Source organism: Synechococcus sp. MIT S1220 (assembly GCF_047303025.1).
In the GTDB taxonomy this organism is placed as follows: domain Bacteria; phylum Cyanobacteriota; class Cyanobacteriia; order PCC-6307; family Cyanobiaceae; genus Parasynechococcus.
Map to the genome: position 1 here is coordinate 2,257,216 of NZ_CP138939.1, position 57,671 is coordinate 2,314,886.

At 52.8% G+C, this 57,671-nt stretch carries 26 protein-coding genes and 2 pseudogenes (2 of these 28 only partly in view); 15 read left to right on the forward strand and 13 right to left on the reverse strand.

Annotation, left to right across the window (positions count from 1 at the left end; genetic code table 11):
- A protein-coding gene (locus tag SIB64_RS11470; protein WP_413440333.1) for a DUF3854 domain-containing protein crosses the window boundary here: on the forward strand, positions 1–12 show its final stretch. The gene continues 2,682 nt to the left of window position 1, outside the view; only the last 12 of its 2,694 coding nucleotides appear in the window; its start codon lies beyond the left edge, outside the window; its stop codon occupies positions 10–12.
- A 518-nt stretch (positions 13–530) separates the two neighbouring features.
- On the opposite strand, the gene SIB64_RS11475 is transcribed toward SIB64_RS11470, so the two are convergent.
- Positions 531–779, reverse strand: a complete 249-nt coding sequence (locus SIB64_RS11475; RefSeq protein WP_413440334.1) for a hypothetical protein — start codon at positions 777–779, stop codon at positions 531–533.
- Positions 780–792: 13 nt separating this feature from the next.
- Here SIB64_RS11475 and SIB64_RS11480 point away from each other — a divergent pair, with 13 nt between their 5' ends.
- The 4 genes from SIB64_RS11480 to SIB64_RS11495 all read left to right on the forward strand — a co-directional run bounded on the left by SIB64_RS11480 (position 793) and on the right by SIB64_RS11495 (position 19,180).
- Entirely contained in the window at positions 793–1,131 is a 339-nt protein-coding gene (locus SIB64_RS11480; protein WP_413440335.1) for a response regulator transcription factor, read from the forward strand.
- A 658-nt stretch (positions 1,132–1,789) separates the two neighbouring features.
- Positions 1,790–7,687 (forward strand): SwmB domain-containing protein, encoded by a 5,898-nt coding sequence (locus SIB64_RS11485; RefSeq protein ID WP_413440336.1) that lies wholly within the window; start codon positions 1,790–1,792, stop codon positions 7,685–7,687.
- Between the two features lie 735 nt (positions 7,688–8,422).
- The gene (locus SIB64_RS11490) at positions 8,423–14,128 is read left to right on the forward strand and encodes a SwmB domain-containing protein (RefSeq protein ID WP_413440337.1); all 5,706 of its coding nucleotides are present in this window, start codon (positions 8,423–8,425) and stop codon (positions 14,126–14,128) included.
- Positions 14,129–14,932: 804 nt separating this feature from the next.
- Entirely contained in the window at positions 14,933–19,180 is a 4,248-nt protein-coding gene (locus SIB64_RS11495; RefSeq protein ID WP_413440338.1) for a DUF4347 domain-containing protein, read from the forward strand.
- 402 nt (positions 19,181–19,582) lie between these two features.
- Here the strand turns inward: SIB64_RS11495 and SIB64_RS11500 are convergent, their stop codons facing one another.
- The 3 genes and pseudogenes from SIB64_RS11500 to arsB all read right to left on the reverse strand — a co-directional run bounded on the left by SIB64_RS11500 (position 19,583) and on the right by arsB (position 21,664).
- Positions 19,583–20,161, reverse strand: a complete 579-nt coding sequence (locus SIB64_RS11500) for a hypothetical protein (protein WP_413440339.1) — start codon at positions 20,159–20,161, stop codon at positions 19,583–19,585.
- A 44-nt stretch (positions 20,162–20,205) separates the two neighbouring features.
- Entirely contained in the window at positions 20,206–20,640 is a 435-nt protein-coding gene (locus SIB64_RS11505; protein ID WP_413440340.1) for a chromate transporter, read from the reverse strand.
- A 13-nt stretch (positions 20,641–20,653) separates the two neighbouring features.
- A pseudogene (arsB, locus tag SIB64_RS11510) lies at positions 20,654–21,664 on the reverse strand (ACR3 family arsenite efflux transporter).
- Positions 21,665–22,625: 961 nt separating this feature from the next.
- Between arsB and SIB64_RS11515 the strand changes: the two are divergent.
- The 3 genes from SIB64_RS11515 (at position 22,626) to SIB64_RS11525 (ending at position 31,874) form a co-directional block, all read left to right on the forward strand.
- Positions 22,626–26,720 (forward strand): DUF4347 domain-containing protein, encoded by a 4,095-nt coding sequence (locus tag SIB64_RS11515; protein WP_413440341.1) that lies wholly within the window; start codon positions 22,626–22,628, stop codon positions 26,718–26,720.
- Positions 26,721–27,420: 700 nt separating this feature from the next.
- On the forward strand, positions 27,421–31,533 hold the full coding sequence (locus tag SIB64_RS11520) for a SwmB domain-containing protein (RefSeq protein ID WP_413440342.1): 4,113 nt from the start codon (positions 27,421–27,423) through the stop codon (positions 31,531–31,533).
- A gap of 251 nt (positions 31,534–31,784) precedes the next feature.
- Positions 31,785–31,874 (forward strand): hypothetical protein, encoded by a 90-nt coding sequence (locus SIB64_RS11525; protein WP_413443006.1) that lies wholly within the window; start codon positions 31,785–31,787, stop codon positions 31,872–31,874.
- Positions 31,875–31,905: 31 nt separating this feature from the next.
- Here the strand turns inward: SIB64_RS11525 and SIB64_RS11530 are convergent, their stop codons facing one another.
- A complete protein-coding gene (locus SIB64_RS11530) occupies positions 31,906–32,112 on the reverse strand; it encodes a hypothetical protein (protein ID WP_413440343.1) in 207 nt (68 codons plus the stop codon).
- A 173-nt stretch (positions 32,113–32,285) separates the two neighbouring features.
- Between SIB64_RS11530 and SIB64_RS11535 the strand changes: the two genes are divergently transcribed.
- Positions 32,286–39,884, forward strand: coding sequence for an Ig-like domain-containing protein (locus SIB64_RS11535; RefSeq protein ID WP_413440344.1), 7,599 nt, complete (start codon positions 32,286–32,288; stop codon positions 39,882–39,884).
- Here the strand turns inward: SIB64_RS11535 and SIB64_RS11540 are convergent.
- Positions 39,861–40,025: a hypothetical protein gene (locus tag SIB64_RS11540; RefSeq protein WP_413440345.1), complete on the reverse strand. Its 165-nt coding sequence runs from the start codon at positions 40,023–40,025 to the stop codon at positions 39,861–39,863. The two genes, SIB64_RS11535 and SIB64_RS11540, sit on opposite strands and share 24 nt — an antisense overlap.
- Before the next feature lie 461 nt (positions 40,026–40,486).
- On the opposite strand from SIB64_RS11540, the gene SIB64_RS11545 reads away from it, so the two are divergent.
- Together SIB64_RS11545 and SIB64_RS11550 are read left to right on the forward strand one after the other, a co-directional pair.
- On the forward strand, positions 40,487–42,898 hold the full coding sequence (locus SIB64_RS11545) for an arylsulfatase (protein WP_413440346.1): 2,412 nt from the start codon (positions 40,487–40,489) through the stop codon (positions 42,896–42,898).
- 11 nt (positions 42,899–42,909) lie between these two features.
- Entirely contained in the window at positions 42,910–43,764 is an 855-nt protein-coding gene (locus tag SIB64_RS11550) for a formylglycine-generating enzyme family protein (RefSeq protein ID WP_413440347.1), read from the forward strand.
- Between the two features lie 17 nt (positions 43,765–43,781).
- Here the strand turns inward: SIB64_RS11550 and SIB64_RS11555 are convergent, their stop codons facing one another.
- From SIB64_RS11555 to SIB64_RS11570, 4 genes are all read right to left on the reverse strand, one after another.
- Complete coding sequence (locus SIB64_RS11555; protein ID WP_413440348.1) at positions 43,782–44,171, reverse strand: hypothetical protein; 390 nt, start codon at positions 44,169–44,171, stop codon at positions 43,782–43,784.
- 476 nt (positions 44,172–44,647) lie between these two features.
- On the reverse strand, positions 44,648–45,739 hold the full coding sequence (locus SIB64_RS11560) for a type III polyketide synthase (protein WP_413440349.1): 1,092 nt from the start codon (positions 45,737–45,739) through the stop codon (positions 44,648–44,650).
- 3 nt (positions 45,740–45,742) lie between these two features.
- Positions 45,743–46,888 (reverse strand): NAD(P)/FAD-dependent oxidoreductase, encoded by a 1,146-nt coding sequence (locus tag SIB64_RS11565; protein ID WP_413443007.1) that lies wholly within the window; start codon positions 46,886–46,888, stop codon positions 45,743–45,745.
- A 1-nt stretch (position 46,889) separates the two neighbouring features.
- Positions 46,890–47,606 (reverse strand): class I SAM-dependent methyltransferase, encoded by a 717-nt coding sequence (locus SIB64_RS11570; protein WP_413440350.1) that lies wholly within the window; start codon positions 47,604–47,606, stop codon positions 46,890–46,892.
- Between SIB64_RS11570 and SIB64_RS11575 the strand changes: the two genes are divergently transcribed.
- The gene (locus SIB64_RS11575; RefSeq protein ID WP_413440351.1) at positions 47,605–47,928 is read left to right on the forward strand and encodes a hypothetical protein; all 324 of its coding nucleotides are present in this window, start codon (positions 47,605–47,607) and stop codon (positions 47,926–47,928) included. The two genes, SIB64_RS11570 and SIB64_RS11575, sit on opposite strands and share 2 nt — an antisense overlap.
- A 127-nt stretch (positions 47,929–48,055) precedes the next feature.
- Here SIB64_RS11575 and SIB64_RS11580 read toward each other — a convergent pair whose 3' ends face one another.
- On the reverse strand, positions 48,056–48,256 hold the full coding sequence (locus SIB64_RS11580; protein WP_413440352.1) for a hypothetical protein: 201 nt from the start codon (positions 48,254–48,256) through the stop codon (positions 48,056–48,058).
- Positions 48,257–48,616: 360 nt separating this feature from the next.
- On the opposite strand from SIB64_RS11580, the pseudogene SIB64_RS11585 reads away from it, so the two are divergent.
- Together SIB64_RS11585 and SIB64_RS11590 are read left to right on the forward strand one after the other, a co-directional pair.
- Positions 48,617–48,958: pseudogene (locus SIB64_RS11585) on the forward strand (DUF4347 domain-containing protein); the annotation flags it as partial.
- Positions 48,959–49,846: 888 nt separating this feature from the next.
- The gene (locus tag SIB64_RS11590; RefSeq protein ID WP_413443008.1) at positions 49,847–56,374 is read left to right on the forward strand and encodes a beta strand repeat-containing protein; all 6,528 of its coding nucleotides are present in this window, start codon (positions 49,847–49,849) and stop codon (positions 56,372–56,374) included.
- On the opposite strand, the gene SIB64_RS11595 is transcribed toward SIB64_RS11590, so the two are convergent.
- Complete coding sequence (locus tag SIB64_RS11595; RefSeq protein WP_413440345.1) at positions 56,351–56,515, reverse strand: hypothetical protein; 165 nt, start codon at positions 56,513–56,515, stop codon at positions 56,351–56,353. The two genes, SIB64_RS11590 and SIB64_RS11595, sit on opposite strands and share 24 nt — an antisense overlap.
- A 531-nt stretch (positions 56,516–57,046) precedes the next feature.
- Between SIB64_RS11595 and SIB64_RS11600 the strand changes: the two genes are divergently transcribed.
- Positions 57,047–57,211 carry a hypothetical protein gene (locus tag SIB64_RS11600; RefSeq protein WP_413440353.1) on the forward strand — a complete coding sequence of 55 codons (165 nt, stop codon included), beginning with the start codon at positions 57,047–57,049 and terminating at the stop codon, positions 57,209–57,211.
- A 41-nt stretch (positions 57,212–57,252) separates the two neighbouring features.
- Here the strand turns inward: SIB64_RS11600 and SIB64_RS11605 are convergent, their stop codons facing one another.
- Positions 57,253–57,671: the end of an FAD-binding protein gene (locus SIB64_RS11605; RefSeq protein WP_413440354.1), read on the reverse strand. The gene runs 1,342 nt beyond the window's last position; the window shows 419 of its 1,761 coding nt (coding positions 1,343–1,761); its start codon lies beyond the right edge, outside the window; its stop codon occupies positions 57,253–57,255.

Sequence of the window (57,671 nt, forward strand, 5' to 3'; positions counted from 1 at the left end):
ACCGACCTCTAGGGGTTCCAAATTTTGTAGTGGGGTCTTTAGGTCTATACAGCCCACTACAAAAACGGGAACCTTCACAGAAATGATCGATCTTATTGAAGCCATGACGGATTGATCGGAATACTCAGGCAGTTAAATAAAGATCAATGCCCGACAGCAAATCTAGTTTTTCAAAGAATTTCAAACAGGATGAATCAGGCCGCGAGTTATTGCCAATTTATTCGGCGATTGAAATCTATGATCAGGGCGACAGCCTCCAAGCCCTAAGAAGTGAACTGCAATCACAGCCGTTCTACATTGCTCCCAAATATTAGTATTGCCCCATGTAGGCATAATTCCGAATAATGGATGCCAAATCATTTCCCGGAATGAATTTACGCAAGTTATGAGTCTTTTCGCTGATTACATAATCAAACTCATAGAGAAGCTTGAGTATGTTGATCGACCTCCCGACAAAACCTCACACACACCACCCCGTCAGCAATGGCGGAGGTTGTACTCTCTGGCGAGACAGCACCGTTCACTGCGCATCACGGTGATTGGAAAGGCACAACCAACACACCGCCTTGCCTGTCTTTGACAACCAAACCAAGACTGGGAACAAGATTGGCGCTGACCGGTTCTGATGATTGACGACCATTTCGGTCTGTCAGGTAAACGCGCTGTTGTTCGATTCTGTAACTGTTTTTATTGCCGTTGATGTAAACATTCCAGTTCAGGGCGTTGATTGTGTGCTCCACTGTGCAGGAGATTGGGGTGCCGTTCCACAGGCAGTCCACTGTTTTTTGAGCGTTGGCTTTGTGGCGGGGTTCAAGACCTTGGGAAGCCTGCAGTGGTGGCGCTACTCAGGCAATTGCGGCAGTCGGAAAAGGTGGTACGTGGGTTCCTAAGGCAGTAAGCGAGGTCGTAAGCAGATCAGATGCCCATGCACTGGAGATGTGCGAAAAGATAACAAGAGCGGAGCGAGAAGTTCTGTCAGAGCTTGGTAAAGGACTAACAAATGACGAGATTGCTCAAAAACTGGTTGTCAGCGAGGAAACAGTGAAGTCGCATCTAAAAAGCGTGAGGCAAAAGTTGGGCTTCTCCGACAGGGTCAAGCTTGCTCTTGTTGCTATCCACGCTGGTCTTTGAACATTCTCAGATTTTCGATTGATTGAAATCAGTTATCGCATAGCAAAAACTTGCCCACAATCAAGACCAGTTGCACAAAATTCCAGGGACAACTCAGGGGCAAGCACTTCAAACAGATTGCTGCTATTAGGAGCTAAGTGGCGGCAGAGGCCACCAAGGCCAGCTTTGGTCCTGCGCCGAGACGCCCTCAGTTGCATGCAGATTGCTTGCCATCCCTCAAGTTAATGTTCCATAGACCCTGACTATGCATGGAGACAAAAGCCTATGCAAATTACCTGATGAGCAATTGAGGGGCCAATGAATAGCAAGCGCTTCACGATTGATTCGCTGATTAGGTTGATTTCAACCCAGCCCCTTTCGAGGGAATCGCAACAACAAACATTAATCGATTAAACAAACAACTTTCTTTCCTGTGACAGTTAATGGTTAACTTCCAATGCTTCAGACATGCTCCCTATACTGCGCCAAAACGATTGCAGTCTCCTCGCAACAGGGAATAATGTGTCATCAATAAGGCTTCAACATCAACATCCCATATCAACAGTTTCTGCCATCCTAAATGGTGAAATAAATTCAAACACTTACTCAAGATCAACTGTAAGCGTTGTGCATCTTCCAATACCTGCATCACAATCAAAGAAAAGAGCAATCAACAGGGATGAACGCCACGCAAACGAATTTCGCGTCCACCCTGCTGGTGGCAGATGCACACTGCCCGCAAATCCGCGAACTCCTCTCGGAGAGCCAAAGTCCAGTGCTCTGGATGGACGCGGATCAAGAGCCCCTCGCACTGATCAGTCGAGCTCTGTCAACACGACGGCAACAAGGCAAACCAGTGCAAACCCTGCATTGGGTTGGTCATGGCCAATCTGGTGTGCTGCTGCTCGGTGGATCCGAAATCAACAGGCAAAGCCTGATCGCGCAGCATGAGCAGCTCAAGACCTGGCAAGTCGACACCATCGCACTCTGGAGTTGCTCCACCGCAGCGGATCCCAGCTTCATCAGTGTTTTAGAAGAGCTGAGCGGTGCAAGGGTCTGGGCCAGCGATCAAGCCCTCGGTCGCCTCGATCGCAACACAAGCCACTGGCAACTCTCCAGTCGCCATAGCGACATCCACCAGCAACTAGCAACCAGCAATCAGCAACCAGCATTGCCGATCCCTCAGGACAAACAACGCGCATGGTCCCATCAACTGGGAAACTTCACGACCTACACAGATATCCCTCCAACCTATCCAGGCAGAACAGCGGGGGAGTTCACAAATAATTACGCCTTCGCGGCACTGAAGGAGGACGGCTCCGTCATCACTTGGGGTAACGAATCCTACGGTGGTGATTCATCGGATGTTTCAGCAGATCTCTCCTCTGACGTCAGCCAAATCTTCTCCACTAATACTGCCTTCGCAGCACTCAAAAAAGACGGCTCCGTCATCACTTGGGGCTTCGATTCCTACGGTGGTAATTCATCTGATGTTTCAGCAGATCTCTCCTCTGACGTCAGCCAAATCTTCTCCACTAATACTGCCTTCGCAGCACTCAAAAAAGACGGCTCCGTCATCACTTGGGGTAACGATTCCTACGGTGGTGATTCATCTGACGTTTCAGCAGATCTCTCCTCTGACGTCAGCCAAATCTTCTCCACTGGGTCCGCCTTCGCAGCACTCAAAAAAGACGGCTCTGTCATCACCTGGGGTTACACCAACCACGGCGGTGATTCATCTGACGTTTCAGCAGATCTCTCCTCTGACGTCAGCCAAATCTTCTCCAATAATGGTGCCTTCGCAGCACTCAAAAAAGACGGCTCCGTCATCACTTGGGGTTATGACACCCTCGGCGGTAATTCATCTGATGTTTCAGCAGATCTCTCCTCTGGCGTCAGCCAAATCTTCGCCACTGAAGGTGCCTTTGCCGCTCTCAAAGACGACGGCTCCGTCATCTCTTGGGGCAACGATTCCTTCGGTGGTAATTCATCCTCAGTAGAAGAAGAGCTCAGTTCAGGCGTCAGCCAAATCTTCGGCAATAATGGTGCCTTCGCAGCACTCAAAAAAGACGGCTCCGTCATCACTTGGGACTTCTGGATCGCCCTCTCTTGGGGTTATGACACCTACGGTGGTGATTCATCTGATGTTTCAGCAGATCTCTCCTCTGGCGTCAGCCAAATCTTCTCCACTCTTTCTGCCTTCGCGGCTCTGAAGGACGACGGCTCCGTCATCACTTGGGGCAACGATTCCTACGGCGGTGATTCATCTGACGTTTCAGCAGATCTCTCCTCTGACGTCAGCCAAATCTTCGCCACTAGTCGTGCCTTCGCGGCACTGAAGGACGACGGCTCCGTTATCACTTGGGGTGACTCCGACTACGGCGGTGATTCATCCTCAGTAGAAGAAGAACTCACCTCTGGCGTCAGCCAAATCTTCTCCAATAATTACTCTTTCGCGGCTCTGAAAGACGACGGCTCCGTTATCACCTGGGGCTACGAATCCAACGGTGGTGATTCATCTGATGTTGCAGAAGAGCTCAGCTCCGGTGTGGTTGGCATTGCCAACCCTTTCACCAATGACATTTATCAAAGCAGCGCTGTCTATCTTACAGACACCATTGACAATTTAATCGCCCATATCAACGATAATCCAGATCTATCTTCCGAAACAATATTAACTATTGCCAGCTCTGATGCTGATGCAGCTGACTTAGCAGAACTGATTGATTCAGGCACCGATGCGACTCTTGACCTTACCAATGTTTCAACCATTTCCGGTGAAGTCTCTGATCTAAAGCTCATCGCAAGCTCAGACGATACCGACATCAATACATTCGTCACCATCAGCGTCACAGGCGACCTCTCAACAACGGACTATGTCGGGCTCGTTAACGCTTTTTCCATCGCAGAGACAACACGGTCGCTTGATCTTTCAACGCTTAGCTCCATTGAAGGTGATCTTGCTTCTCTTCTCATCATCGAGGCATATCATTCTGAAATAGATGAATCCGCAGAGCTCACATTAACCATCACCGGCAGCGAACTTGATGCCGCTGATTTATTCAGCATGGCCGATGTCGCCACGGCCAGCTTCGCTGATTCTTTTGCCGTCAACATTACAGGCACGCTCGAGCAACTCCAGAGTGTCATTGAGACTTACGACACCTCCTTCAGCAGCGACACCACCCTCACCATTTCCGACATCGACGACCTCAGCAACGACGATGTCGCCGCACTACAAGACTCCACCACCGCTTTAGTCAGCGATACCATCCCGCCCTCCCTGGAAGCGGCCTACACCGACAGCACAGGCACCATCATCACCCTGCTCTTCGATGAATCCCTCAGCCGCGTTGCGATTCCAACCGTCGAGCAATTTCAAATCGAGAGCAGTAGCAATAGCGATGCCGTCATCGACTCCGTCTCCGTCGATAACAACTACGTCACCCTCAGCCTCTCCTCTGACACACCCCTCTCTGCTGGCGACACCCTTTCACTCTCCTACTCGCCATCAGATGACGACAGCAAATCCATCCTCGACGATGCCGGCAATGCTGCTCCAAATCTGAGCAATCAATCGGTTGTCAACTACACGATCGATTCCACACCGCCAACCTTCAGCTCTGCCGCCACCAATGACGACGGCTCCGAGCTCACCCTGCTCTATTCCGAACAGCTCGATCCCTCCGACATCCCAGACGACCTAACGGTCTTCTCGATTAGCACCGATCGCTCCGATCTCAGCATCAGCCCCTCAGCCATTGCCATCGATGCCAATGCCGTTGTCCTCTCGATTTCTGATGACAGCTTCATCCAGCATGGCGACAGCGTCAGCCTCTCCTACAGCGGCAGCACTCTCCAAGACCCCGCCAGAAACGCTGCTGAGACCCTGATTGACGAGCCGGTTGACAACAACGTTCTCGATACCACCGCTCCATCCCTCGCCTCCGCTTCCACCAGCAACGACGGCAACGCCATCAGCCTCTCCTACAGCGAAACTCTCAGCGACTCCTCCACTCCAGCACTCTCCGACTTCAGCATCAGCGTCGATGGCACTGCTGCGGCACCGACACTGATCGCCATCTCCGGCAACAGCGTCGTCCTCACACCAGCCACTGCCATTGCCAATGGCAGCAATGTCAGCCTCTCCTACACCGGCACCGCCCTCCAGGATCTCGCCAGCACCCCCAATGCCGCTGCCGCCCTGAGCGACATCAGCGTCGTCAACCAAGTTCTCGATACCACCGCTCCAGCCTTCCTCAGCGCTGAATCCAACACTGCCGGCACCCTGATCAACCTCAACTACGACGAATCCTTCCTTTCAACCTCCCTACCCCTCAGCTCAGACTTCACGATCACCGCCGCTGATCAATCCTTCACTCCAGCCTCGGTGTCGGTGGACGGCAGCACCGTCAGCCTTGATCTAACCACCGATCCCATCAACAACGGCGACAGCGTCACCGTCAGCTACAGCGGCACCGCCCTTCGCGATGACGCCGGCAATGCCTCTGCTGGTCTCAGCGCTCAAGCGATCACCAACAACGTTCTCGATACCACCGCTCCATCCCTCGTCTCCGCTTCCACCAGCGAGGACGGCAACGCCATCAGCCTCCTCTACAACGAACTCCTCAAAGACAGAGTCAGCCCTAGCCACTTCCTGATCGGCATCGCTGGGCTGACCAGCGACTCACCCTCTGCCGCCAGTATCTCCGGCAGCACCGTCACCCTCACACCAGCGGAAACGATCAGCGCTGGCGATGCCGTCTCCATCTCCTACAACCCACCCGAGGGCAGCAGGGCCGTGATTAGCGGCATTCAAGATGCCGCCGGCAATCGCGCTGAAACACTCTCCTCCTTCATCGCTGAAAATAACGTCATCCCCGCAGACACTGATGCTCCAGAGTTGATCAATGCCGCCACCAATGACGACGGCTCCGCCATCACTCTCACCTTTGACATGGCCTTAGGTGATAACGATTTAAATGCCAATAAATTCACCGTTACCGCTGCTGATAACGACATCTCAATTACAGATGCAACGGTCTCAACCAATGCCGTTGAACTCACCCTCGATCAAGCCATTTCCTTTAATCAACCCGTCACCGTCTCATACGAGGAACCCAACAAAGACAAAACCGCCGTTCAAAGCAGCGATGGCAGCAATGTTGAATCATTTGACACACAAACCGTCATCAATAATGTCATCAACTCCACCATCAAAAAAGTTCTCATTAACCACAAAAAGGCCAAAAATGGTCAAGCCGTGTATGAAATTGCCGATGGCACCATCATCACCTCCAAGAAAAAACTCAAACCCGGCCAATCAACAAGAAAATTCAACGAACTCGAAAATCAAGATGGTGCTCTCATCGCCGCTGATGATGTCACCGGGGCGATCACAACGAAAAAAGGCTTCCGTGTGATCGCTGAGCAAGACGATGGTTTTACTCAAAGCAACTATCAATTCAAAGGCAAAAAAGGTCCTGCCATCCCCAAAGGGCAACCCAAAGCTCTCTCTGAGTCCAAACTCCAAAAATTCGAGAAAAAATATCAACTCGATTTCGACAGTGATGACCTCGTTGATGGCAACGACCCGATCACCGGCCAACCACCCAAAGACGGCGACAAGCCCTCAGGAGACAAAGGCGGTACAGGAGATAAGGGAGACAAAGGAAATCAAGGCGATAAGGGCGGCAAACCCGACAAGGACGACGACAAGCCCTCAGGCGGTAAAGGAGATAAGGGAGGTAAGGGAGACAAAGGAAATCAAGGCGATAAGGGCGGTAAGGGTGAGAAAGATGACGACAAGCCCTCAGGCGGTAAAGGAGATCAAGGTGGCAAACCCGACAAGGACGACGACAAGCCCAATCAACCCACCGCTCCTGATACCCCTACGCACGACAACAAGCCATCACCGATCACGGGTGGTCCACAACAGCCTGCTGGCCCACAACAGCCTGGTGCAACCAAACCAGCTCCGGCACAGCCCGGCGCAACACTCCCCGCCACACCCAAACCAACTCCTGCACAGCCTGGTCCTGGGCAACCCATTGCTCCAAAACCCGGAAGTCCACAACAGCCTGGTGCACCCAAACCAGCTCCGGGACAACCAGGCGCAACACTCCCCACAACACCCAAACCAACTCCTGCAAAGCCTGGACCTGGGCAACCCGTTGCTCCAAAACCAACGCAACCATCAGGGCCTAAGCCAGCACCAAGTGATGACAACAACGGTGGTGGAGAAGGTGGCGGCGGAGAAGGTGGCGGCGGCGGCGGTGGTGGAGAAGGTGGCGGCGGTGGCGGTGGCGGCGGTGGCGGCGGTGGTGGTGGCGGCGGTGGAGAAGGCGGTGGAGGAGGCGGTGGCGGTGGTGGTGGAGAAGGCGGTGGAGGAGGCGGTGGCGGCGGTGGCGGCGGCCGCGGTCCTCGTGGTCGGCGCATCGAGCCCGAACCTCAACACATCGAACGCCGCTGGCTCTTTGGTCAGCAACACTCCGCCCTTGATCCCTTCAACGACAACACGAACAATCCCTTCCTTCTCGCCAACGATCTCTTCTCAACTCACTCCGATTTGATTTAACACGCATTCAGATCGCTCAATCAATCGCTCGCCGGTGCCAACAACCCACGGTCACCGCTGAGCGATGGGTGTTTGCCTCACAATCCCAACCAATCAACAACAGCACTAAATCACACCTACTTGCACACAACGAAGCCCAGTTGCACAAAAAAGCTGGGACTACTTAAGGACAAGCCTCTTAAACCCTCGGCAAAAACATGCTCTTCATTGGCAGCAGCGGCCACCAGGGCCAGCGCTAATCTTCCGCCGAGACGCCCTCAGTTGCACGCAGATTGCTTGCCATCCCTCAAGTTAATGTTCCATAGACCCTGACTGTGCATGGAGACAAAAGCCTATGCAAATTACCTGATGAGCAATTGAGGGGCCAATGAATAGCAAGCGCTTCACGATTGATTCGCTGATTAGGTTGATTTCAACCCAGCCCCTTTCGAGGAAATCGCAACAACAAACATTAATCAATTAATCGATTAAACAAATAACTTTCTTTCCTGTGACAGTTAATGGTTAACTTCCAATGCTTCAGACATGCTCCCCATACCGCGCCGAAACAATTGCAGTCACCACGCAATAGGGAATAATGTGTCATCAACAAGGCTTCAACATCAACATCCCATATCAACAGTTTCTGCCATCCTGAATGGTGAAATAAATTAAAACACTTACTCAAGATCAACTGTAAGCGTTGTGCATCTCCAATACCTGCATCACAATCAAAGAAAAGAGCACTCAGTAGGGATGAACGCCACGCAAACGAATCTCGCGTCCACCCTGCTGGTGGCAGATGCTCACTGCCCACAAATACGCGAACTCCTAACGCAAAGCCAAAGTCCAGTGCTCTGGCTGAACGCGGATCAAGAGCCCCTCGCACTGATCAGTCGAGCACTCTCAACAAAACGGAAACAAGGCAAGCCGGTGCAGACCCTGCATTGGGTTGGTCATGGCCAGCCCGGTGTGCTTCTGCTGGGTCAATCAGAAATCAACAGGCAAAGCCTGATCGCGCAGCATGCGCAGCTCAAGGCCTGGCATGTCGACACCATCGCACTCTGGAGTTGCTCCACCGCAGCGGATCCCAGCTTCATCAGTGTTTTAGAAGAGCTGAGCGGTGCAAGGGTCTGGGCCAGCGATCAAGCCCTCGGTCGCCTCGATCGCAACACAAGCCACTGGCAACTCTCCAGTCGCCATAGCGACATCCACCGGCAACCTGCACTGCCGATCCCTCAGGTCAAACAACGCGCATGGTCCTATCAACTGGGAGAATTCACGACCTACACAGATATCCCTCCAACCTATCCAGGCAGAACAACGGGGGAGTTTAGAAATAGTTACGCCTTCGCGGCACTGAAGGAGGACGGCTCCGTCATCACCTGGGGGAGCTCCTACAATGGCACTGAATCATCTGACGCAGTTGGTCTCACCGGCGTTAGCCAAATCTTCTCCACTAGCAGCGCCTTCGCGGCTCTGAAGGACGACGGCTCCGTTATCACTTTCGGCTCCCAACCCTTAGGTGGTAATTCATCTGATGTTTCAGAAGATCTCTCCTCTGGCGTCAGCCAAATCTTCTCAAATTGGAACGCCTTCGCGGCTCTGAAGGACGACGGCTCCGTTATCACTTGGGGCTCCCAATTCATCGGTTCGACCTCTCCTGGTGATTCATCTGATGTTTCAGCAGATCTCTCCTCTGGCGTCAGCCAAATCTTCTCCACTGGATCCGCCTTCGCGGCTCTGAAGGACGACGGCTCCGTTATCACTTGGGGCGGCTCTTCCTACGGTGGTGACTCGGATGATGTTTCAGCAGATCTCTCCTCTGGCGTCAGCCAAATCTTCTCCACTGGTTACGCCTTCGCGGCACTCAAGGACAACGGCTCCGTTATCACCTGGGGCTACGAATTCTTCGGTGGTGATTCATCTTCCGTCGACCTCTCCTCTGGCGTCAGCCAAATCTTCTCCAATAATTACGCTTTCGCGGCTCTGAAAAAAGACGGCTCCGTTATCACCTGGGGCTACGATTCCTACGGTGGTGATTCATCTTCCGTCGACCTCTCCTCTGGCGTCAGCCAAATCTTCTCCACTGGTTACGCTTTCGCGGCACTCAAGGACAACGGCTCCGTTATCACCTGGGGCTACGATTCCTACGGTGGTGATTCATCTTCCGTCGACCTCTCCTCTGGCGTCAGCCAAATCTTCTCCACTAGATCCGCCTTCGCGGCTCTGAAAAAAGACGGCTCCGTTATCACTTGGGGCAACGATTCCTACGGTGGTAATTCAGCTTCCGTCGACCTCTCCTCTGGCGTCAGCCAAATCTTCTCCACTGGATCCGCCTTCGCGGCTCTGAAGGACGACGGCTCCGTTATCACCTGGGGCTACGACTCCTTCGGTGGTGATTCATCTGATGTTTCAGCAGATCTCTCCTCTGGCGTCAGCCAAATCTTCTCAACTGGGTCCGCCTTCGCGGCTCTGAAAAAAGACGGCTCCGTTATCACTTGGGGATCCAACGGTGGTGATTCATCTGATATTGCAGAAGAGCTCAGCTCTGGTGTTGTTGGCATGGCCAACCCTTTCACCAATGACATTTATCAAAGCAGCGCTGGCGATCTTACAGACACAATCGATAATTTAATCACCTACATCAATGAGAATTCAAACATTTCAGCTGAAACAGTATTAACAGTTTCCAGCTCTGATGTAAGCGGCACTGAACTGGAATCGCTTCTGGAAGCTGAAACAGAAGCCACACTTGATTTCTCAAACATTGAAACCATCGAGGGTGATATCTCAGCAGACATCCTCCTTGATCTTGCTGGTGATGACACCTTCGAGCCAAGCTCTTTTTCCAGCATCACAGGCACGCTCGAGCAACTCCAGAGTGTCATTGAGACTTACGACACCTCCTTCAGCAGCGACACCACACTCACCATTTCTGACATCCTCGATTACACCAACAGCGATGTCGCAGCACTCCAGGATTCCACCACCGCTTTCGTCATCGACACCCTGCTTCCCGAACTGGAGCAGGCTGGCACCGACAGCACAGGCACCATCATCACCCTGATCTTCGATGAATCGCTCAGCCGCGTTGCGATTCCAACCGTCGAGCAATTTCAAATCGAGAGCAGTAGCAATAGCGATGCCGTCATCGACTCCGTCTCCGTCGATAACAACTACGTCACCCTCAGCCTCTCCTCTGACACACCCCTCTCTGCTGGCGACACCCTTTCACTCTCCTACTCGCCATCAGATGACGACAGCAAATCCATCCTCGACGATGCCGGCAATGCTGCTCCAAATCTGAGCAATCAATCGGTTGTCAACTACACGATCGATTCCACACCGCCAACCTTCAGCTCTGCCGCCACCAATGACGACGGCTCCGAGCTCACCCTGCTCTATTCCGAACAGCTCGATCCCTCCGACATCCCAGACGACCTAACGGTCTTCTCGATTAGCACCGATCGCTCCGATCTCAGCATCAGCCCCTCAGCCATTGCCATCGATGCCAATGCCGTTGTCCTCTCGATTTCTGATGACAGCTTCATCCAGCATGGCGACAGCGTCAGCCTCTCCTACAGCGGCAGCACTCTCCAAGACCCCGCCAGAAACGCTGCTGAGACCCTGATTGACGAGCCGGTTGACAACAACGTTCTCGATACCACCGCTCCATCCCTCGCCTCCGCTTCCACCAGCAACGACGGCAACGCCATCAGCCTCTCCTACAGCGAAACTCTCAGCGACTCCTCCACTCCAGCACTCTCCGACTTCAGCATCAGCGTCGATGGCACTGCTGCGGCACCGACACTGATCGCCATCTCCGGCAACAGCGTCGTCCTCACACCAGCCACTGCCATTGCCAATGGCAGCAATGTCAGCCTCTCCTACACCGGCACCGCCCTCCAGGATCTCGCCAGCACCCCCAATGCCGCTGCCGCCCTGAGCGACATCAGCGTCGTCAACCAAGTTCTCGATACCACCGCTCCAGCCTTCCTCAGCGCTGAATCCAACACTGCCGGCACCCTGATCAACCTCAACTACGACGAATCCTTCCTTTCAACCTCCCTACCCCTCAGCTCAGACTTCACGATCACCGCCGCTGATCAATCCTTCACTCCAGCCTCGGTGTCGGTGGACGGCAGCACCGTCAGCCTTGATCTAACCACCGATCCCATCAACAACGGCGACAGCGTCACCGTCAGCTACAGCGGCACCGCCCTTCGCGATGACGCCGGCAATGCCTCTGCTGGTCTCAGCGCTCAAGCGATCACCAACAACGTTCTCGATACCACCGCTCCATCCCTCGTCTCCGCTTCCACCAGCGAGGACGGCAACGCCATCAGCCTCCTCTACAACGAACTCCTCAAAGACAGAGTCAGCCCTAGCCACTTCCTGATCGGCATCGCTGGGCTGACCAGCGACTCACCCTCTGCCGCCAGTATCTCCGGCAGCACCGTCACCCTCACACCAGCGGAAACGATCAGCGCTGGCGATGCCGTCTCCATCTCCTACAACCCACCCGAGGGCAGCAGGGCCGTGATTAGCGGCATTCAAGATGCCGCCGGCAATCGCGCTGAAACACTCTCCTCCTTCATCGCTGAAAATAACGTCATCCCCGCAGACACTGATGCTCCAGAGTTGATCAATGCCGCCACCAATGACGACGGCTCCGCCATCACTCTCACCTTTGACATGGCCTTAGGTGATAACGATTTAAATGCCAATAAATTCACCGTTACCGCTGCTGATAACGACATCTCAATTACAGATGCAACGGTCTCAACCAATGCCGTTGAACTCACCCTCGATCAAGCCATTTCCTTTAATCAACCCGTCACCGTCTCATACGAGGAACCCAACAAAGACAAAACCGCCGTTCAAAGCAGCGATGGCAGCAATGTTGAATCATTTGACACACAAACCGTCATCAATAATGTCATCAACTCCACCATCAAAAAAGTTCTCATTAACCACAAAAAGGCCAAAAATGGTCAAGCCGTGTATGAAATTGCCGATGGCACCATCATCACCTCCAAGAAAAAACTCAAACCCGGCCAATCAACAAGAAAATTCAACGAACTCGAAAATCAAGATGGTGCTCTCATCGCCGCTGATGATGTCACCGGGGCGATCACAACGAAAAAAGGCTTCCGTGTGATCGCTGAGCAAAACGATGGTTTTACTCAAAGCAACTATCAATTCAAAGGCAAAAAAGGTCCTGCCATCCCCAAAGGCAAACCCAAGGATCTCTCTGAGTCCAAACTCCAAAAATTCGAGAAAAAACATTCCATCGATTTCGATGGTGATGACCTAGTTGATGGCAACGACCCGATCACCGGCCAACCACCCAAAGACGGCGACAAACCCGTAGGCGACAAAGGTAATAAAGGCAGCAAAGGGGATCAACCCGGCAAAGGCAATCAAGGGACTAAGGAAGGGAAAGATGATGACAAGCCCTCTGGAGATCAAGGTGGCAAAGGAGATAAAGACCTCGACAAGCCCTCTGGAGACAAAGGCGGTAAAGGAGATCAAGGTGGCAAAGGCGACAAAGACGACGACAAGCCCTCAGCAGATCAAGGCGGTAAAGGAGGTAAGGGAGGTAAAGACCTCGACAAGCCCTCTGGCAATAAGGGAGGTAAAGGCAGCAAACCCGACAAAGACGACGACAAACCCTCAGCAGATCAAGGCGGTAAAGGAGATAAGGGAGGTAAGGGTGAGAAAGATGACGACCAACCCTCTGGCGGTAAAGGCGGAAAGGGCAGCAAAGGCGACAAGGACGACGACAAGCCCAATCAACCCTCCGCTCCTGATACCCCTACGGACGACAACAAGCCATCACCGATCACGGGTGGTCCACAACAGCCTGCTGGTCCACAACAACCTGGTGGCCCACAACAGCCTGGTGCAGCCAAACCTGCTCCGGCACAGCCCGGCGCAACACTCCCCACCACACCGAAACCAGCGCCTGGTCAGCCTGGAACTGGGCAACCCATTGCTCCAAAACCCGGAAGTCCACAACAGCCTGGTGCAACCAAACCCGGTGCCCCTCAACCAGGAGCAACACTCCCTGCAACACCCAAACCAACTCCTGCACAGCCTGGACCCGAGCAACCCGTTGCTCCAAAACCAGCCCCACCATCCGGGCCTAAGCCAGCACCAAGTGATGACAACAAAGGCGGTGGTGGTGGCGGCGGAGAAGGCGGCGGCGGAGAAGGCGGTGGTGGCGGCGGTGGTGGTGGAGAAGGTGGTGGCGGTGGCGGCGGTGGCGGCGGTGGTGGCGGCGGTGGTGGCGGTGGTGGCCCCCGTCGTCGTCGGTTCGAGCCCGAACCTCAACACATCGAACGCCGCTGGCTCTTTGGTCAGCAACACTCCGCCCTTGATCCCTTCAACGACAACACGAACAATCCCTTCCTTCTCGCCAACGATCTCTTCTCAACGCACTCCGATTTGATTTAACACGCATTCAGATCGCTCAATCAATCGCTCGCCGGTGCCAACAACCCACTGTCACCGCTGCGCGATGGGTGTTTGCCTCACAATCCCAACCAATCAACAACAGCACTAAATCACACCTACTTGCACACAACTAAGCCCAGTTGCACAAAAAAGCTGGGACTACTTAAGGACAAGCCTCTTAAACCCTCGGCAAAAACATGCTCTTCATTGGCAGCAGCGTCAACTAGGGCCAGCGCTAATCTTCCGCCGAGACGCCCTCAGTTGCACGCAGATTGCTTGCCATCCCCCGATTCTCTGATCTCAAGTTGATGGACGGATCTCAGCCCCATCCCATTCTCCCAGGTGTTCTGGCCAACCGATTCAATGCACACATACCAACCCTGAACACTATCAGTGAATCCAATTCAACTCTCGCCGATGCCACACACAGCCTCAAACGCCCGGGCAATCAACAAACTTGTTGAATTCAATCCATTCCTGATCAATGACTCAACAACTCAATAATGGTTTAAAACCTGTGGCAAGAGATTGAATCGATCGACGTAAGCTAAACACCACCACATTCACCGAGACCAGATTGCAGATCGACTCTTATCTCTTGGGGATGAAAATTGAAGTGAATGAACCACAATTAATCCATCATTAAGCAAGCCTTTTAGCCACCTCGCAGTCACGACACCGCCTCACTAGATGTATTAAGCCGAACATTCAATCCGGCAGCAAATCATCTTTAAAATAGGTAGCAAGCAATACATCATTGACCCTGCAAATAACTAGTGTAATTGGATACCAATTTTGAGCTGTTTGGGCAATATTGACGAAGTACTTGATCTCCCTGGGGCGAATCACCCATCCCGCCGCAATCCTTCCGCTTCGATCAGCAGTGTTGTGGTGAGCCTACAAAGATCAGCACAGCCAGGCCCTGCTTCATCAACAACCGCAGTGAGAGCTGATCAGCCAACGGCTTTGATCGTTGCCGATGGCAGTTGCCCGCAGATCCGCGATCTACTCGCCAGCACGGCAGTTCCTGTGCTGTGGCTGCAAGGAACGGAACATCCCCTCGACATCCTCAGCCAGGAGCTCACCTGGCGACGTCAGCTAGGCAACCCTGTTGCGAACCTGCATTGGATCAGCCACGGCAGTGCAGGCCAACTTCATGTTGGTAACCACACGATCAGCAGCCAGTCGCTCATCGATCGGCATCAGCAACTGGCGCAATGGGGCCTGCAAGAGCTGATGCTCTGGAGCTGCTCGACAGGGGCCGAATCAAGCTTCATCAGCCTGCTGGAGGAATTCAGCGGCGCAACGGTCTGGGCGAGTCGTCTGCCGCTGGGGCAGCAGGAAAATGGATTCACGCATTGGCAACTGACGTCCCGTGATGATGCTCCATCACCGCAATTACCGATCGATGCGCAACAGCTTCTGAGCTGGCCACATCAACTAGGAGCGTTCCCAAGATCAGGCGGTGGAACACTTCAGGATCAAGGCTATGCCATTACCAGCCTGAGCGACAACAGCTCGATTGTGACTGGCTATTTCAACGGCACCGCCACATTTGGCAGTACCACACTCACATCAGCGGGTGATGATGATCTCTTTGTTGCCAAGCTTGATAGCAACGGCGATTATCTCTGGGCCAAACAAGGCGGTGGCAGTTCTGATGATACGGCCTATGGCATTACCAGCCTGAGCGACAACAGCTCGATTGTCACCGGGCGGTTCAGTGGTTCCGCCACATTTGGCAGTACCACGCTCACATCAGCGGGTAATGATGATGTTTTTATTGCCAAGCTTGATAGCAACGGCAATTATCTCTGGGCTAAAAAAGCAGGTGCAAGTTCTGATGATAAGGGCTATGCCATTACCAGCCTGAGCGACAACAGCTCGATTGTGACTGGCGAATTTCAGGGCACCGCCACATTTGGCAGTACCACGCTCACAGCGGATGATAGAGATGTCTTTATTGCCAAGATTGATAGCGACGGCAATTATCTCTGGGCCAAACAAGGTGGTGGAAATAACTATGATAGGGGCTATGGCATTGCCAGCCTGAGCGACAATAGCTCGATTGTGACTGGCTTTTTCTACGACACCGCCACATTTGGCAGTACCACGCTCACATCAGCGGGTAATTATGATGTCTTTATTGCCAAGATTGATAGCGACGGCAATTATCTCTGGGCCAAACGAGGCGGTAGCAGTTCGGATGATAGGGGTATTGCCATTACCAGCCTGAGCGACAACAGCTCGATTGTGACTGGCTATTTCAACGGCACCGCCACATTTGGCAGTACCACGCTCACGTCAGCGGGTAGTAAAGATGTCTTTATTGCCAAGCTTGATAGCAACGGCAATTATCTCTGGGCTAAGCAAGGCGGTAGCAGTTCTGCTGATAGGGGCATTGCCATTACCAACCTGAGCGACAACAGCTCGATTGTGACTGGCGAATTTCAGGGCACCGCCACATTTGGCAGTACCACCCTCACATCAGCGGGTGACAGAGATGTCTATGTCGCCAAACTTGATAGCAACGGAAATTATCTCTGGGCTAAAAATCCCGGTGGAACAGGTCGGGATATGGCACGTGGCATCACCGTCCTAAGCGACAACAGCACGATTGTGACTGGTGACTTCAGCGGCACCGCCACATTTGGCAGTACCACCCTCACATCAGCGGGTAATTATGACGTCTTTATTGCTAAATATGATAGCAACGGCGATGGGTGGATTGATCCTGCAATTACATCCGCCAGCTACAACGCTTCCACCGGCGTCCTGTCTGTTACGGGGACAAACTTCAAGGTCAATTCAGGCGCAGATAACGACATCGACGTCTCAAAACTCACCCTCACCGGAGAAGGCAGCAACACCTACACCCTCACATCGGCCGACGTTGAACGCACATCAGCAACGGCTTTTTCCGTCACCCTCAACGCTGCTGATCAACTTCAACTCGCTGGACTACTCAATAAAAACGGAACCTCCTCGGGTGGCGGCACCTCCTACAACATCGCTGGAGCTCTGAACTGGAATCCAGGCGCTAGTTCCTCACCAGCAGACAGCACCGGTAACGCCATCACCGTCTCCAATGTCGCTGCACCAAGCCTCAGCTCCGCCAGCTACGACGATTCCAGCGGTGTTCTCGCTCTAACCGGCAGCAACCTGCCCGCCTATTCCGGTTCCAACAACGACATCGATGTCTCCAAGTTCACCATCACCGGTGGCTCCGGCAGCACCTACACCCTCACCTCCTCTGATGTTGAACTGACCTCCAAAACATCAGCCAGCATCAGCCTCAACAGCGCCGACCAGACCAATCTCGATTCCCTGCTCAACAACAACGGCACCGCATCGATCCAGGGCACCACTTACAACATTGCTGCTGCCAACCGCTGGGCTCCAGGTTCTGATCCCTCCGCCAACAGTCAAGACCTCACCGGTAACGCCATCACTGTTTCAGGGATCGCTCCTCCTCCAGCACCTGCACCGGCGCCATCACCCGATCCCTCGCCATCCCCCGATCCCACTCCTACTCCCACAGCAGCGCCGCGTCCCCCTCTCAGACCCAGGCCCATACCCATCCCGCCAGGCCTGGTTCAACCAGATCTTGTTAAACCAGCGCTTCCAAAACCAACAAAACCACCCCTGCCTTTAGCTGTCGCGCCTCCACCTCCAACACCAACACCAACACCCCCGGCGCGCCCTGCGCCTGCAGCACCACAAAAAATCAGCGAGCCCACAACGACAACAACGACCACGACGATCGATCAGCCGATCGTTTCCACACTCCTGGTTGACAACAGCAACAACGGCAACGGCAATGGCGACCCTGCAGCCACTGGCGCCAACCCAGACGCAGAACCAAGCAATCCGATCACCGTTCGCCGGCCTCAATCTGTTGAGCTCAACCTCGATCAGGCCAACTCAAGCCAGAACACCAACAGCAAACAGGCCCTCAACACCCTCACCAAGGCGATCCGCACCCGCAACACAACCTCAAATTCACAAGCCGGACTGATTCAAGGCGCGCAATCCTTCCTCAATCAGCTTCCAAAGGGCAGCAACGTCGACGTTCATACCCTCGTTCCCACCAGCGCATTCGCCATCGCTGGACAACCAATCACCATTGAAGGCACTCCGCCGCAATCCGTTTCAGACAACAACAAGAACAACAAAGACAAAACAGACAAGACAGACAAGACGAACGACCAAGACAACACCAACACCAACGACTCCTCCAATAACGACAACTCCACAACAACATCCACAGCCACCACCACAACAGCCCTGGTGGTTGATCTCACCAACCTGCCCGGTCAACCCCAGCTCGAGCTCCATCACATCGACTACACCGTCATCGTTGGCAGCGCTCAGATCTCAGGCGGCGCAGGCAGCAACATCCTCCGCGCCGATCAACAACCGCAAATCATCAACCTTGGCGCTGATCACGACACCCTCGATGGTGGAGGCGGCAACGATCGCATCGGCTCCAAAGCCGGCAATGATCTCCTCATCGGTGCTGCTGGTGATGACACCCTCAAAGGCGGCAGCCATCGCGACACGCTCCAAGGCGGCTCTGGAGAAGACACGCTCAAAGGCGGACGCGGAAAAGACACACTCCACGGCGGAACCGGCAACGATCACCTCAGCGGAGGCCATCAAGACGATCAACTCCATGGCCAGGACGGCAACGACAGCCTCCGCGGCCGCCATGGTGATGACGACCTCAATGGCAACAAGGGCAACGATCACCTCAAAGGCAAACGCGGCGACGACAAGCTCCACGGGGGTGATGGCGACGACACCCTGATCGGTGGATCCGGTGCTGATCGCTTTGTTCTCTCAACAGGCAACGACACCATCACCGATTTCAGTCCCAAGCACGGCGATCACATCGCCATCCGAGCATCCATCCAAGACAGCATTGATCTCAGCATCGAACAACACAACAACGATCTACTGCTGATCGATCCGGCCCACAACATTCACACCACCATCCTCAACATCAACCTCGACCAACTTCTCGCTGCACAACCAGATCTCCTAACTTAAAACCAGGGTGTTGAGTGAAAACAGGGTGTTGAGTGAAACCAGGTTATTGAGCAATCCAAACACCATGGCCGCAGGACTCAATCACGCCCACTTGCACAAATTCAGGCCCAGTTGCACAAAAAACCAGGGATATCTCAGAGACAAGCCTCTTAGACCAGTTCCGACAACTTGGAGTTAAGTGGCAGCAAAGGCCAGAAACCCCAGCGCTGATCAGCAGGATTCACACCAGCTCCGGCCACCACGGCCCCCATCAATGCAGTGATTCTGCAGAGGCATGGATCAGGCCTGGGTCAAACCACCCACCAACCAAGGCCAATGCTGATCCTCAGATGGATACCGAAACCCCCACGAAGCAAACTTCAATCCACGCTCAAGCAGAAGCAGGGCCTTAACGCGACTCGTCTACCTTTTCATCCAATCATCCAAGGTTTCTGAGAGCAAATAGCCATATCCACGCTCCAAGGAAGCATCTTCATAAGCACCAAGATCAACCACCTTCCATCGCAAGGAATCAAGTCGATCGCGCTTGAGAAATACAACAACAGGATGTTGAAACTGACGAGTTTTGCCACCAGAAAGAATCACAAGATTCACTCTGACTTCGTCTTGATTTACAACTTGGCATCGAATCGATTCAATCTCATCCGTTCCCATTTGGTGTCCTGAAAAAACATCAATATCCACAACCACATAACCGTTTCCTGAAGCTTGAAAGTGGGCATGTTTTTTCGCAACATCAAGCAACTGCCTGTGAATAGCTGCTTCGAATAGATAACTGTATTTTGAGAGGCTCTTGTTCCAGAAGTCAGTCCTTACCTCTTCGCTGTAAAGCAAGCGCACTAGAGACTCAACATCGTCGGGACAACCAGCGTTCTGCTGGTTAGCCGAGGCAGGGGCCAATGATATGGTCAACACAAAACCCAGGAACCAGAGACGCAACGAAGGAATACTTGTACGCATCAATACATCCAACCAAAACATCAACTATTCAACCATCAGCTCTCGCACACCGGTCCAGCCATGGATCACTGATTGACGCGCTCGAGCAGTGACAATTCAGCAGCCTTGTAAACCCTGTCCTTCGCGGTGCCTAAGTCGTCCGCCTTTAAAATATTTTCCTCGTCCGTTGTCAGAGCAGCAGCAAAATCGGGCTGAATCCCTTTTATACGCAATGCCCTACCGCTTGGCGTTAGGTATTCGCCAGTCGTGACATAAGTGGCTGAATCATCAGCCAAAGCCCTGATTGTCTGAATGCGGCCCGAGCCCATGCCCACCTGGGAACTCGAAGGGCCGGGCAACAGCTGACAGAGCCCAACCAGATCGGCGTAGGCCTCAGCGGTGATCCAACGCTCCCGCTGCACAAAGCGCTCGTGGAGGTAGCCGAGATGCGCCACGGGGCCACTGAAGGAGGTCAGCCCCAACACGAAAAACTGAACAAACACCTGCAGCGGACCGGGCATCACGCTGCTCCTCTCAGACGGGGAACAGGCGGCGGTTCCGGTTGGCAATCGCCACCAGCGACAGCATCACCGGAACCTCCACCAGCACGCCAACAACCGTGGCCAAGGCAGCCCCGGAGTTCAAACCGAACAGGCTGATTGCCACCGCAACCGCCAACTCAAAAAAGTTGGATGCGCCGATCATGGCCCCGGGTGCCGCAATCGATCGTGGCTGTCATGCTGAGCGCATCCAAAACGCCGTGATCCAGAAGATCAGATAGGTCTGGAGGATCAGAGGAATGGCGATCAAAACGATGGCCAGCGGTTTGGCCAGGATCGCCTGGGCCTGCACCATGAACAGCAGCAACACGGTGGCGATCAACGCGCCGATCGCCAGGGGCTTAAGCCGCGTCTCCAACCGCTCAATCCGGCGAGCACTGTGCAGACTCAGCCGCGTGAACCATCCGGCCACCAGGGGGACCACGACGAACAGACCCACTGCCGTGAGCATCGTTTCCCAAGGCACCAACACATCCGAAACACCCAGCAGAAGCGCCGCAATGGGGGCAAAGGCGAACACCATGATCACGTCGTTCAACGCGACCTGCACCAGGGTGTAGTTGGGATCGCCATCGCTAAGGCGACTCCACACGAACACCATCGCCGTGCAGGGAGCGACCCCAAGAAGAATCATCCCGGCCACGTACTCCTGGCCAATGGCTGCCGGGATCCAGGCGGAAAAAACACCACGGATGAACAGCCAGGCAAGGGCTGTCATGGTGAGCGGCTTGATCACCCAGTTCACGACAGCTGTCACCAACAGCCCCCGTGGCTGCTGGCGAATCGCTCCGATTGAGGAGAAGTCGACCGCCAGCATCATGGGAAAGATCATTCCCCAGATCAGCACTGCGATCGGCAGATTGATCCCCACAGCCTCCAGGGCTGCGATGCTTGCCGCCGCATCAGGGAACAAAGCGCCAAGGCCAACCCCAACCACGATCGCCAGGGCAATCCAGACAGAGAGATAGCGCTCGAACCAACCCATTAATCCATCAAGAAAACTTGATGGATTGAGCTTAAGGGTGGGCAAATACCACCTAGACCTCTATTGAATGCGTCTTACATCCGCCCAGCGAAACAAAGCTTGCCGAGAAGCTGCCATTCAGAGGTGACACATCATTGATCCCAGTTGCACAAAATTACAGGGATATCTCAGAGACAAGCCTCTTAGACCAGTTCCGGCAACTTGGAGTTAAGTGGCAGCAGCGGCCACCAGGGCCAGCGCTGGTCTTCCGCCGAGACGCCCTCAGTTGCATGCAGATTGCTTGGCATCCCCCGATTCTCTGATCTCAAGCTGATGGACGGATCTCAGCCCCATCCCATTCTTCCAGGTGTTCTGGCCAACCGATTCAATGCACACATACCAGCCCTGAACACTATCAGTGAATCCAATTCAACTCTCGCCGATGCCACACACAGCCTCAAACGCCCGGGCAATCAACAAACTTTTTGAATTCAATCGATTTCTGATCAATGATTCAATAACTCAACAACGATTTAAACCATTTGCCAAGAGAGCGAATCGATCGACGCAAGCTTGAACAGCACCACCACCTTCACCGATTGCAGATTAACTCTTATCTTTTGGGGATGAAAATGGAAGCGAATGAACCACAATGAATTCATCATTAAGCAAACCGGCCATCCACCTCGCAGGCACGACACCGCCTCACTAGATGTATTAAGCCGAACATTTAATCCGGTAGCAAATCGTCTTAAAACTAGGTAGCAAGCAATACATCATTGACCCTGCAAATAACTAGTGTAATTGGATACCAATTTTGAGCTGTTTGGGCAATATTGACGAAGTACTTGATCTCCCTGGGGCGAATCACCCATCCTGCCGCAATCCTTCCGCTTCCATCAGCAGTGCTGTGGTGAGCCTGCAAAGATCAGCACAGCCTGGCCCTGCTTCATCAACAACCACAGTCAGAGTTAATCAGCCAATGGAGTTGGTCGTTGCCGATGGCAGTTGCCCGCAGATCCGCCAACTGCTCGCCAAGGCAGATGCACCTGTGCTGTGGCTGGAAGGAGAAGATCACCCCTTCGACATCCTCAGCCAGGAGCTCAACTGGCGGCGGAAACAAGGCAACCCTGTTGCATTCCTGCATTGGATCAGCCACGGCAGTGCAGGCCAATTTCATGTAGGCAACCACACGATCAGCAGCAAGTCGCTGATTGATCGGCATCAGCAACTGGCGCAATGGGGCCTGCAGAAACTAGTGCTCTGGAGCTGCTCGACAGGGGCCGAATCAAGCTTCATCAGCCTGCTGGAGGAGTTCACTGCTGCAAAAGTTTGGTCAAGTCGTCACTCACTGGGCCGTTTAAGGGATGGATCCGCGCATTGGCAACTGACGTCCCGTGATGATGCTCCATCACCGCAATTACCGATCGATGCGCAACAGCTTCTGAGCTGGCCACATCAACTAGGAGCGTTCCCAAGATCGGGCGGTGGCAGTACTTCTGATATGAGCCATGGGATTACCAGCCTGAGTGACAACAGCTCGATTGTCACCGGCCGGTTCAGCGGCACCGCCACATTTGGCAGTACCACGCTCACTTCAGCGGGCAATGAAGATATGTTTATTGCCAAACTTGATAGCAACGGCGATTATCTCTGGGCCAAACAAGGCGGTGGCGTAAGTTGGGAAAGTGGCTATGGCATTGCCAGCCTGAGCGATAACAGCTCGATTGTGACTGGCTATTTCAACGGCACCGCCACATTTGGCAGTACCACGCTCACTTCAGCAGGCAGTCAAGATATTTTTATTGCCAAGCTTGATAGCAACGGCAATTATCTCTGGGCCAAACAAGGCGGTGGCGCAAATTGGGATTCAGGCCGTGGCATTACCAGCCTGAGCGATAACAGCTCGATTGTGACTGGCTATTTCAACGGCACCGCCACATTTGGCAGTACCACCCTCACATCAGCGGGTGATGATGATATTTTTATTGCCAAGCTTGATAGCAACGGCGATTATCTCTGGGCCAAACAAGGCGGTGGCGTAAGTGGTGATAATGGCAACGGCATTGCCAGCCTGAGCGACAACAGCTCCATTGTCACTGGCACATTTCAGGGCACCGCCACATTTGGCAGTACCACGCTCACTTCAACAGGTAATAATGATGTCTTTATTGCCAAACTTGATAGCAACGGCAATTATCTCTGGGCTAAAAAAGCGGGTGGAACAAGCAGCGATGAAAGCCGTGGCATTATCAGCCTGAGCGACAACAGCTCGATTGTGTCTGGCGAATTTGTGGGCACCGCCACATTTGGCGGTACCACGCTCACATCAGCGGGCAGTTCTGATGTCTTTATTGCCAAGCTTGATAGCAACGGCGATTATCTCTGGGCCAAACAAGGCGGTGGCGCAAGTTGGGATATTTCCTTTGCCATCACAAGCCTGAGCGACAACAGCTCGATTGTGACTGGCTATTTCACCGACACCGCCACATTTGGTAGCACCACGCTCACATCAGCAGGTAATTCTGATGTCTTTATTGCCAAGCTTGATAGCAACGGCAATTATCTCTGGGCCAAAAATGCCGGTGGAGATACGAGTGATCGGGGCGTTGCCATTACCGGCCTGAGTGACAACAGCTCGATTGTCACCGGCCGGTTCAGCGGCACCGCCACATTTGGCAGTACCACGCTCACTTCAGCGGGCAGTAATGATATTTTTATTGCCAAACTTGATAGCAACGGCAATTGGTTGAATCCGCCTTCAATTACATCTGCCAGCTACAACGCTTCCACCGGCGTCCTGTCTGTTACGGGGACAAACTTCAAGGTCAATTCAGGCGCAGATAACGACATCGACGTCTCAAAACTCACCCTCACCGGAGAAGGCAGCAACACCTACACCCTCACATCGGCCGACGTTGAACGCACATCAGCAACGGCTTTTTCCGTCACCCTCAACGCTGCTGATCAACTGCAACTCGCTGGCCTACTCAATAAAAACGGAACCTCCTCGGGTGGCGGCACCTCCTACAACATCGCTGGAGCTCTGAACTGGAATCCAGGCGCTAGTTCCTCACCAGCAGACAGCACCGGTAACGCCATCACCGTCTCCAATGTCGCTGCACCAAGCCTCAGCTCCGCCAGCTACGACGATTCCAGCGGTGTTCTCGCTCTAACCGGCAGCAACCTGCCCGCCTATTCCGGTTCCAACAACGACATCGATGTCTCCAAGTTCACCATCACCGGTGGCTCCGGCAGCACCTACACCCTCGCCTCCTCTGATGTTGAACTGACCTCCAAAACATCAGCCAGCATCAGCCTCAACAGCGCCGACCAGACCAATCTCGATTCCCTGCTCAACAACAACGGCACCGCATCGATCCAGGGCACCACTTACAACATTGCTGCTGCCAACCGCTGGGCTCCAGGTTCTGATCCCTCCGCCAACAGTCAAGACCTCACCGGTAACGCCATCACTGTTTCAGGGATCGCTCCTCCTCCAGCACCTGCACCGGCGCCATCACCCGATCCCTCGCCATCCCCCGATCCCACTCCTACTCCCACAGCAGCGCCGCGTCCCCCTCTCAGACCCAGGCCCATACCCATCCCGCCAGGCCTGGTTCAACCAGATCTTGTTAAACCAGCGCTTCCAAAACCAACAAAACCACCCCTGCCTTTAGCTGTCGCGCCTCCACCTCCAACACCAACACCAACACCCCCGGCGCGCCCTGCGCCTGCAGCACCACAAAAAATCAGCGAGCCCACAACGACAACAACGACCACGACGATCGATCAGCCGATCGTTTCCACACTCCTGGTTGACAACAGCAACAACGGCAACGGCAATGGCGACCCTGCAGCCACTGGCGCCAACCCAGACGCAGAACCAAGCAATCCGATCACCGTTCGCCGGCCTCAATCTGTTGAGCTCAACCTCGATCAGGCCAACTCAAGCCAGAACACCAACAGCAAACAGGCCCTCAACACCCTCACCAAGGCGATCCGCACCCGCAACACAACCTCAAATTCACAAGCCGGACTGATTCAAGGCGCGCAATCCTTCCTCAATCAGCTTCCAAAGGGCAGCAACGTCGACGTTCATACCCTCGTTCCCACCAGCGCATTCGCCATCGCTGGACAACCAATCACCATTGAAGGCACTCCGCCGCAATCCGTTTCAGACAACAACAAGAACAACAAAGACAAAACAGACAAGACAGACAAGACGAACGACCAAGACAACACCAACACCAACGACTCCTCCAATAACGACAACTCCACAACAACATCCACAGCCACCACCACAACAGCCCTGGTGGTTGATCTCACCAACCTGCCCGGTCAACCCCAGCTCGAGCTCCATCACATCGACTACACCGTCATCGTTGGCAGCGCTCAGATCTCAGGCGGCGCAGGCAGCAACATCCTCCGCGCCGATCAACAACCGCAAATCATCAACCTTGGCGCTGATCACGACACCCTCGATGGTGGAGGCGGCAACGATCGCATCGGCTCCAAAGCCGGCAATGATCTCCTCATCGGTGCTGCTGGTGATGACACCCTCAAAGGCGGCAGCCATCGCGACACGCTCCAAGGCGGCTCTGGAGAAGACACGCTCAAAGGCGGACGCGGAAAAGACACACTCCACGGCGGAACCGGCAACGATCACCTCAGCGGAGGCCATCAAGACGATCAACTCAATGGCCAGGACGGCAACGACAGCCTCCGCGGTCGCCATGGTGATGACGACCTCAATGGCAACAAGGGCAACGATCACCTCAAAGGCAAACGCGGCGACGACAACCTCCATGGAGGAGACGGCGACGACACCCTCATCGGTGGAGATGGTGCTGATCGCTTTGTTCTCTCAACAGGCAACGACACCATCACCGATTTCAATCCCAAGCACGGCGATCACATCGCCATCCGAGCATCGATCCAAGACAGCCTTGATCTCAGCATCGAACAACACAACAACGATCTACTGGTGATCGATCCGGCCCACAACATCCACACCACCATCCTCAACATCAACCTCGATCAACTTCTCGCTGCACAACCAAATCTCCTCACTTGAAGCCAGGGTGTTGAGTGAAACCAGGGTGTTGAGTAAAAACAGGGTGTTGAGCAATCCACACACCCTTGGCCCAGGACTCATCCCAATTGCACAAATTCAGGCCCAGTTGCACAACATTCCAAGGGCAACTAGGGGACAAGTCCCCCAGGTCTCCTCCAACAACTAACGACTAAGCGGCAGCACCGGCCACCAGGGCCAGCGCTGGTCTTCCGCCGAGACGCCCTCAGTTGCACTCAGATTGCTTGAAATCACTTAAGTTGATGTTCCATAGAACGTGACTGTGCATAGAAACAAAACCTTGTGAAATTGACCTGAAGAGCAATTGAGGGTCCAATGAATAGCAAGCGCTTCGCGATTGATTCGCTGATTAGGTTGATTTCAACCCAGCCCCTTTCGAGGGAATCGCATCAACAAACATTGATCAATTAATCGATTAAACAAACAACTTTCTTCTCTGTGACAATTAATGGTTAACTTCCTATTCTTCAGCAATGCCCAAATACCGCGCCAAACCCGTTGCAGTCCCCTCGCAACAGGAAACAATGAGTCATCCATAAGGCTTCAATATCAACACCCCAAATCAACGGGTTCTGCCATCCAAAATGGTGAAATAAATTCAAACACTTACTCAAGATCAACTATAAAAGTTGTGCATCTCCAATACCTGCATCACAATCAAAGAATAGAGCACTCAGCAGAGATGAACGCCACGCAAACGAATCTCGCGTCCACTCTGCTGGTGGCAGATGCACACTGCCCACAAATCCGCGAACTCCTAACGCAAAGCCAAAGTCCAGTGCTCTGGCTGGCCGCAGATCAAGAGCCCCTCGCACTGATCAGTCGAGCTCTATCAACACGACGCCAACAAGGCCAACCGGTGCAAACCATGCACTGGGTTGGTCATGGCCAACCTGGTGTGCTGCTGCTCGGTGGATCCGAAATCAACAGGGAAAGCCTGATCTCGCAACAGGAGCAGCTCAAGACCTGGCAAGTCGACACCATCGCACTGTGGAGCTGTTGCACCGGCGCCGACCATGCCTTCACCAGTGTTTTAGAGGAGCTCACTGGAGCATCTGTGTGGACGAGCGATCGACCGCTCGGCAGGCTGCAAGACGGCAGTAGCTCCTGGAAACTCTCAAGCTCAAGCCAAAAAAAAGCACTAGCAGACTCTCCAGAGTTCCCCATCGATACCAGCCATCAATTGGCCTGGAAGCACCAACTGGGTGGATTTACAACAAACACACCAACTACCCAAGCCAGCCCCGGCAGGACGTACCAGGAATACAGAAATAACACCGCTTTCGCGGCACTCAAAGACGACGGCTCCGTCATCACTTGGGGCAACGGAACCTCCGGTGGTGATTCATCCTCAGTAGAAGAAGAGCTCAGTTCAGGCGTCAGCCAAATCTTCGGCAATAATTACGCCTTCGCGGCACTCAAAGACGACGGCTCCGTCATCACTTGGGGCTCCAAAAGCTTCGGAGGTAATTCATCCTCTGTTTCCTCCTCCCTCTCCTCCGGCGTTAGCAAAATCTTCTCCAATTTCGGTGCCTTCGCGGCACTCAAAGACGACGGCTCTGTCATCACCTGGGGTAGCACCAACGAGGGCGGTGATTCATCCTCTGTCTCCTCCTCCCTCTCCTCCGGCGTTAGCAAAATCTTCTCCAATTTCGGTGCCTTCGCGGCACTCAAAGACGACGGCTCTGTCATCACCTGGGGTAGCACCAACGAGGGCGGTGATTCATCCTCTGTCTCCTCCTCCCTCTCCTCCGGCGTTAGCCAACTTTTCTCTACGTCAAGTGCCTTCGCGGCACTCAAAGACGACGGCTCTGTCATCACCTGGGGTTACACCAACCACGGCGGTGATTCATCCTCTGTCTCCTCCTCCCTCTCCTCCGGCGTTAGCCAACTTTTCTCCACTTCAACTGCCTTCGCAGCACTCAAAGACGACGGCTCTGTCATCACCTGGGGTTACACCAACGAGGGCGGTGATTCATCCTCAGTAGAAGAAGAGCTCAGTTCAGGCGTCAGCCAAATCTTCTCTAATAATTATGCCTTCGCGGCACTGAAAAAGGACGGCTCTGTCATCACCTGGGGTAGCACCAACGAGGGCGGTGATTCATCCGCTGTCTCCTCCTCCCTCTCCTCCGGCGTTAGCAAAATCTTCTCCAATAACGGTGTCTTCGCGGCACTCAAAGACGACGGCTCCGCCATCACCTGGGGCAGAACCAACTACGGCGGTGATTCATCCTCCGTTTCCTCCTCCCTCTCCTCCGGCGTTAGCAAAATCTTCTCCAATTTCGGTGCCTTCGCGGTACTCAAAGACGACGGCTCTGTCATCACCTGGGGGAACACCAACTACGGCGGTGATTCATCCTCTGTCTCCTCCTCCCTCTCCTCCGGCGTTAGCCAACTTTTCTCTACGTTAAGTGCCTTCGCGGCACTCAAAGACGACGGCTCCGTCATCACCTGGGGGAACACCAACTACGGCGGTAATTCGTCCTCCGTTTCCGCTCAACTCTCCTCCGGAGTTGTTGGTTTTGCCAACCCATTGACCAACGATGTTTACGACAGCGCCGGCAAGTCCAAAGACGACAGCACCGCTCCCACTGTCACCTCCTCTGCCACGTCCACAGACGGCAGCAAAGTCGTCCTCACCTATGACAAAAAGCTTTCAGCAGTAACGGCTGCCAATAAGGACTTTTCCGTCACGACTGATGGGGTTCCCAATGAAGTGAAAGGCGTCACTATCTCTGGTGCCAAAGTCAAGCTCGCTCTCACGACACCAGTAAAAAAGGGACAGAACGTCACCGTTGCATACACCGATCCAAGCCCTGCAAATGATGCCAATGCCATTCAAGACAGGCAGGGCAATGACGTTGAATCTCTCAGCAAAACTACAGTGATCAACAATTCAAGGATCGATGGCAGACCACCAACGTTCAAATCAGCCTCCTCCAACGCTGCTGGCAATAAAATTCTACTCAACTATGACGAAATTCTCTCAGCAAAAACAGCTGACAATAACGACTTTATCGTTAGATCAAATGGTGCTCCAAATAATGTGACTTCTGTCACCATTTTAAATGCCACCATCAAGCTCAATCTCGCTACATCTGTAAAAAAGGGACAGGCCGTCACCGTTGCGTACACCGATCCAAGCACTGAAGATGATGCCAATGCTATTCAAGACAGGAAAGGAAATGATGCTACATCTTTAAGTGAAACTGCTGTGACTAACAATTCCAGCCTTGACGGAACACCACCAAGATTCAAAACAGCCTCTACCAATCCTTCTGGCAGCAAAGTTCTACTCAACTATGACGAAATTCTCTCAGCAAAAACAGCTGACAATAACGACTTTATCGTTAGATCAAATGGCGCTCCAAATAAAGCAACAGCTGTCAACATTAATAATGCAACGGTTAATCTCACCCTTACTACACCTATAAAAAAGGGTCAGACCGTCACTGTTGCATACACCGATCCAAGTACTGCAGATGATGCCAATGCCATTCAAGACAGGAAAGGAAATGATGCTACATCTTTAAGTGAAACTGCTGTGACCAACAATTCCAGCCTTGACGGAACACCACCAAGATTCAAATCAGCCTCTACCAATGCTGCCGGCAGCAAAGTTCTACTCAACTACGATGAAAAGCTATCATCAAAATCGGCTGATAATAATGACTTTTTCGTTAGGTCCAATGGCTTCCCAAATAAAATTACAGCTGTTACCATTTCTGATGCAACAGTCAGACTCTCCCTCGCCAAGCCTGTTAAAAAAAATCAGTCCGTCACCGTTGCATACACCGATCCAAGTACTGCAGATGATGCCAATGCCATTCAAGACAGGAAAGGAAATGATGCTACATCTTTAAACCAAACGGCGGTGACCAATAATTCAATTATTGACGGCGCACCACCAACATTCAAATCAGCCTCTACCAACGCTGCCGGCAACAAAGTTCTACTAAACTACGACGAAAAGCTCTCAGCAAAATCAGCTAACAATAATGACTTTTTGATTCGATCAAATGGTATTCCTAATAAAGTGACTGCTATCACTATTCGTGATGCCACCCTCAAGCTAACACTCGCTAAACCTGTTAAAATCAATCAGAACATCACCGTTGCATACACAGATCCAAGTAACGCAGATGATGCCAATGCTATTCAAGACAAAAAAGGAAATGATGTTGCATCATTAAAAAGAACTATCGTAACTAACAACTCAACTATCAAGGGCAAGCCAGCAGCACCCAAAGAGAATTTCGCAGATTTCTCACATAAGCAAGTCAAACAACTCTCACTTAAGGATATTAAAAGGGTCTCAAAGCCTGAGCTTTCTGACCTCTCACCAAAAGCCATCAAAGGATTCTCCACAAAGCAAATAGCGAGTTTATCCAGCCATGTCTTTTCAGGGCTAGATCAAAATCAGTTGAGCAGACTAACAAAAGATGCCGTGACAGGCCTGAAGAAAGGGCACCTCAAGACTCTCAATGGAGAAGAACTATCCACCTTCAAGCCAAATGTTCTTATGGAGTTTGCTCCTGATAGCATCTCTGGGCTGAAACCCGCATCACTTGATGCATTGAACAAGAAACAAACCCGAGCATTTAAAAACAATCAGCTCGCGAGTCTGAGCAAAAAACAAATCAAAAAAGCAAAGGACTTTGTTGACGACTTGACAAAGAAACAGAGCAAAGCACTCACAACAGGCGTCTCAAAACGAACCATGCGTACTTTTGAACCACTAATTCAATCTGACGATGAGTCAGTACTCCTTCTAGGGATTGAACCCTTAGCCTAAACGTTAAATAAAGCGAGAGGTCGCAACCTCAAAAGCTTGTGCATAACGCAACAAACATTACGGCCGTTGAAGATCCTCGAAAATACTCTTCAACCCGAAATGCTTGATTGATGGTTTCAACAATAACTTTAGAAACTGATCAGCTTGATCAGTGCACTTAGAAGCGGGGCTGTCCTCAAGCACCGATTCGGCTTGCCAAAACCCGCTGGCATGACGGACGGCTGTGGCTGCTCAACTCAGGCACCAGCGAACTGGGCTGGAACAACATTGGAACCTTTCAACCACTTTGTGCGTTACCGGGCTTCGTGGGCGGACTGGCCTTCCATCAGGGGTTTGCATGAGAGGGTCTCTCCCAACTGCGCTCATCGGTGTTCACCGGTCTGCACATGGCGGAACGAATGAGCCAAACCAGCACGACAGCTCAAGGGGGTCTGCGGACTGCGGATTGTCGCCCTGTGACACTCCATCCGCCTGGATCGTGCTCGGCAGTTGCTGCTCAACCCCAAGCAGCGCCGCAACCGAGGCTTCATGGTCGTTGGCGACATCGCAAAGGAGATGTGCTTCAGCAGCCGTTGCCACTTAACCCAATCGCTTTTAACAGCACGTTCATGGGCTGCCTTGCGAGACACTCAAGCGAAGCGACACCAAAGCCCCATAAAATGCTTAAATCTGCAACTGCGTACGTTTCGGCCCCTCAAATATTGTGAGAAAAGCCCATAATTCATTGAAGGGACTGAGAGTTTCCTGAAAGGGTGTTGCTTGACGATCTGCCATATCAGAGTTGGTTGCACCAGCTGCAGACATGGGCAGTAGATGGTCGCCTTCTCGCAGCAGCCCTTGATGCACTAAAGCTGAAGCCAGGCCAAGCGACAGAGCGTCTGAAACGCATCGTCGAACGACTGGCCAAAGGGGACAGACGCGATATTCCACCCATTGAGATGCTGCCGGGCAGCGCCATGCCGGGCGCCGCTGGAGCGTATGCGAAGGCTACAAGAACGATCTATATCAACAAGGAATGGATCAAATCAGCAAAGAAGATTGATGTCTTAATACTCCTGACAGAGGAATTTGGGCATCACTTAGACAGCCAAATCAAGGAGAAAGATACGCCAGGAGATGAAGGAGAAATCTTCTCCAAACAACTACTTAATTCTAACCCAAAGAACACATTTTCCAACCACCAAACACATTTCATCAATGGAAATGACCATGGCTGGATCAGTGTTAATGGACAGACCCTGAGCGCAGAGTTTCAAGTAATCAATGGAACATCAGGCAATGACACCATCAATGGCACCGGTCCTAGCAACACAATCTATGGATTTGGTGGCAATGACACTATAGGGGGAGGAGGAGGGGCTGATTACATTTATGGAGGCGGCGGTGCTGACAGAATTTACGGAAAGACTGAAGCCTTAAGGGATACCTTCACCAATTACTTATTTGGCGGCGAAGGAAACGACACGCTTATTAGTGGCGTCGCAAGAGATATCCTGCGTGGCGATGGCAATCAAGTTGGCCAAGAAGCATCGACAAATGATGGCAATGATTGGTTACAAGGCAACGGTGGCAGTGATTTACTCACTGGTGGCAACGGTAATGACCTCCTTGATGGAGGGGCCGATCAAGACAGATTTGAGGGCGGCCCAGGCGCCGACATCATCAATGGTGGAGGAGCAAGCAACGGGAAGTTTGAAACTGTTTACCAACATGATGGTGACTCCACAATCTGGACAGACGCAGGAAATCTTGGAAGCAGTGCAACCCTGCTGAACAACGAAACAATCACATTTGGAAATGGCACTGATGTCATCTACGACTTCAACCATTCCCAATACTATCTCTACCTTCCCAACAATTCATTTAACTTACTCAGCAGCGGAGACTCTCTAACAGACCTAACGATCGGACAAAACTATTTCATTCAAGGAAGCTGGTCTCATTCCGACTACTCGAGCCAAAAAAACAGCTATCAGGCCGGCAACTATTCCGGCTCATTCACAACAGGAGAAAGCACAAACTGGAATGAAGACTTTAGTTTGATTGTCCTTTACAGTGCCAAATCTACAGATTTTTTCAGCACTGATAACACCAATTTCTTGGTCCTTGAGTTCGACTACAACGCACAAAATACAGTCCAAGGCAAGCACCCAACTGACATGGTTGCAGGAATCAATGGCACAGGAGGTCACAATGATCTAAATCCACTATTAGGGCAAAAAATTCTCATCAACGGTCCGAGCGGTACGGCTGGTGATAGCAGCGTTTCATTCACCCTAGCCCCTAACACTCTGAGTGTGCACACCTACTCAAATACTGGTAACCCTAGCGACTCGCAATCAACCTTTTGGTCTCTAGCAGGAGGCGCTGACGCATCACTTTTTAGTATCGACAATACAACAGGAGAACTCGAATTTATCAACGAAAGTTCTGTTCCAACTGCTGGAAATAACACTGATATCAACTCCGACGGAATTTATGAAGTTCACGTCATGGGGTCTGTCAGCACAACAGGGAATACAGCCAGCGAGCGTGCAATCGACGCCGACAGTGTGACTACATGGCAATCTCTCACCCTCACCGTCGATACCATCCGGCCCAGCATCGCCATCACAGAAGACGATGGTGATGACTCCCTAGGGGTTGGTGATACCGCAACCATCACCTTCACCCTTTCAGAAGCCTCCTCCAATTTCATTCAATCCGACGTCACTGTCTCCGGCGGCAGCCTCACCAATTTCTCTGGCTCCGGAACCTCCTATTCCGCCACCTTCACGCCCACCAACAACAGCACCGCCAATGGCGTGATCTCGGTCGCCAGTGGCACCTTCACCGATACAGCGGGTAACGCCAACACCGACGGTTCCGATAGCAACAACACCGTCACCTTCTCCGTTGATACCACTACGCCTTCTCCTTCTCCTTCCCCGCCCCCTGATGCCATCAGGCCCACCATCGCCATCTCCGATGACGATCCGGATCATTTCCTTGCTGCCGGCGATTCATCCACCCTCAACTTCACACTCTCTGAGCCCTCCACAGATTTCCTCCAATCCGACGTCTCCATCTCCGGAGGCACCCTCTCCAACTGGACCGCTCATTCCTCCACCTCCTATTCCGCCTCCTTCACACCCTCCAACAACAGCACCGCAGATGGCCTGATCTCGGTCGCCAGTGGCGCCTTCTCCGATGCGGCCGGCAACACCAACAACGACGGTTCCGATCGCAACAACTCCGTCCGCTTCTCGGTTGATACCGCTGCTCCCACCATCTCTGTTGCCATCAACGATGGCGGTGATGATTTCCTCAACGCGGCAGAAGCTGGCTCCGCCTCCATCACTGGCACCACCTCTGGCGCAGAAGACGGACAAACCGTTTCCATCGCCATCTCCTCCTCCGGTGGCGGCACACCCATCAACACCACCGCCACCACCAACAGCAACAGCTATTCACTCTCCAATCTCGATCTCTCCTCCCTCGACGACGGCACACTCACCATCACTGCCGATGTCGACGATCGAGCCGGCAACTCTGCAGCCCAGGCCTCCGATAACACCACCAAAGACACAACCGCTCCCACCATCTCTGTTGCCATCAACGATGGCGGTGATGGTTTCCTCAACGCAGCAGAAGCTGGCTCCGTTTCCATCGCTGGCACCACCTCTGGCGCAGAAGACGGACAAACCGTTTCCATCGCCATCTCCTCCTCTGGTGGCGGCACACCCATCAACACCACCGCCACCACCAACAGCAACAGCTATTCACTCTCCAATCTCGATCTCTCCTCACTCAACGACGGCACACTCACCATCACTGCCGATGTCGACGATCGAGCCGGCAACTCTGCAGCCCAGGCCGCCGATAACACCACCAAAGACACAACCGCTCCCGCCATCGCATCGATTGGCGCGAGCCCAGGTTGGATCAGAACAGGACAAACAAACACAATCCATATTTCATTAACCGAATCCTCTAAAGACTTCACATTGTCCGATATTTCGGCCATTGGAGGGACTTTATCGAACTGGAATCCAGTCTCGAACAAAAACTACAAAGCGACCTTTACACCGCAAGCAAATCGAACAAGCAATTCAGAAGTCTCTGTAGCAAACTTCTCATTCTCAGATAAAGCAGGAAATTTCAACAACAATGGAACCAAAAGCGTCATCATACGCACAGATACAGTCCTACCTGAAATCGCATTAAAAGCAAATAAATTATCCCTGAGCGCAGGCGATCAAGCAATCATTGAATTCGAACTATCAAAATCAACGTCCGATTTCAACGTCAACGACTTAACTGTCGCTGGAGGATCAATCTCAAATTTCACTGGCTCAGGCAAAAGTTACACCGCTGTCTTTACACCCGATAGCAACAGCATAACCAATGGGGTTGTCTCAGTCGCGAGTTCCAAGTTCTCTGACTCATTTGGAAACTTCAACGAGGATGGTTCCGATGCCGACAATCGAATCAGCTTCCATATCAACACAGATCGGCCAACGATTGCCATCCGTTCAGACCAAGATTACTTAAAGGCTGGCGAAACAGCAAAAATTACATTTATCCTCTCAGAATCTTCAACTGACTTCACCCTTTCAGATATCGATGTCACTGGAGGCACTCTCGCAGAATTCTCCGGTGCAGGAGATCGTTATTCTGCAATCTTCCAACCAGACAACAGCAGCACAGACGCTGTTGTCTCTGTTGGTAGTGGCTCCTTCTCCGATGCAGCCGGCAACACCAATAACGATGATGCCGATCCCAATAATTCCGTCCGCTTCACCATTGATACCGTCAGCCCCACCATCGCTATCAGCGATGACGATCCTGACGATTCCTTAGCTGCCGGCCATACATCCACCCTCACCTTCACACTTTCTGAGCCCTCCACAAACTTCCTCCAATCCGACGTCTCCATCTCCGGCGGCACCCTCTCCAACTGGACTGCTCATTCCTCAACCTCCTATTCCGCCTTCTTCACTCCCAACCCAGGCAGCACCACAGATGGGGTGATCTCTGTTGGCTCAGACACCTTCTCTGATTTGGCCGGCAACGCCAACAACGACGGCTCTGATAACAACAACACCGTCACCTTCACGGTTGATTCCCTCAGGCCCACGATCGCCATCAGCGATGACGATCCGGATCATTCCTTAGCTGCCGGCCATACATCCACCCTCACCTTCACACTTTCTGAGCCCTCCACAGACTTCCTCCAATCCGACATTTCCATCTCCGGCGGGACGCTCTCCCACTGGAGTGCTCATTCCGCCAGCTCCTATTCCGCTTCCTTCACTCCCTCCAAAAACAGCACCACCGATGGGGTGATCTCTGTTGGCTCCGCCGCCTTCTCCGATGCAGCCGGCAACACCAATAACGATGATGCCGATCCCAATAATTCCCTCACCTTCACCGTTGATACCGTCAGGCCAACCATCGCCATCACCAATGACGATCCGGATCATTCCTTAACGACCGGCGAGACATCCACCCTCACCTTCACACTTTCTGAGCCCTCCACAGACTTCCTCCAATCCGACGTCTCCATCTCCGGCGGGACGCTCTCCAACTGGAGTGCTCATTCCTCCAGCTCCTACACCGCTTCCTTCACTCCCAACCCAGGCAGCACCACCAATGCCGTGATCTCTGTTGGCTCCGCCGCATTCTCCGATTTAGCCGGCAACGCCAACATCGACGGTTCCGATCGCAACAACTCCGTCACCCTCTCCGTCGATACCACCGCTCCCTCTCCTTCTCCTTCTCCATCAGCCAACCCAACCCCTGATTCCCCCAGGCCCAGCATCGCCATCAGCGATGACGATCCGGATGATTCCTTAGCTGCCGGCGAGACATCCACTCTCAGCTTCCGCCTCTCTGAGCCCTCCACAGACTTCCTCCAATCCGACGTTGCTGTCTCAGGCGGTTCTCTCTCCAACTGGACCGCCGATTCCTCCAGCTCCTACACCGCCTCCTTCACGCCCTCCAAAAACAGCACCACAGACGGGGTGCTCTCTGTTGGCTCTGGGGTCTTCTCCAATTCAGCCGGCAACACCAATAACGATGATGCCGATCCCAATAATTCCCTCACCTTCACCATTGATACCGTCAGACCCACGATCGCCATCAGCAATGACGATCCTGATCATTCCTTCACTGCCGGCGAGACATCCACCCTCACCTTCACACTTTCTGAGCCCTCCACAAACTTCCTCCAATCCGACGTCTCCATCTCCGGCGGCACCCTCTCCAACTGGACTGCTCATTCCTCCAGCTCCTACACCGCCTCCTTCACTCCCAACACCGGCAGCACCACCCATGCCGTGATCTCTGTTGGCTCCGCCGCATTCTCTGATTTAGCCGGCAACGCCAACATCGACGGCTCTGATAGCAACAACTCCGTCCGCTTCACCATTGATTCCCTCAGGCCCAGCATCGCCATCAGCGATGACGATCCGGATGACCTCCTCAACGATTGCGACACCAGCACCCTCACCTTCCGCCTCTCTGAGCCCTCCACAGATTTCCTCCAATCCGACGTTGCTGTCTCCGGCGGGACGCTCTCCCACTGGACCGCTCATTCCTCCAGCTCCTATTCCGCCTCCTTCACTCCAAACCCAGGCAGCACCACAGATGGCGTGATCTCTGTTGCCTCCGCCGCATTCTCCGATGCAGCCGGCAACACCAATAACGATGATGCCGATCCCAATAATTCCCTCACCTTCACCATTGATTCCCTCAGGCCAACCATCGCCATCACCAATGACGATCCGGATCAATCCTTAACGACCGGCGAGACATCCACCCTCAGCTTCACACTTTCTGAGCCTTCCACAGATTTCCTCCAATCCGACGTCTCCATCTCCGGCGGGACGCTCTCCAACTGGACCGCTCATTCCTCCAGCTCCTACACCGCCTCCTTCACTCCCAACCCAGGCAGCACCACCAATGCCGTGATCTCTGTTGGCTCCGCCGCATTCTCCGATTTAGCCGGCAACGCCAACATCGACGGTTCCGATCGCAACAACTCCGTCACCCTCTCCGTCGATACCACCACTCCTTCTCCTGCTCTTTCTCCTGCTCCATCACCAAACCCAAACCCTGATTCCCTCACGCCCAGCAGCGCCATCAGTGATACCAATCCTGATGACCTCCTCAAAGTTTTTGACACCTCCACACTCACCTCCTTCTCGATCAACAATCAAGACACCAACCAAAACAAGCCCCTACACAACAACAGCGACATCTATCTCTTGCTGGATACCTCCACATCCATGCACCACAATGGGGGAGAAGATCGACGCAAGTTCCAATCACTCCTCGCCCTTGAAGCATTCACAAAAGACGCCGAACGAGCTGGATATCAATTTCAACGCCGCAACAACAAAACCACCATCACTGCGACACAATTACTCCAAACACTGGCGAGCAAAACCACCAAGCAAGCCATTCAAGAGCTCGATCATTACAACATCATTGACAACCCCAATGATGCAAACAATGCTGACAATCTCCACCTTCACCTGATCACCTACAACTATCACGTCAAGCACAACACCTTCACCCTCTCCCGCACAAACCCAAACAGCGGCATCGGCACCATGCAAGCCATCCTGTCTCTCAAAATGGCAGGAGAACAATTCACAAACTCACTCAAAAACAACACACAATGGAAGGAGCTTGGACTCCCCAAGCCCAATCGCTACGACCTCTATCAGGGCCATCCAGACAAGCCCTCCAACCTCTACGCCGGCACCGAATTGCTTGGTGCACTGGAAGGGCTCGACTATCTCCTCACCAACAAAGCCAACGACCCCAATCAGCGCAACCACTCCACCACCATCTCCCTCGTTCTCCATGGCCGCCCCGAACGACGCAGCTGGTGGGACACCAGAACCAACGCCGCCTCTGATTCCATCATTGGCCAGGCCATTCCTCTTCCTGAAAGCCTCGGTAAAGAAGACATCACCACCTCAGGACTCCTCTACGACAACAACAGCAAGCCGCACTATTTCAAAAACAATCAGGGCCAATGGCAGTGGAAGACGATGCAAAATGATCTCAATACGGCCCTCGATCGCCTCGCTGATCACTCCACCGATCCCGCCACCAACATCCAGGTCAATGCCTTTGGCCTCGACAACGACAACATCAACAACATCAACAACATCAATAACATCAATAACATCAATAACATCAACAACAGCGACAACAACAATATCAACAACACCGGCAACTCCTCCCTCGCCGACACCTATCAAGACCTCTTCTCAAACCAAATCTTCAACAACTCCTCCAGCTCCTGGAGTTACACGCACCAAACCATCCAATCACTCCAAGACATCAATCTCTAAACAACGACCACACTTCTCCTCTGCAACACCAGCAAAAATCATCAGCAACACACTCCACTTCCCCAACACCCGCAACAGCAACAACACCACCCACAAAGCCATCACACATAGATCACCCTCTGATCCATCAACCTCAACCACTCATGCAGGGCTCAGTTGCTCTCCTTCAAGACCCAGTTGCACAAAAAACCAGGGATATCTCAGAGACAAGCCTTTTAGACCAGTTTCAGAGTCAGGAAACACAGTGGCAGCTTGGCCACCAGGGCCAGCATTGGACAAGCTGAGAAGCCTCAGGTCCTTCTGATTGAAGAAGCCAATTGGATCCAGTATTGGGTTTTGGGACTGAGGGATGGTCCTAATCGAACAAAATTTACAGGGATCCTCAGACAAATGTCTCTGAGCCGGCTAGAAAAGCGAATGCGATTTCAACATCTATTGGCTTTAGTAGAGCAGGGAGGGTTTTGGTATCGATCTGAGTGGAGTCTTACCGATCCACCCAGGCAGAACAACACTGCAAGAAATGGATTTTTACAAGCAGGGCTTTGGTAGTCGTTCCAAAGACCAAACGCAACTGATCTAAGCATTCTTCATTCGCCTGAGCCATGTCTGTTCGATCCCGTTTCACCCACTTATCCCAACAGGTTGCTTTGGGAGGTGGAATCCTGATCCTTTCAACAGCATCGATCACTCAGGCTTCACCGAACTCGAGCAGCAGTGTCGTCTTTGACCGTTCCAAACTTCCTATCGCGGAGCCTAAGCCAGAGAAAGTCACCAAGACGCTGCCGGCCGATGTACCGATGCCAGAGCAATGGGAAGTAAAGGCTCCACAAGGGGCTCCCAACGTGGTGATTATTCTTCTCGATGATGTTGGTTTTGCAGCTCCCTCAGCTTTTGGTGGAGCGGTGAACATGCCAACGGCGGAGAAATTGGCAAGCAATGGCCTTCGTTACAACAAGTTCCACACCACAGCCCTCTGCGCACCAACGCGAGCAGCTCTGAAATCTGGCCGCAATCACCACAAGGTCAACATGGGCTCGATCCCTGAAATCGCTACCGGCTATGCGGGTAATTCAACTGTGGTGCCTGACTATGCCCAACCAGTAGCAGAGATTCTCCGGCTGAATGGTTACAACACCGGTGCTTTCGGCAAGTGGCATGAAACCCCTGGGAGGGAAACGACTGCTGCCGGTCCACAGACTCGTTGGCCAACGCGCCAAGGATTTGAGAAGTTCTACGGCTTCGTGGGCGCAGAAGACAACATGTGGGATCCCACTATCCATGATGGAGTCACCGTGGTTGATGCGCCTCAAAAGGAGGGCTACCACTTCACCGAAGATATGACGGATCAGGCGATCGGTTGGATGAGGCAGCAGAAATCGATTAAGCCGGACAAGCCCTTTTTTATCTATTACTCATCAGCAGGTGCTCACTCACCACATCATGTAAGTAAGGAATGGATTGCCAAATACAAAGGCAAATTTGATCAAGGTTGGGATGTCCTGCGACAACAGAATCTTCAGAATCAGATCAAAGCTGGCATTGTTCCTGAAGCGACTCAACTAGCAAAGACACCAGACAGTGTACCTTCATGGGATAGTCTCACCGATCAGCAGAAGAGAATCTATGCCCGCCAGGCTGAGGTGTTCGCTGCATATGTAGAACATTCAGATTATGAAGCTGGTCGTCTAATCCAGGCAATTGATGATTTAGGTGAACTTGATAATACTTTGATTATTTATATCACCGGTGACAATGGAGCAAGTCCTGAGGGAGATTTCAGCGGACATTGGAATTGGAATCATTTTCTCAATGGTGTTGAAGAGACTCCTGATGAACAGGAGAAAAAACTCGATGAGTGGGGTGGCCCAACCACTTATCCCATGTATCACCTTGGCTGGGCGATCGCATTTAACTCACCGTTTGCTCTTTCTAAGCAGGTGGCTGGTGATTTCGGTGGTACGCGTAACGGCACAGTGATTCATTGGCCTGAGCGCATCAAACAAGGTGGAGGCGTGCGCACCCAGTTCTCGCATGTGAATGATGTCGCTCCAACGATTCTTGAAGCAGCCAATCTACCGATGCCAAACACCATGCATGGCATTCAGCAGATTCCAATGCAAGGTACAAGCCTGATTTATACATTCAATGACCCCAATGCAAAAGAAAGGCACAACACCCAGTACTTCGAGATCATCGGTAATCGAGGCATCTATCACAACGGCTGGATGGCACGAACAACAATTATGTATCCCTGGGAGGCGCCAAATAAAATTAACAGCGTTGAAAAGGATGACGGTTGGCAGCTGTATGACACCACTCAAGACTTCAGCCTGGCCAACGACCTTGCAGATCAATACCCGGAACGTCTTAAGGAAATGAAGAAAATATTCATGGAGCAGGCTATTGAAAATCAGGTGTTGCCATTAGATGATCGTCTTCTCCAGCGTCTCGTGCCTTCTGTTGCTGGTCGACCAACACTCTTAGGAGATAGAACATCGATGGATCTTTACCCAGGGGCTTGGAATATGGTGGAAGATTCGATTCTAAATGTCAAAAATACATCGAATAGTATAACCGCCTATCTTGATGTAAAAGGCAGAGACGAAGACGGTGTTATTTTTTCTCAAGGTGGACGATTTGGCGGTTGGTCTTTATATGTTGAGAATAGTTCTCCTGCATATTCGTACAACTACATGGGGGAAATTTTTACTTTCAAGAGCGATAAGTCACTCCCTCTTGGCAAGTCAGTCGTTCGCTTTGAGCTCGACTACGACGGCGGTGGTACGGGTAAGGGGGCTGATGTTCAGATGACACTTAATGGTGAGGTTGTCGCTAAGGGAAGGCTGGAGAAAACAATTGCCTCACGTTTCTCAATCGATGAGGGCTCAGACGTTGGCCTCGACCGAGGGTCTGCGGTCACAGTCAAAACGATCGGCCCTCGTCGCAACAGCGCCTACGGCGGACAGATTGACAAGGTGACAATTCAGATCTATCCCAAAGAGTCTGATCAATAGAAGGATTGAAAATGAAACAATCGACTGACCTGGATGACATGGTCACCATCCCGGCGGGCGATTATCAGCTTGGTTCAGATCGCTTCTACCAAGAAGAATCACCGATCCGGCAGGTCAGTCTTTCCTCCTTCAGGATTGATCGGGCTCCAGTGACCAACGCAGAATTTGCACGCTTCGTTCAGGAAACCGATTACGTCACTGTTTCGGAGCGTCCGCCAGATCCTGCTCTTTATCCAGATCTGCCTCCAGAGGAGCAGATTCCAGAGTCGGTTGTATTTATTCCACCAAGTCCAACCGTGGATCGCAGCCAGCCATTGGCTTGGTGGGCGTTAATTGCTGGTGCAGATTGGCGTCATCCTCAGGGACCGCAAACCAGTCTTGATGGGTTGATGAATCATCCAGTGGTGCATGTCGCCTATGAAGACGTTCTTGCTTACGTGCGTTGGGCAGGCAAACGTTTGCCAAGTGCCGATGAGTGGGAAGCGGCAGCTCGGGGTGGACTTGTTCAACAGGACTACGCCTGGGGAGAGGAGATGACCCCTGGAGGGCGTTGGCTAGCCAACATATGGCAAGGTCCTTTCCCCTGGACAAATCAACAGATCGATGGTTGGTATTGGACGTCACCAGTAGGCGAGTTTCCACCCAACGGCTACGGATTGGTTGACGTCTGTGGCAACGTCTGGGAATGGACGTCAACTGACTTTCCGGTATCAGGCGACGAGCAGGAAAGGCGTATCATCAAAGGTGGTTCTTTTCTTTGTGCAGAGAACTACTGCCATCGCTTCCGACCTTCAGCTTTGATGGGGCAGACTCTTGATACGGCTACTTGCCATATGGGATTCCGTTGTGCATTTGATCTCGATTGAAGGTAGTGACTGATCCATCAGAACAGTCGCTTGCTTTGTTGATTGATCAGCATCAAACCACCAAGTGCAAAGTGGATGAGGACGGCGGGCCAAACCATCAATCCTTGAGCAGTGCCGTTCACACTGAAGCCAGCTAGCAAAAATGCTGCTCCGAAGTTGTAGAGCATCAGCCCTAGCCGCAGCCTGGATGATCCTGCAACAGGAACCTGAACAGATGACCAGCAAGCGATGCCAAGCCCAATCAGTGCTGCGCCATACAACTGGGCAAGTTGATGACCACCATCAGGTAAAGATTTTCCGAGCAGAAGTTGGATCACAAAAGCAGGGAAAAGCACAAGCGCTGTGCCTGTGCTGAGCTCAACAAAACAAGAAAGCTGCGTGCTGCGGCGAATGAGTTGTTTCATCATTGGGTCAATAAAAAAAACAATGCGAACCCACGAGGCCATGCCAAAATTTTTAGCAAGGCAACTGCTGAATGGAATTGCCAAGGTCATAGGAGAGACAAGAGCCCTCTCTCATTTGCACAAACTCATACCCAAGTGCACAAACCAATAAATAAATAGCTTATTAGCAGCTGCAGCCACCAAGCCTCCAAGCCACCAAGGCCAGTGCTGATCAACCTATTTCAGTGAACCGATGAGGCACCCAGCTCTGCTTCTGACTGCAGAGAGACGCTTGGTACAACCTGAAGAACACCTGATTCGGCGGCCAAGGCGGTCATTTGCTCGCATGAAAACATATGCAGTCTGAACGCACAGATCGAATGCCACTTCTCCAGAACATGCTGAATGATCCTGGTAGTAGCTGCTGCTTTTCGGGACAATCAGTGAATAACTTCGCCCCCAGAATCATTAATCAGATGCAGCAGTCAAAAGGATCAATATCAACGTTGTAGATCAAAAACCGCCACTTCAGCGCTCAGACCAGGGCCAAAGGCCAGCGCGAGGCAAGGTCCAGCAGTCGACCGCCGACGCAACCGCTCAAGAATGAACAGGATTGTTGCCGAGGACATGTTGCCATGATCCTGGAGAACGCCTCGGGATTCGAGCAGTAGGTTCGGGTCCAACGACAGAACCTCTGAACAGGTCGAAAGAATCCTGGGTCCACCTGGATGGATGGCCCAACTATTCACCGCCTCAAGATCAATGGCCTGATCTTTGAGCCAATTTCGCAACCAGGGCAACAAGGCAGCCCCAATTGTTTCAGGAACAAGAGGCGACAAACCCATTGCAAAACCATGATCACCAATCTCCCAGTGCATGAGATCTGCGCTGTCACGAATCACCATCGAGCCACTACGTCGCAACACCAGGGACTGATGGGCGGGGGAAGGATTGGCGGAAGCGACAACGGCAGCCGCACCATCAGCAAACAAAGCATTGGCAACAACCTTCTCTGGGTGCCAGCCATAAGCCATGTGGAGACTGCAAAGCTCAACAGCGCAAAGCAGAACCACCGCCTTGGGATCCATCTCCGCGAAGGCGTGGGCAACACGCAACCCATTCAATGCACCGTGGCATCCCATGAATCCGATGTGTGTCCGCTGAACACTCGGTGCTAGCTCGAGCTTTTCAATCAGAAAAAGGTCAACACCAGGTGACTGAAAACCAGTGCAACTAACCGTCACGAGGTGGGTGATCGCTGCTGATGAGATAGCGCCATCGCTGAGCGCCTTTGCAGCGGCCTCAAGAGCCAGACCCCCGGCATATTCCTCGAAAGCCCGCATCCGTTCAGCGGTTCCAGGGCTTTCTGAGCCGTAGAAACTGAGACGCTCCTTGATCGAGCCATCGACTCCATCATTCTCGAGGAGCACACTTCCACGGCTGAGCACCTTGGTTTTTTGATAGATCCGCGACAAAAGCCTTGCCTGCTCTGGGCTGTCGGCATTGATCCGATGCGCCACTTGCACCGCTTCTGCCTGGCTCAGTCGCTGAGTTGGCACTGCCGTACCAATGCCGTGAAGTGTGAGAGGCATGGATCAGGAGCTCGCCATCAGTGGGGACACCTGATTGAGGCTGCTGATCACGCGCTGCGGGATGGCCGGCCATTGGCACCCGATGCTGAACGCTGCCTTTGTCGCGAGCGGTTGGCGTAACAACGTCGACAACACACTGCAAAGACGCTGACGACTGATCGTCAGATCCACCAGTCTCCGTTGCCAACGCCGCTCGAGATCCGTTGACCATTCCCCCTGAGCTTCCTCTACAAAAGGAGCAACCGCCGCCCCAGCCGCAAGTGCCCAGGCCATGCCCTCACCGGTGAAAGGCTCTACGTATCCGGTGGCATCACCCAACAACAAAAAGCGATGACCTGCGAACAGACCGGCACGACGGGTCAGCGCGGGAGTTAACTGCCAACGAGACGACTCCAATAACCGAGGCAAGGCGAAGCCAGCTTGAGTAAGAACCACTTCTGCCGCTCGAGCCACACCCCCAGAGGTCTTCAGCAAGGCGCGGTCGAAAGCAGCTGCCATGTTGAGAGCACCATCCTCGCGTCGAACCAAGCCGACGTATCCACTCCTGCCAATCGCCATGTGAATCACCCCGGACTCATAAAGGCCGCCATCCTCATGAATGAGGCAGCCTGCCCCAAGCCTCGATCCCGGCTTGCTCGATGAGCTGGCCGCGTGGGACGGGGAAAGCACCTGATGCTGCAGACCGGCAGCGACAAGCACAACACCGGCCTTGATCCGCTCCACTGGAGCACCACCAGGTGGTCGTAATCGCACCATTCGCCCACCTTTGGACATCTCTTCGAGCACAGCGCCGGTCTGGAAGCGCAAAGTTGCGCCAGCAGCCTCAGCAGCGTTGACCAATGCCTGATCAAAGGTCTCCCGCGAAAGTGCCCAACCGCCTGGCAACCCCAGGTTGAGCGTCTTGCCACTCCAACCAAGCCGAAGTTGATCAAGAGGCACGGCACCTTGATGACGAAGAAGGTTCGGCAGCCCCGCTGCAGTCAGTGCTGCCATGGCATTGGCGTTAAAGCAACAACCACAGACCTTCCAGCGGGGGAACGATCGTTTCTCAACGAGCAAAACCCGCAGGCCACGACGTGCACAATCAAAGGCGGCCAGCCCCCCAGCAACTCCTGCCCCAATCACGACTACATCCCAACTGTTCTGCATCTCAGTGGGGTTTCCAGCAGAGTCGATAGCGCTCAGGCCAAGTGCGCTCCAAGGCACAATCACGCAAACCAGCCTGAGCTGCGAGATCCAGGATCTCCTTGGGAGTAAAGGCCGCCTGTACAGACAATGGTCCATCGTGATGAACCACCCAGGATCGGCTCAACAGCCGTGTACCGATCCAAGCCAAGGAATACCCAAGACGGCTGCGGATCAGATCATCAACAATCACAAGCCGACGGGCTCGTGCTGCCATCCCTCTCAGGAGCCGCATCACATCAGGAGGATCGAGATGGTGAACAAAAAGCGTGCAATACACCACATCAAATTGTTGGGATCTAGACGGTTCGAGGGCATCTTCAACAAACACGCGAACACTGCTCTCTGATTTGGCCGCGTTGCGCTGTGCGATACGCACAGCTTCAGGATTCAGGTCACAGGCTTGGAATGACAGATTCAAGTGGCGTCTTCGGGCGAGCGCAGCAAGCGCAATGGCCGTGTCGCCACCGCCGCAAGCCAGTTCAAGCACACTCAACTGGGTCGACGGGGTCTCAGAGGCAAGGGTTTCAAAATGACGAAAAAGCCCTGGCACGCAGCGACTGATTCCATTAATCCGTCGAAGACCTTGAAGAGCTCGGTCATGATCTGCAGGATCGAGACCAGGCTGATCCATGACCTCGGGTTGACGATCACGTTGCATCGAGGTCCAGCCCAAAGACATGCAACGTCAATGTCGTAGCAATCAATCTAGAAAGAATGGCAGGGGTGCTGCTGGTGATGACACCCTCAAAGGCGGCAGCCATCACGACACGCTCCAAGGTGGCTCTGGACACGACACACTCAAAGGCAGACGCGGCGACGACAACCTCCATGGAGGAGACGGCGACGACACCCTCATCGGGGGAGATGGTGCTGATCGCTTTGTTCTCTCAACAGGCAACGACACCATCACCGATTTCAATCCCAAGCACGGCGATCACATCGCCATCCTCAACATCAACCTCGATCAACTTCTCGCTGCACAACCAGATCTCCTCACTTGAAACCAGGGTGTTGAGTGAAACCAGGGTGTTGAGCAATCCAAACACCAATGGACGCAGGGCTCATCCCAATTGCACAAATTCAGGCCCAGTTGCACAACATTCCAGGGATATCTCAGAGACAAGCCTCTTAGACCGGTTCCGGCAACTTGGAGTTAAGTGGCAGCAGCTGCCACCAAGGCCAGCGTTGATCCTCAGATTGGATGCCGTTTGCAGCCACGCAGTTCAGGTTTCGTATCCACGATTCTGACCAGGGTGGTGTCATGCAGCGGCCGCTTTCAGGCAGGCCAGCAGCCAGTGGCATCGTCCACTTCTCTAAAGCCGAAACCAAGCCTCAGCCCCCTCTTGACGCCTCTCAACGAAACCGAGCGAAGTTCTCAGCAAATCGTGCACGAATCGGCTAAACACCAGTGGCTTAATCAGAGTTTCAGCTCCAGAATTAAGCAAACAAAGCCTGTTCTTGGTTGTTCCCGCGCCACTCGTACAGGAGCTGCTCCCTTGGAACAGGGAGTTATACGCTGGCGTCGGGGCCTTTCCAGTGGAGCCTGTTCGCTGGCTCGATTTGGGAGATCAGCGCGTGCCAGAAAGATGTTTGGCGCTGACGCCGTTCAGCCAAGCACATGCAGACGTCGTCAACACTCACCCTGCTGCTGTAGCAAGGCAGTACGGCTCAGTGGCGGCTGATCCGCCTGTGTACAAGCTTCGTTCCAGCGAATTGAGCCACACCCTCATCGCCCAGGGAAACAGTGGAACTGATCTTCCGCTGCCTCAAGCCAAAGCCAAGCAAACCCGGCTCACACTGAAGGCAGGTGCGCCAGCGCTTCTTCAGATCAGCCGGAAGTTAGACCAGCAACATCAGCTCGGACAACCAATCCGTGAGCTGCACCTCATTGCCCATGGCAGCAAAAGCGGAATTCAGCTTGCGGATCAGTGGATTACTGAAAACACGCTGAAACTCCACGCCGAAGCCCTCAAAACCTGGGAACTGAACACCATTGTTTTGTGGACCTGCGAGATCGGCAAGAATCAGCACTTCGTATCACAGCTACAAGAACTCACAGGTGCTGACATCTTTTCCAGCACAGCTGTTATCAACCGCGATCAATTAGCTGTTGACAATCGGCATGACAATCAGCGCCTACTCAGTGAAATCATTGCTCCAAAAACGCTCAACGAATGGAACGGCTCACTAGGATGGTCAAGAGTCAATAGCGATATCGAGGGAACAAATACTCGTGGTAGATTTGGCTCTGCCGTAAGTATTTCAAACGACGGCAGACGCATCGCCGTTGGCGAAAGCGGCGAGAGCGAAATCACTGTTTACGAAAACGCAAATGGAAGTTGGCAGCAACTCGGAAGCCCAATAGATGGCCAAGGATACAATAAATCCATCGCACTTTCAGGAAATGGAAATCGGCTTGCTGTCGAGATCTCTAACATAGTTAGAACCTACGAATATATCGACGGATCCTGGAATTTAATTGGCACCCTAAATGGTAGCGGGTATGCCAACACGGGCTTCGGGAGATCACTGAGCTGGTCAGCAGATGGATCCGTTCTAGCCATAGCGGCCCCCGCTGATAGACATTATTCAGGTTGGCAATATCGCACTCCTGGCAATGTTTATGCATACCAATATTCCGGGGGTTCATGGTCTCCACTGGGCGACACAATCGAAGGAAGATTTCATGTAGGCGGAGGCTCTATTGGAGATTTTGGATATTCCATTGAGCTATCAGATGATGGCCAGCACTTAGTCATAGCGGCAAGATGCTCCAGTGGAGACTATCAAAATTGCACAAATTCTGAGGTAATTGTCTATGAATTTTCTGGCGGGTCATGGAACCAAGTAGGAAGTGATATAACCGTAGGGAAAACCAATGCAAACTCAGTCGCCATATCAGGAGATGGGTCCAGGATTGTGCATGCAGCTGCTTATGACATTAATAAAAGGAGTCTATATATCAAGGATTTCAATGGGACATCATGGCCAACCACTGTCGAGATAAATTCAAGGGAACTTTGGCAACACAATGGACTAGGGAGCGACGCCATCCATGCCCTGGGCTTTTCCCTAAGTCTCAACTTTGACGGGACAAGGCTTGCAGCAAGTGCGCCGACAACAAGAGAGTATTCTTTCAAGGGCAAAGTTTTTGTATTTGATATTGATTCTAGCGGCAATTGGAGCATTGTTGATTCAAGAATCACCGCTGATTCAGCTGGATCTGGGGATAACTTTGGTAGCAGTTGCCAACTCACCAGCGATGGCAACTTCTTAGCCGTCGGTGCATCCCATGCGGATCTAACCAATGACGAAGCAGGCTTCGCACGTGTTTATTCCTTACGGCCGATCTACTCCACGGCTGCCGCATCCACCGACGGTACCAAAGTTGTTCTCACCTACAACGAAACGCTCTCCTCAACAACAGCAGCCGCTTCTGCTTTTGCGGTCACAACCGATGGTGTAACCAATGCCGTCACCGCTGTTGCCATCTCCGGCTCCACCGTTGCGCTTACCCTCACCAACACCGTCACAAACGATCAGGCAGTCACCGTTGCCTACACCGATCCCTCCGGTTCCAACGACGCCAATGCCATCCAGGATTCAGCCGGCAATGACGCCGCAACGCTGAGCAGCACTGCAGCCACCAATAACTCCAGCGTTGCTGGCACTCCGCCCACCATCGCCATCACAGAAGACGATGGTGATGACTCCCTAGGGGTTGGTGATACCGCAACCATCACCTTCACCCTTTCAGAAGCCTCCTCCAATTTCATTCAATCCGATGTCACCGTTTCCGGCGGCAGCCTCACCAATTTCTCTGGCTCCGGAACCTCCTATTCCGCCACCTTCACGCCCACCAACAACAGCACCGCCAATGGCGTGATCTCGGTCGCCAGTGGCACCTTCACCGATACAGCGGGTAACGCCAACACCGACGGTTCCGATAGCAACAACACCGTCACCTTCTCCGTTGATACCACTACGCCTTCTCCTTCTCCTTCCCCGCCCCCTGATGCCATCAGGCCCACCATCGCCATCTCCGATGACGATCCGGATCATTTCCTTGCTGCCGGCGATTCATCCACCCTCAACTTCACACTCTCTGAGCCCTCCACAGATTTCCTCCAATCCGACGTCTCCATCTCCGGAGGCACCCTCTCCAACTGGACCGCTCATTCCTCCACCTCCTATTCCGCCTCCTTCACACCCTCCAACAACAGCACCGCAGATGGCCTGATCTCGGTCGCCAGTGGCGCCTTCTCCGATGCGGCCGGCAACACCAACAACGACGGTTCCGATCGCAACAACTCCGTCCGCTTCTCGGTTGATACCGCTGCTCCCACCATCTCTGTTGCCATCAACGATGGCGGTGATGATTTCCTCAACGCGGCAGAAGCTGGCTCCGCCTCCATCACTGGCACCACCTCTGGCGCAGAAGACGGACAAACCGTTTCCATCGCCATCTCCTCCTCCGGTGGCGGCACACCCATCAACACCACCGCCACCACCAACAGCAACAGCTATTCACTCTCCAATCTCGATCTCTCCTCCCTCGACGACGGCACACTCACCATCACTGCCGATGTCGACGATCGAGCCGGCAACTCTGCAGCCCAGGCCTCCGATAACACCACCAAAGACACAACCGCTCCCACCATCTCTGTTGCCATCAACGATGGCGGTGATGGTTTCCTCAACGCAGCAGAAGCTGGCTCCGTTTCCATCGCTGGCACCACCTCTGGCGCAGAAGACGGACAAACCGTTTCCATCGCCATCTCCTCCTCTGGTGGCGGCACACCCATCAACACCACCGCCACCACCAACAGCAACAGCTATTCACTCTCCAATCTCGATCTCTCCTCACTCAACGACGGCACACTCACCATCACTGCCGATGTCGACGATCGAGCCGGCAACTCTGCAGCCCAGGCCGCCGATAACACCACCAAAGACACAACCGCTCCCGCCATCGCATCGATTGGCGCGAGCCCAGGTTGGATCAGAACAGGACAAACAAACACAATCCATATTTCATTAACCGAATCCTCTAAAGACTTCACATTGTCCGATATTTCGGCCATTGGAGGGACTTTATCGAACTGGAATCCAGTCTCGAACAAAAACTACAAAGCGACCTTTACACCGCAAGCAAATCGAACAAGCAATTCAGAAGTCTCTGTAGCAAACTTCTCATTCTCAGATAAAGCAGGAAATTTCAACAACAATGGAACCAAAAGCGTCATCATACGCACAGATACAGTCCTACCTGAAATCGCATTAAAAGCAAATAAATTATCCCTGAGCGCAGGCGATCAAGCAATCATTGAATTCGAACTATCAAAATCAACGTCCGATTTCAACGTCAACGACTTAACTGTCGCTGGAGGATCAATCTCAAATTTCACTGGCTCAGGCAAAAGTTACACCGCTGTCTTTACACCCGATAGCAACAGCATAACCAATGGGGTTGTCTCAGTCGCGAGTTCCAAGTTCTCTGACTCATTTGGAAACTTCAACGAGGATGGTTCCGATGCCGACAATCGAATCAGCTTCCATATCAACACAGATCGGCCAACGATTGCCATCCGTTCAGACCAAGATTACTTAAAGGCTGGCGAAACAGCAAAAATTACATTTATCCTCTCAGAATCTTCAACTGACTTCACCCTTTCAGATATCGATGTCACTGGAGGCACTCTCGCAGAATTCTCCGGTGCAGGAGATCGTTATTCTGCAATCTTCCAACCAGACAACAGCAGCACAGACGCTGTTGTCTCTGTTGGTAGTGGCTCCTTCTCCGATGCAGCCGGCAACACCAATAACGATGATGCCGATCCCAATAATTCCGTCCGCTTCACCATTGATACCGTCAGCCCCACCATCGCTATCAGCGATGACGATCCTGACGATTCCTTAGCTGCCGGCCATACATCCACCCTCACCTTCACACTTTCTGAGCCCTCCACAAACTTCCTCCAATCCGACGTCTCCATCTCCGGCGGCACCCTCTCCAACTGGACTGCTCATTCCTCAACCTCCTATTCCGCCTTCTTCACTCCCAACCCAGGCAGCACCACAGATGGGGTGATCTCTGTTGGCTCAGACACCTTCTCTGATTTGGCCGGCAACGCCAACAACGACGGCTCTGATAACAACAACACCGTCACCTTCACGGTTGATTCCCTCAGGCCCACGATCGCCATCAGCGATGACGATCCGGATCATTCCTTAGCTGCCGGCCATACATCCACCCTCACCTTCACACTTTCTGAGCCCTCCACAGACTTCCTCCAATCCGACATTTCCATCTCCGGCGGGACGCTCTCCCACTGGAGTGCTCATTCCGCCAGCTCCTATTCCGCTTCCTTCACTCCCTCCAAAAACAGCACCACCGATGGGGTGATCTCTGTTGGCTCCGCCGCCTTCTCCGATGCAGCCGGCAACACCAATAACGATGATGCCGATCCCAATAATTCCCTCACCTTCACCGTTGATACCGTCAGGCCAACCATCGCCATCACCAATGACGATCCGGATCATTCCTTAACGACCGGCGAGACATCCACCCTCACCTTCACACTTTCTGAGCCCTCCACAGACTTCCTCCAATCCGACGTCTCCATCTCCGGCGGGACGCTCTCCAACTGGAGTGCTCATTCCTCCAGCTCCTACACCGCTTCCTTCACTCCCAACCCAGGCAGCACCACCAATGCCGTGATCTCTGTTGGCTCCGCCGCATTCTCCGATTTAGCCGGCAACGCCAACATCGACGGTTCCGATCGCAACAACTCCGTCACCCTCTCCGTCGATACCACCGCTCCCTCTCCTTCTCCTTCTCCATCAGCCAACCCAACCCCTGATTCCCCCAGGCCCAGCATCGCCATCAGCGATGACGATCCGGATGATTCCTTAGCTGCCGGCGAGACATCCACTCTCAGCTTCCGCCTCTCTGAGCCCTCCACAGACTTCCTCCAATCCGACGTTGCTGTCTCAGGCGGTTCTCTCTCCAACTGGACCGCCGATTCCTCCAGCTCCTACACCGCCTCCTTCACGCCCTCCAAAAACAGCACCACAGACGGGGTGCTCTCTGTTGGCTCTGGGGTCTTCTCCAATTCAGCCGGCAACACCAATAACGATGATGCCGATCCCAATAATTCCCTCACCTTCACCATTGATACCGTCAGACCCACGATCGCCATCAGCAATGACGATCCTGATCATTCCTTCACTGCCGGCGAGACATCCACCCTCACCTTCACACTTTCTGAGCCCTCCACAAACTTCCTCCAATCCGACGTCTCCATCTCCGGCGGCACCCTCTCCAACTGGACTGCTCATTCCTCCAGCTCCTACACCGCCTCCTTCACTCCCAACACCGGCAGCACCACCCATGCCGTGATCTCTGTTGGCTCCGCCGCATTCTCTGATTTAGCCGGCAACGCCAACATCGACGGCTCTGATAGCAACAACTCCGTCCGCTTCACCATTGATTCCCTCAGGCCCAGCATCGCCATCAGCGATGACGATCCGGATGACCTCCTCAACGATTGCGACACCAGCACCCTCACCTTCCGCCTCTCTGAGCCCTCCACAGATTTCCTCCAATCCGACGTTGCTGTCTCCGGCGGGACGCTCTCCCACTGGACCGCTCATTCCTCCAGCTCCTATTCCGCCTCCTTCACTCCAAACCCAGGCAGCACCACAGATGGCGTGATCTCTGTTGCCTCCGCCGCATTCTCCGATGCAGCCGGCAACACCAATAACGATGATGCCGATCCCAATAATTCCCTCACCTTCACCATTGATTCCCTCAGGCCAACCATCGCCATCACCAATGACGATCCGGATCAATCCTTAACGACCGGCGAGACATCCACCCTCAGCTTCACACTTTCTGAGCCTTCCACAGATTTCCTCCAATCCGACGTCTCCATCTCCGGCGGGACGCTCTCCAACTGGACCGCTCATTCCTCCAGCTCCTACACCGCCTCCTTCACTCCCAACCCAGGCAGCACCACCAATGCCGTGATCTCTGTTGGCTCCGCCGCATTCTCCGATTTAGCCGGCAACGCCAACATCGACGGTTCCGATCGCAACAACTCCGTCACCCTCTCCGTCGATACCACCACTCCTTCTCCTGCTCTTTCTCCTGCTCCATCACCAAACCCAAACCCTGATTCCCTCACGCCCAGCAGCGCCATCAGTGATACCAATCCTGATGACCTCCTCAAAGTTTTTGACACCTCCACACTCACCTCCTTCTCGATCAACAATCAAGACACCAACCAAAACAAGCCCCTACACAACAACAGCGACATCTATCTCTTGCTGGATACCTCCACATCCATGCACCACAATGGGGGAGAAGATCGACGCAAGTTCCAATCACTCCTCGCCCTTGAAGCATTCACAAAAGACGCCGAACGAGCTGGATATCAATTTCAACGCCGCAACAACAAAACCACCATCACTGCGACACAATTACTCCAAACACTGGCGAGCAAAACCACCAAGCAAGCCATTCAAGAGCTCGATCATTACAACATCATTGACAACCCCAATGATGCAAACAATGCTGACAATCTCCACCTTCACCTGATCACCTACAACTATCACGTCAAGCACAACACCTTCACCCTCTCCCGCACAAACCCAAACAGCGGCATCGGCACCATGCAAGCCATCCTGTCTCTCAAAATGGCAGGAGAACAATTCACAAACTCACTCAAAAACAACACACAATGGAAGGAGCTTGGACTCCCCAAGCCCAATCGCTACGACCTCTATCAGGGCCATCCAGACAAGCCCTCCAACCTCTACGCCGGCACCGAATTGCTTGGTGCACTGGAAGGGCTCGACTATCTCCTCACCAACAAAGCCAACGACCCCAATCAGCGCAACCACTCCACCACCATCTCCCTCGTTCTCCATGGCCGCCCCGAACGACGCAGCTGGTGGGACACCAGAACCAACGCCGCCTCTGATTCCATCATTGGCCAGGCCATTCCTCTTCCTGAAAGCCTCGGTAAAGAAGACATCACCACCTCAGGACTCCTCTACGACAACAACAGCAAGCCGCACTATTTCAAAAACAATCAGGGCCAATGGCAGTGGAAGACGATGCAAAATGATCTCAATACGGCCCTCGATCGCCTCGCTGATCACTCCACCGATCCCGCCACCAACATCCAGGTCAATGCCTTTGGCCTCGACAACGACAACATCAACAACATCAACAACATCAACAACATCAATAACATCAATAACATCAATAACATCAATAACATCAACAACAGCGACAACAACAATATCAACAACACCGGCAACTCCTCCCTCGCCGACACCTATCAAGACCTCTTCTCAAACCAAATCTTCAACAACTCCTCCAGCTCCTGGAGTTACACGCACCAAACCATCCAATCACTCCAAGACATCAATCTCTAAACAACGACCACACTTCTCCTCTGCAACACCAGCAAAAATCATCAGCAACACACTCCACTTCCCCAACACCCGCAACAGCAACAACACCACCCACAAAGCCATCACACATAGATCACCCTCTGATCCATCAACCTCAACCACTCATGCAGGGCTCAGTTGCTCTCCTTCAAGACCCAGTTCTGGTCCTTGGCAGGGACGCCCTCAGTTGCACTCAGATTAACTGGCATCACTCAATTCAATGGTTCCGTGGACCCGGGTTATGCATCAGGGCGAAACCAAGTGCAAATGACTTGAACAGCGATTGAGGGACCAATGAATAGCAAGAGCCACACGATTGATTCGATGATTATTTGATATCCACCCAGCCCATTTCAAGCAAATCGCAATAACAATGCTTGTTTGGATAGAAAAACAAATGCTTTTCTTCGCTGGTTCGTGGATTGGTTGACTATCAATGCTTCAGGCATCCTCACCATTGCCTGACAAAACCATTGAAGCTCCTCGATACAGGAGGATGAGTGATTAATAAAACCTCAATATCAACATCCCAAATCAATAGTTTCCACGATCCAAAATGGTGAAAGCAGATTCGCAAACACCCTCAACAAAACCCTAAGAGTTGCCCATCTTAAATGGCCACTTCAGAATCATGGAATAGAGCACTCAGCAGGGATGAACACCACGCAAACGGATCTCGCCACCTCCCTGCTGGTGGGAAAACTGAAACCATGGAATGACCTTGCAACTGCCGTCAGCAGCAGAAGGAACCAACCTTTGCCTATTCGGCAAATAAAGCCGTTCGGCATAGGGCAAAGCCCATGGTCAGCTCAGCCGTGAAGTTGATCAATATGTGGTGTAAAGCCAAGTGCTGGCACTGCTTATGACACTGGTGTTGGATCTGCTGGCTTGATGTTGCCGACGCCGTTGTGCACGCGAAACAGATTGTTGGGATCCCATCGGCGTTTGATCGCCAGCAACTTTGGGTATTGACTGCCCCATTGCGCTTGAGCGGCATTGCTCTGGAAATAATTGGTCTGTGGTGAATAGGTGCCTGAATCAGGCAGCAGGTCACGAAGAATCTCCATCACAGCAGCAATGCGTGCAGATTCAGCAGCTCCCCGTTTGAGATCAGGTTCATGACCCTTGAGACCGACGTATCGGTACTGCTGCTTCGACGTGGCAACCACCAAGCCAATGGCATCAAAGCAGGCTGGATTCAGTGATGTTTGCTGATCTCGTGCTTTGGCTTCTGGGTGCTCACCGGAGAGTCCTTTGTTGAGATGTATCGCAAACGGGG

Coding starts and splice junctions, on each gene's coding strand:
- SIB64_RS11485 (WP_413440336.1), top strand. CDS start 1,790: ATGAACGCCACGCAAACGAATTTCGCGTCCACCCTGCTGGTGGCAGAT.
- SIB64_RS11490 (WP_413440337.1), top strand. CDS start 8,423: ATGAACGCCACGCAAACGAATCTCGCGTCCACCCTGCTGGTGGCAGAT.
- SIB64_RS11500 (WP_413440339.1), bottom strand. CDS start 20,161: ATGTTTTGGTTGGATGTATTGATGCGTACAAGTATTCCTTCGTTGCGT.
- SIB64_RS11505 (WP_413440340.1), bottom strand. CDS start 20,640: ATGCCCGGTCCGCTGCAGGTGTTTGTTCAGTTTTTCGTGTTGGGGCTG.
- SIB64_RS11515 (WP_413440341.1), top strand. CDS start 22,626: ATGGAGTTGGTCGTTGCCGATGGCAGTTGCCCGCAGATCCGCCAACTG.
- SIB64_RS11520 (WP_413440342.1), top strand. CDS start 27,421: ATGAACGCCACGCAAACGAATCTCGCGTCCACTCTGCTGGTGGCAGAT.
- SIB64_RS11545 (WP_413440346.1), top strand. CDS start 40,487: ATGTCTGTTCGATCCCGTTTCACCCACTTATCCCAACAGGTTGCTTTG.
- SIB64_RS11550 (WP_413440347.1), top strand. CDS start 42,910: ATGAAACAATCGACTGACCTGGATGACATGGTCACCATCCCGGCGGGC.
- SIB64_RS11555 (WP_413440348.1), bottom strand. CDS start 44,171: ATGATGAAACAACTCATTCGCCGCAGCACGCAGCTTTCTTGTTTTGTT.
- SIB64_RS11560 (WP_413440349.1), bottom strand. CDS start 45,739: ATGCCTCTCACACTTCACGGCATTGGTACGGCAGTGCCAACTCAGCGA.
- SIB64_RS11565 (WP_413443007.1), bottom strand. CDS start 46,888: ATGCAGAACAGTTGGGATGTAGTCGTGATTGGGGCAGGAGTTGCTGGG.
- SIB64_RS11575 (WP_413440351.1), top strand. CDS start 47,605: ATGCAACGTCAATGTCGTAGCAATCAATCTAGAAAGAATGGCAGGGGT.
- SIB64_RS11570 (WP_413440350.1), bottom strand. CDS start 47,606: ATGTCTTTGGGCTGGACCTCGATGCAACGTGATCGTCAACCCGAGGTC.
- SIB64_RS11600 (WP_413440353.1), top strand. CDS start 57,047: ATGAACACCACGCAAACGGATCTCGCCACCTCCCTGCTGGTGGGAAAA.